43 protein-coding genes (1 of these 43 cut by a window edge) are annotated in these 46,932 nt (G+C 72.0%); 28 read left to right on the top strand and 15 right to left on the bottom strand.

The features are described from left to right. The 6 genes from M4J07_RS02830 to M4J07_RS02805 all read left to right on the top strand — a co-directional run. The coding region (locus M4J07_RS02830; RefSeq protein ID WP_255966738.1) for an alpha/beta hydrolase at positions 1-931 on the top strand (931 nt) is incomplete at its 5' end. Between the two features lie 81 nt (positions 932-1,012). Next, positions 1,013-2,422 (top strand): DUF6421 family protein, encoded by a 1,410-nt coding sequence (locus M4J07_RS02825; protein ID WP_255966736.1) that lies wholly within the window; start codon positions 1,013-1,015, stop codon positions 2,420-2,422. Positions 2,423-2,448: 26 nt separating this feature from the next. Then, positions 2,449-3,213: an SDR family NAD(P)-dependent oxidoreductase gene (locus M4J07_RS02820; protein WP_255966734.1), complete on the top strand. Its 765-nt coding sequence runs from the start codon at positions 2,449-2,451 to the stop codon at positions 3,211-3,213. After that, positions 3,210-4,280 (top strand): threonine aldolase family protein, encoded by a 1,071-nt coding sequence (locus M4J07_RS02815; RefSeq protein WP_255966732.1) that lies wholly within the window; start codon positions 3,210-3,212, stop codon positions 4,278-4,280. The genes M4J07_RS02820 and M4J07_RS02815 overlap by 4 nt, the downstream gene beginning before the upstream one ends. An 86-nt stretch (positions 4,281-4,366) precedes the next feature. Beyond that, complete coding sequence (locus tag M4J07_RS02810) at positions 4,367-4,966, top strand: transglutaminase-like domain-containing protein (RefSeq protein ID WP_255966730.1); 600 nt, start codon at positions 4,367-4,369, stop codon at positions 4,964-4,966. Between the two features lie 44 nt (positions 4,967-5,010). Continuing rightward, positions 5,011-5,697, top strand: coding sequence for a B3/B4 domain-containing protein (locus tag M4J07_RS02805; protein ID WP_255966728.1), 687 nt, complete (start codon positions 5,011-5,013; stop codon positions 5,695-5,697). Position 5,698: 1 nt separating this feature from the next. Here M4J07_RS02805 and M4J07_RS02800 read toward each other — a convergent pair whose 3' ends face one another. Next, positions 5,699-6,427, bottom strand: a complete 729-nt coding sequence (locus M4J07_RS02800) for a lysophospholipid acyltransferase family protein (RefSeq protein WP_255966726.1) — start codon at positions 6,425-6,427, stop codon at positions 5,699-5,701. 239 nt (positions 6,428-6,666) lie between these two features. Between M4J07_RS02800 and M4J07_RS02795 the strand changes: the two genes are divergently transcribed. The 5 genes from M4J07_RS02795 (at position 6,667) to M4J07_RS02775 (ending at position 11,261) form a co-directional block, all read left to right on the top strand. Beyond that, the gene (locus M4J07_RS02795) at positions 6,667-6,987 is read left to right on the top strand and encodes a TlpA family protein disulfide reductase (RefSeq protein ID WP_255966724.1); all 321 of its coding nucleotides are present in this window, start codon (positions 6,667-6,669) and stop codon (positions 6,985-6,987) included. A 254-nt stretch (positions 6,988-7,241) separates the two neighbouring features. Beyond that, positions 7,242-7,748: a flavin reductase family protein gene (locus M4J07_RS02790; RefSeq protein ID WP_255966722.1), complete on the top strand. Its 507-nt coding sequence runs from the start codon at positions 7,242-7,244 to the stop codon at positions 7,746-7,748. 223 nt (positions 7,749-7,971) lie between these two features. Further along, a complete protein-coding gene (locus M4J07_RS02785) occupies positions 7,972-8,760 on the top strand; it encodes an electron transfer flavoprotein subunit beta/FixA family protein (protein ID WP_255966754.1) in 789 nt (262 codons plus the stop codon). A 59-nt stretch (positions 8,761-8,819) separates the two neighbouring features. After that, positions 8,820-9,782 carry an electron transfer flavoprotein subunit alpha/FixB family protein gene (locus M4J07_RS02780; protein ID WP_255966720.1) on the top strand — a complete coding sequence of 321 codons (963 nt, stop codon included), beginning with the start codon at positions 8,820-8,822 and terminating at the stop codon, positions 9,780-9,782. A gap of 180 nt (positions 9,783-9,962) precedes the next feature. After that, positions 9,963-11,261 carry a DUF6986 family protein gene (locus M4J07_RS02775; RefSeq protein WP_255966718.1) on the top strand — a complete coding sequence of 433 codons (1,299 nt, stop codon included), beginning with the start codon at positions 9,963-9,965 and terminating at the stop codon, positions 11,259-11,261. A 432-nt stretch (positions 11,262-11,693) separates the two neighbouring features. On the opposite strand, the gene M4J07_RS02770 is transcribed toward M4J07_RS02775, so the two are convergent. Further along, a complete protein-coding gene (locus M4J07_RS02770; RefSeq protein WP_255966716.1) occupies positions 11,694-12,068 on the bottom strand; it encodes an STAS domain-containing protein in 375 nt (124 codons plus the stop codon). 350 nt (positions 12,069-12,418) lie between these two features. On the opposite strand from M4J07_RS02770, the gene M4J07_RS02765 reads away from it, so the two are divergent. From M4J07_RS02765 to M4J07_RS02755, 3 genes are read left to right on the top strand one after another with little or no spacing between them, the layout of a single operon-like run. Then, a complete protein-coding gene (locus M4J07_RS02765; protein ID WP_255966714.1) occupies positions 12,419-12,826 on the top strand; it encodes an STAS domain-containing protein in 408 nt (135 codons plus the stop codon). A gap of 12 nt (positions 12,827-12,838) precedes the next feature. Beyond that, complete coding sequence (locus M4J07_RS02760) at positions 12,839-14,086, top strand: hypothetical protein (RefSeq protein WP_255966712.1); 1,248 nt, start codon at positions 12,839-12,841, stop codon at positions 14,084-14,086. Beyond that, positions 14,079-14,507 carry an RDD family protein gene (locus M4J07_RS02755; protein WP_255966710.1) on the top strand — a complete coding sequence of 143 codons (429 nt, stop codon included), beginning with the start codon at positions 14,079-14,081 and terminating at the stop codon, positions 14,505-14,507. Before M4J07_RS02760 ends, M4J07_RS02755 begins: the two co-directional genes overlap by 8 nt. 18 nt (positions 14,508-14,525) lie before the next feature. Here M4J07_RS02755 and M4J07_RS02750 read toward each other — a convergent pair whose 3' ends face one another. Beyond that, on the bottom strand, positions 14,526-15,938 hold the full coding sequence (locus tag M4J07_RS02750) for an MFS transporter (RefSeq protein WP_305127187.1): 1,413 nt from the start codon (positions 15,936-15,938) through the stop codon (positions 14,526-14,528). Positions 15,939-16,103: 165 nt separating this feature from the next. On the opposite strand from M4J07_RS02750, the gene M4J07_RS02745 reads away from it, so the two are divergent. The 4 genes from M4J07_RS02745 to M4J07_RS02730 are packed head-to-tail and all read left to right on the top strand — an operon-like array spanning position 16,104 to position 21,980. Beyond that, positions 16,104-16,526 (top strand): DUF7144 family membrane protein, encoded by a 423-nt coding sequence (locus M4J07_RS02745; RefSeq protein WP_255966706.1) that lies wholly within the window; start codon positions 16,104-16,106, stop codon positions 16,524-16,526. A 3-nt stretch (positions 16,527-16,529) separates the two neighbouring features. After that, complete coding sequence (locus tag M4J07_RS02740) at positions 16,530-17,549, top strand: polyphosphate kinase 2 family protein (RefSeq protein WP_255966705.1); 1,020 nt, start codon at positions 16,530-16,532, stop codon at positions 17,547-17,549. After that, positions 17,546-20,254: a cation-translocating P-type ATPase gene (locus tag M4J07_RS02735; protein ID WP_255966704.1), complete on the top strand. Its 2,709-nt coding sequence runs from the start codon at positions 17,546-17,548 to the stop codon at positions 20,252-20,254. The genes M4J07_RS02740 and M4J07_RS02735 overlap by 4 nt, the downstream gene beginning before the upstream one ends. A 7-nt stretch (positions 20,255-20,261) precedes the next feature. Continuing rightward, a complete protein-coding gene (locus tag M4J07_RS02730; protein WP_255966703.1) occupies positions 20,262-21,980 on the top strand; it encodes a SulP family inorganic anion transporter in 1,719 nt (572 codons plus the stop codon). A gap of 8 nt (positions 21,981-21,988) precedes the next feature. Here M4J07_RS02730 and M4J07_RS02725 read toward each other — a convergent pair whose 3' ends face one another. The 3 genes from M4J07_RS02725 to M4J07_RS02715 are packed head-to-tail and all read right to left on the bottom strand — an operon-like array spanning position 21,989 to position 27,639. Then, on the bottom strand, positions 21,989-23,464 hold the full coding sequence (locus tag M4J07_RS02725) for an alpha-amylase family glycosyl hydrolase (RefSeq protein ID WP_255966702.1): 1,476 nt from the start codon (positions 23,462-23,464) through the stop codon (positions 21,989-21,991). Then, on the bottom strand, positions 23,461-26,160 hold the full coding sequence (locus tag M4J07_RS02720; protein ID WP_255966701.1) for an MGH1-like glycoside hydrolase domain-containing protein: 2,700 nt from the start codon (positions 26,158-26,160) through the stop codon (positions 23,461-23,463). The genes M4J07_RS02725 and M4J07_RS02720 overlap by 4 nt, the downstream gene beginning before the upstream one ends. 42 nt (positions 26,161-26,202) lie before the next feature. Next, the gene (locus M4J07_RS02715) at positions 26,203-27,639 is read right to left on the bottom strand and encodes a hypothetical protein (RefSeq protein ID WP_255966699.1); all 1,437 of its coding nucleotides are present in this window, start codon (positions 27,637-27,639) and stop codon (positions 26,203-26,205) included. A 118-nt stretch (positions 27,640-27,757) separates the two neighbouring features. Here M4J07_RS02715 and M4J07_RS02710 point away from each other — a divergent pair, with 118 nt between their 5' ends. The 3 genes from M4J07_RS02710 (at position 27,758) to M4J07_RS02700 (ending at position 31,266) form a co-directional block, all read left to right on the top strand. Then, entirely contained in the window at positions 27,758-28,312 is a 555-nt protein-coding gene (locus tag M4J07_RS02710) for a DUF1269 domain-containing protein (RefSeq protein WP_255966698.1), read from the top strand. Next, complete coding sequence (locus M4J07_RS02705) at positions 28,312-28,797, top strand: DUF1269 domain-containing protein (RefSeq protein WP_255966697.1); 486 nt, start codon at positions 28,312-28,314, stop codon at positions 28,795-28,797. The genes M4J07_RS02710 and M4J07_RS02705 overlap by 1 nt, the downstream gene beginning before the upstream one ends. A gap of 195 nt (positions 28,798-28,992) precedes the next feature. After that, positions 28,993-31,266 (top strand): LuxR C-terminal-related transcriptional regulator, encoded by a 2,274-nt coding sequence (locus tag M4J07_RS02700; RefSeq protein ID WP_255966696.1) that lies wholly within the window; start codon positions 28,993-28,995, stop codon positions 31,264-31,266. A 55-nt stretch (positions 31,267-31,321) separates the two neighbouring features. Here the strand turns inward: M4J07_RS02700 and M4J07_RS02695 are convergent, their stop codons facing one another. Both M4J07_RS02695 and M4J07_RS02690 read right to left on the bottom strand, forming a co-directional pair. Next, on the bottom strand, positions 31,322-31,792 hold the full coding sequence (locus M4J07_RS02695; protein WP_255966695.1) for a helix-turn-helix transcriptional regulator: 471 nt from the start codon (positions 31,790-31,792) through the stop codon (positions 31,322-31,324). 138 nt (positions 31,793-31,930) lie between these two features. After that, the gene (locus M4J07_RS02690; RefSeq protein WP_255966694.1) at positions 31,931-32,209 is read right to left on the bottom strand and encodes a hypothetical protein; all 279 of its coding nucleotides are present in this window, start codon (positions 32,207-32,209) and stop codon (positions 31,931-31,933) included. A 174-nt stretch (positions 32,210-32,383) separates the two neighbouring features. Between M4J07_RS02690 and M4J07_RS02685 the strand changes: the two genes are divergently transcribed. After that, on the top strand, positions 32,384-32,842 hold the full coding sequence (locus M4J07_RS02685) for a DUF7144 family membrane protein (RefSeq protein ID WP_255966693.1): 459 nt from the start codon (positions 32,384-32,386) through the stop codon (positions 32,840-32,842). Between the two features lie 24 nt (positions 32,843-32,866). Here M4J07_RS02685 and M4J07_RS02680 read toward each other — a convergent pair whose 3' ends face one another. Next, positions 32,867-34,207 (bottom strand): diacylglycerol/lipid kinase family protein, encoded by a 1,341-nt coding sequence (locus M4J07_RS02680; RefSeq protein WP_255966692.1) that lies wholly within the window; start codon positions 34,205-34,207, stop codon positions 32,867-32,869. Between the two features lie 132 nt (positions 34,208-34,339). On the opposite strand from M4J07_RS02680, the gene M4J07_RS02675 reads away from it, so the two are divergent. Continuing rightward, positions 34,340-35,758, top strand: a complete 1,419-nt coding sequence (locus M4J07_RS02675; protein WP_255966690.1) for a DUF2252 domain-containing protein — start codon at positions 34,340-34,342, stop codon at positions 35,756-35,758. Here the strand turns inward: M4J07_RS02675 and M4J07_RS02670 are convergent. Continuing rightward, positions 35,750-36,586, bottom strand: coding sequence for a YhjD/YihY/BrkB family envelope integrity protein (locus M4J07_RS02670; RefSeq protein ID WP_255966688.1), 837 nt, complete (start codon positions 36,584-36,586; stop codon positions 35,750-35,752). The two genes, M4J07_RS02675 and M4J07_RS02670, sit on opposite strands and share 9 nt — an antisense overlap. 284 nt (positions 36,587-36,870) lie before the next feature. After that, entirely contained in the window at positions 36,871-37,944 is a 1,074-nt protein-coding gene (locus tag M4J07_RS02665; RefSeq protein ID WP_255966752.1) for a LacI family DNA-binding transcriptional regulator, read from the bottom strand. A gap of 149 nt (positions 37,945-38,093) precedes the next feature. On the opposite strand from M4J07_RS02665, the gene M4J07_RS02660 reads away from it, so the two are divergent. Both M4J07_RS02660 and M4J07_RS02655 read left to right on the top strand, forming a co-directional pair. After that, positions 38,094-39,056, top strand: a complete 963-nt coding sequence (locus M4J07_RS02660) for an ROK family protein (RefSeq protein WP_255966686.1) — start codon at positions 38,094-38,096, stop codon at positions 39,054-39,056. Between the two features lie 207 nt (positions 39,057-39,263). Continuing rightward, positions 39,264-40,130 (top strand): class I SAM-dependent methyltransferase, encoded by an 867-nt coding sequence (locus M4J07_RS02655; protein ID WP_255966684.1) that lies wholly within the window; start codon positions 39,264-39,266, stop codon positions 40,128-40,130. Positions 40,131-40,267: 137 nt separating this feature from the next. Here M4J07_RS02655 and M4J07_RS02650 read toward each other — a convergent pair whose 3' ends face one another. The 3 genes from M4J07_RS02650 to M4J07_RS02640 all read right to left on the bottom strand — a co-directional run bounded on the left by M4J07_RS02650 (position 40,268) and on the right by M4J07_RS02640 (position 43,448). Continuing rightward, positions 40,268-42,343 (bottom strand): NPCBM/NEW2 domain-containing protein, encoded by a 2,076-nt coding sequence (locus M4J07_RS02650; RefSeq protein WP_255966682.1) that lies wholly within the window; start codon positions 42,341-42,343, stop codon positions 40,268-40,270. 301 nt (positions 42,344-42,644) lie between these two features. Next, positions 42,645-42,869, bottom strand: a complete 225-nt coding sequence (locus M4J07_RS02645) for a hypothetical protein (RefSeq protein WP_255966680.1) — start codon at positions 42,867-42,869, stop codon at positions 42,645-42,647. Positions 42,870-43,019: 150 nt separating this feature from the next. Then, on the bottom strand, positions 43,020-43,448 hold the full coding sequence (locus tag M4J07_RS02640) for an STAS domain-containing protein (protein ID WP_255966678.1): 429 nt from the start codon (positions 43,446-43,448) through the stop codon (positions 43,020-43,022). 371 nt (positions 43,449-43,819) lie between these two features. Here M4J07_RS02640 and M4J07_RS02635 point away from each other — a divergent pair, with 371 nt between their 5' ends. From M4J07_RS02635 to M4J07_RS02625, 3 genes are all read left to right on the top strand, one after another. Further along, a complete protein-coding gene (locus M4J07_RS02635) occupies positions 43,820-44,728 on the top strand; it encodes an aminoglycoside phosphotransferase family protein (protein WP_255966676.1) in 909 nt (302 codons plus the stop codon). Positions 44,729-45,145: 417 nt separating this feature from the next. Beyond that, a complete protein-coding gene (locus M4J07_RS02630; RefSeq protein ID WP_255966674.1) occupies positions 45,146-45,565 on the top strand; it encodes an NUDIX hydrolase in 420 nt (139 codons plus the stop codon). Positions 45,566-45,692: 127 nt separating this feature from the next. Then, complete coding sequence (locus tag M4J07_RS02625) at positions 45,693-46,697, top strand: NUDIX domain-containing protein (protein WP_255966672.1); 1,005 nt, start codon at positions 45,693-45,695, stop codon at positions 46,695-46,697. 27 nt (positions 46,698-46,724) lie between these two features. Here M4J07_RS02625 and M4J07_RS02620 read toward each other — a convergent pair whose 3' ends face one another. Continuing rightward, positions 46,725-46,932, bottom strand: the end of a protein-coding gene (locus tag M4J07_RS02620) for an MBL fold metallo-hydrolase (protein WP_255966670.1). The gene runs 515 nt beyond the window's last position; the window shows 208 of its 723 coding nt (coding positions 516-723); its start codon lies beyond the right edge, outside the window; its stop codon occupies positions 46,725-46,727.

Below are 46,932 nucleotides of genomic sequence, written 5' to 3'. Positions count from 1 at the left end.
CGTGGGCGGCGCGATCACCGACGCCGCCGAAGCCCGCCGGATCCTCGCGGCAGTGCCCACCTCCCCGCTGCCCGTACCCGCCGTAGGACACGTAGAGGACCGGCGGATACCCGGCCCGCCGGGCGCGCCGGAGATACCCGTGCGGATCTACGTCCCGGACGCCCCGGAGGGCACCGCCACGGCGCGCCCCGTCGTCGTGTTCTTCCACGGCGGCGGCTGGGTGCTGTGCGGGCTCGACAGTCATGACGCCACCGCCCGCGGACTGTGCCGCGACGCCGACGCCGTCGTGGTCTCCGTCGACTACCGGCTCGCCCCAGAGGCCCCCTTCCCGGCCGCAGTGGAGGACGCGTACGCCGCGCTGTGCTGGGTCGCCGGCCACGCGGCGCAACTGGGCGCGGACGCGGAGGCGTTGACCGTGGCGGGGGACAGCGCCGGCGGGAACCTCGCCGCGGTCGTGGCGCTCCTCGCCCGCGACCGGGGCGGCCCGCGCATCGCCCGGCAGGTCCTCGTCTATCCCGTGACCGACGCCCGCCAGACCTCCGCCTCCTTCGGCGCCAACGCCGCCGGCTACTTCCTCACCGCCGCGGCCTGCGTCTGGTTCCGCGAGCAGTACCTCGGGCCCGACGGCGACCCCGCCCACCCGCACGTCTCCCCGCTCCTCGCCGACGACCTCACCGGACTGCCGCCCGCCCACGTCGTCACCGCCGGCTGCGACCCGCTGTGCGACGAGGGCCGGGCCTATGCGAAGGCGCTCCGCGACGCGGGGACGGAGGTCACCGAGAGCCGCTTCCCGCGCATGTTCCACGGCTTCTTCGGTTTTCCCGAGCTCCTCGACGACGCCCGCCGGGCACGGGCCGATGTGGCCCAGGTCATCGTTTCAGCCGTGCGAGACAGGAAAAACGACGGTGATACCGGGGGTCGCGCAGGATAATTTTCGGAGTCTCCCCTTGTGGCGGAGAACCTCGCATGCATACGGTGTCCATACGCGAGGTTCTCCCGTGGAGGATGGGACATGACGGAAATTCTTGTGCAGGCGGGTGTGGAGGGGATCGTTCCTTCGGCCCAGGTGGCTGGCGACAGGGTGGTGGAGCACCCGGCGTGGCCCGTGCTCAAGGACGCCGTGGAGGAGATCAGGACCTGGCAGGAGAAGGACGGGTCCATCGACTTCGACGCCGAGGGCGCCCCCGCGATATCCACGGTCGAGCGGGCCGTGGACCGCGTGGTGTCCGCTGTGGAGGAGCTCGCTCCGCTGCTGCCGCACGACGCCGCTTACCACGAGGCGCTCGTCCGGGACCTGCGCGGCTGGGCCGACGGGGGCTTCGTGGTCCCCGACTTCCTGGACTCGCTGCTGGCCTTCCAGCCGGCCGCCCAGCGCCGTGACGGGCTCCAGCACCTGGTGCTGTTCCCGATGTACACGCAGAACGGCAACCCGGACCGCAACCTCGAAGCCGTGGTGCTGCGCATGGTGTGGCCCGACTGGCTCGCCGAGCTGGAGGCCACTCGCTACGACAACCCGCTGTTCTGCGGCATCACCTTCGAGGACTTCACCTCCGGGTACGACACGAACTCGGCGGTGCTCTTCCCTGAGACGATCGCCGTGCGCGAGGCGCCCGAGCGGTTCTCCTGGGGCGGCATCTTCTGCGACCGCGAGGCGGCCCGTTTCCGCCGGGTCACCGAGGCCGCCGTCGACATCCTCGGGCTCGAACTGCCCGAGGACATCAAGGAGATGGTCGGCGACCAGGACCGCTGCCAGCAGGCGTTCGTGCTGTGGGACATGGTTCACGACCGCACGCACAGCCACGGCGACCTGCCCTTCGACCCGTTCATGATCAAGCAGCGCCAGCCGTTCTGGATGTACGGCCTGGAGGAGCTGCGCTGCGACCTCACCGCCTTCAAGGAGGCCGTGAAGCTGGAGGCCGACGGCTTCCCGCAGGGCCGCGACGTGCAGTACGCCGTGCTCTTCGACCGGATGTTCCGCTTCCCGGTCACCGGTGAGCGCGTGCGCAACTACGACGGGCTCGGCGGTCAGCTGCTCTTCGCGTACCTGCACAAGCACGACGTCGTCCGCTGGACGGACAACAAGCTGCACATCGACTGGCAGCGCGCCCCCGAGGTGACGAACCAGCTGTGCGCCGAGATCGAGACCCTGTACCGGGACGGCATCGACCGCCCGAAGCTGGTGCACTGGTTCGCCGCGTACGACCTGGTGTCGACCTACCTCGCCCCGCACCCCGGGTCCCGCTGGGCCAAGGGCCCCGACGCCCTCGACGTGTCGCAGCCGCCGCGCAAACTGGTGGACGACGTGCTTCCGGACGAGTTTCCGCTGAGCATGTTCTATGAGGCCCTTTCGAAGAAGCTGAAGAACGTGATCGCCTCGACGAAGGGCATCACCGCGGTGGACGCCGAGCGGGTGGCCGCGTGAGCAACCCCGTACAGGAGGCGACTGTCATGACCGACACCACCGAAGTCACCAGGGACTCGCTGAGCGGTGCCGTGATCGCGGTCGCCGGAGCGGCGGGCCCGGCCGGCCGCGCCACGCTGAAGCGGCTCGCGGAGGCCGGTGCCACCGTCGTCGGCGCCGACGCGGACGCCGAGCGGCTCGCCGCCGCCGTCGACGAGGCGCGCTACGCGCACGGCGGCGCCACGGTCATCGGTGACACCGTCGACCTGCTCGACCTGCAGGCCACCCGTGACTGGGCGGGCCGGGTGGAGAAGGACTTCGGCCGGGTCGACGGGGTCGTCCACCTCGTCGGCGGCTGGCGCGGCAGCGCGAGCTTCGCCGAGACCGACCTCGCGGACTGGGAGCTGCTGGAAAAGCTCCTGATCCGTACCGTGCAGCACACCTCGCTCGCCTTCCAGGAGGGCCTCGGCCGCTCCGACCGCGGCCGCTACCTGCTGATCAGCGCCGCGGGCGCCAGCAAGCCGACCGCGGGCAACGCCGCGTACGCCGCGTCGAAGGCCGCCGCCGAGGCGTGGACGCTCGCCCTCGGCGACGCGTTCCGCAAGGCGGGGGGCGACGCCGGACCGCAGCAGGCGGCTGCGATCCTGGTGGTCAAGGCGCTGGTGCACGACGCGATGCGCGCGGAGCGCCCCAACGCGAAGTTCGCGGGCTTCACGGACGTCAAGGAGCTGGCCGAGGCCATCGCCGGCGTCTGGAACCGGCCCGCCGCCGAAGTGAACGGGACCCGCCTGTGGCTGACCGAGAAGCCGTGAACCCTCCCAGGACCGACGCCCGCAGGCACCACGACCCCACGATCAGGGGCTTCGCCAGCGACAACTACGCGGGCGCCCACCCCGAGGTGATGGCGGCCCTCGCCCTCGCCAACGGCGGGCACCAGGTCGCCTACGGCGAGGACGACTACACGGACCACCTCCAGCAGATCATCCGCAGCCACTTCGGCCCGACCGCCGAGGCGTTCCCGGTCTTCAACGGCACGGGTGCCAACGTCGTGGCGCTCCAGGCGGTCACCGACCGCTGGGGCGCGGTGATCTGCGCCGAGTCCGCGCACATCAACGTGGACGAGGGCGGCGCACCGGAGCGGATGGGCGGCCTCAAGCTGCTCACCGTCCCCACGCCCGACGGCAAGCTCACCCCCGAGCTCATCGACCGGCAGGCGTTCGGCTGGGACGACGAGCACCGGGCGATGCCGCAGGTCGTGTCGATCACGCAGTCCACCGAACTGGGCACGCTGTACACGCCCGACGAGATCCGGGCGATCTGCGACCACGCCCACGAGCGCAACATGGTCGTGCACCTGGACGGTTCGCGGATATCGAACGCGGCCGCGTCCCTCGACGTCCCGATGCGGACGTTCACGAACGCGGTCGGCGTCGACATCCTGTCGCTCGGCGGCACGAAGAACGGCGCGCTGTTCGGCGAGGCCGTCGTCGTCCTCAACCAGGACGCCGTGCGCCACATGAAGCACCTGCGCAAGCTGTCCATGCAGCTCGCCTCCAAGATGCGGTTCGTGTCCGTGCAGCTGGAGGCGCTGCTCGCCAAGGACCTGTGGCTGCGCAACGCCCGGCACGCCAACGAGATGGCCCAGCGCCTCGCCGAGGGCGTGCGCGCCGTCGACGGCGTGGAGATCCTCTATCCGGTGCAGGCCAACGGCGTGTTCGCCCGTCTCCCGCACGACGTGTCCGAGCGTCTGATGAAGCGGTTCCGCTTCTACTTCTGGGACGAGTCGGCCGGCGACGTCCGCTGGATGTGCGCCTTCGACACCCGTGCGGAGGACGTCGACGGCTTCGTCGCCGCCCTCAAGGAAGAGATGGCGCGCTAGCCGGGAACTCCAGAATCCTGCATAGGTATGCGATCGACCGTAAAGTCATTGACGCGCGGTCGGTCGCATTCCTATGCTCGCGTGCCATGCAGCTGATCCAGAACACCCCTGATCTCTCCGCCTACTTGGCGGCCGACGACGTCATCGACCATCACCATCCGCGCGTGCGGGAGACGGCCGCGCGGCTCGCGAAGGGCGCCGTCGATTCATATGCATACGCTCGGGCCGCCTATGAGTTCGTCCGCGACACCATCCCGCACTCCGCCGACAGCGGAGACCTGCGCGTCACCTGGCGGGCCTCCGACGTCCTGGAGCAGGGCACCGGCATCTGTCACGCGAAAGCGCACGCCCTGACCGCGCTGCTGCGGGCCGAGGACATCCCGACCGCCCTCTGCTACCAGCGGCTCGCCTATGACGCGGGCACGGGCTGGTGCGTCCACGGCCTGGTCGCCGTGCGCTTCCACGGAGCGTGGCACCGGCAGGACTGCCGGGGGAACAAGCCGGGGGTCGACGCCCAGTTCTCGCTCGACGGGGAGCGGCTGGCCTGGGTACCGGACACCGAGTCCAATGAGGTGGACTATCCGGTACTCTTCGATGTACCACATCTGGTGGTGCTCGACGTCATGCGCAGCGCGCCGGACCGCCCGTACCTCTGGGAGAACCTCCCCGACTCGCTCCCCCTGTGACTCGCCGAGCGACTCCCCGAGTGACCCCTCCGACAAGGCAGAACATGGCTCTCCGGCTCACCGTCTCCGACGACGTCCACGCACTCGCGCCCGGCTTCCACCACATCGCCATCGAGGCGTACGACCTCGTCAACACGCCCAGCACGGACGCCACGTCGGCCCTGCTCGACGACGCGGCGCGGCGGCTCGCCGAGCGTCTGGACGGGCGCGCGCCGCACGAGGACCCGCACATGGCTGCCTGGCGCGCGGCCTACACCGCGTTCGGCGCCAAGCCGAACCGGACCAGGAACTCCGCGGAGGCGCTGGCGAAGCGGGCGCTGAGCGAGGCGGGGCTGCCCCGCATCAACACGCTCGTCGACGTCTACAACGCGATCAGCGTCGCCCATCTGATCCCGGTGGGCGGCGAGGACCTCGACCGCATCGAGGGCGGCATGAGGCTCGTCCGGGCCACCGGAACCGAGGACTTCGTGACCATCGCCTCGGGCGAGCAGGTCGTGGACCACCCCGAGGCGGGCGAGGTCGTCTGGTGCGACGACGAGGGCGTCACCTGCCGCCGCTGGAACTGGCGACAGGGCCCGCGCACCTGCCTCGACGACACGTCGGTGAACGCCCTGTTCCTCCTGGAGGGCATGGGCGAGCACGCCGGACTGGCGGCGGCGGGCGCCGAACTGGCCGAACTCCTCGAGAAGTTCAGCCCGGGCGCCCGCATCACCGTCCACCCGGCGCAGTGACTCAGCCGGCCTCGGCGGCCTTGACCTCTTCGGGGGTCGGGGCCGTGCCGCCCAGGTGCGCCGGCATCCACCACGTGTCGTCCGGACCCTTGGGGCGCACGGGGTAGGCGCGCTGAGCGGCCTCCAGGAGTTCCTGCACGCGGCCGCGCAGCCGGCGGGTGATCGCCCCGGCGTACTGGTCGGACGTCGCCTCCATGGCCTCGCCCACCCGGATCGTGATCGGGATGTGCTGCCGCTTGAAGTTGCGCGGACGGCCCTTCGTCCACACCCGTTGCGTGCCCCACAGCGCCATCGGGATCAGCGGTACCCCGGCCTCCTGGGCCAGTCGCACGGCGCCCGTCTTGAAGCTCTTCAGCGTGAACGACTCCGAGATCGTCGCCTCGGGGAAGACCCCGACGATCTCGCCCGAGCGCAGGGACTGGAGGGCGTGCTGATACGCGTGCTCACCCTGCGAACGGTCCACCGGAATGTGCTTCATGCTGCGCATCAGCGGGCCGGAGATCTTGTGCCGGAACACCGACTCCTTCGCCATGAAACGGACGAGGCGCTTCTGCGGCAGGGCGGCGAGGCCGTCGAAGATGAAGTCCAGGTAGCTGATGTGGTTGCTGACCAGGACGGCACCGCCCGAGCGCGGAATGTTCTCCGAGCCCTTGCAGTCGATCTTCAGGTCGAGCGCCTTGAACATCGTTTTCGCGGCGCCGATGACCGGACGGTAGACGAGCTCTGCCATGGAGGGGGTGGACCCTTCTTAGTGCCGTGGGGAAGCTCTTCCGGAGGCTTTCCGGAGGAGCGGGCTCCCGGCGGTAAGTTACGCAGCCGTAGGTTTTCCGGCTTGCGCAGATCGTGCCCCAAGAACGGCCGGGTGACCAGTCCTGGTTCCGGCCGTGCGCGAGATCCTTGTCACGTCATCGGGAATCAGCGCGCGCGTTCGAGTGCTGCATCGAATGCGGCCTACGAAGGAGGAGTCAGGTGACCGTGGGTGAAGTGGCGCTCGACGCGGAGCAGTTGGGCGAGGAACTGGGGGAGCGGGCGACGCTCGTCCAGTTCTCCAGCGCCTTCTGCGCGCCCTGCCGGGCCACCCGGCGGGTTCTCGACGAGGTCGCCGCCATGGTCCCCGGTGTCTCGCACGTCGAGATCGACGCCGAGGCGAGGCTCGATCTCGTCCGTGAGGTGGGCGTCCTCAAGACCCCGACCGTCCTCGTCCTCGATGCCCGCGGCCGCGAGGTGCGCAGGGCCGCCGGGCAGCCCCGGAAGATCGATGTGATCGCCGCGCTCGGCGAGGCGGTCTGACGCCGTGCCACGGGGGACGGACCCGGCGGGTCCGGTGGGGTCAGGGTGCCCGGTGGGCCTGGTGACGCATCTCCCACATGACGGAACGCACTTGACTGCACGCGCCACGTATCGTCAGTCTGACCGTATGCCCTCGGAACTCCTTCTCTACCAGCGAGTCCATGTGGATCTCGCGCGCTGTTCGAGCGCCCGCTGTCCCGTCTCCTGACGCAGCCACGGATCCCGCTCGAACCCTCCTGCAGAAGGACAACTCCATGACGGCCACGCCCGATCTGCGCACCGCCCTGCCCGCCACCCCCGACCTGCTCCGCTCGGTCTTCCGGCAGCACGCGGCCGGCGTCGCGGTGATCACCGCCGCCGGTGCCGCCCCCGTGGGCTTCACCGCCACCTCCCTCACCTCGGTCTCCGCCGAGCCCCCCGTCATCTCGTTCGGCATCGGCCTGAACGCCTCCAGCTGGCCCACCGTCGCCGAGGCCGACCACGTCGGCGTGCACATACTCGGCGAGCACCAGGCCGACCTCGCGGGCACCTTCGCCCGCAGCGGCGCCGACCGGTTCGGCGCGTCGACCGGCTGGTTCGAAGGTCCCCAGGGTGTCCCGGTCCTCGACGGCGTGCTGGCCTGGCTCGTCTGCCGGGTCATCGCCCGGGTGCCCGCGGGGGACCACCGGATCGTGCTCGCGGAGGCGGTCTGCGGGGACCCGGCGGGAGCGGGGCGTCCGCTGCTCTACCACCAGGGGCGCTTCAACGCTCTGCGCGACTGAGAGTTCCTGTGCGGGGCGGTTACGGAGCGTTGGCAAGGTCACAGTTCAAAGCGCTTGCTTAGTGGGCATGAACTGGGTGTACTGACGAGTAACGTTTCGTTCGGAGCGCGGGCCGCCCCGACCGGAAGAGTCCGCTTCAGGCGCCTATGCTGCCTGCAGAAGACGTGGTCAGTTGCAGCAGCTGGGCCGCCCAGTAAAAGACGATTGCAGTAGGAGAGCCGGCGTGAGCTTGAGGATCGTTGTCACCGTGAAGTACGTGCCGGACGCGACGGGCGACCGGCACTTCGCCGATGACCTGACCGTGGATCGTGAGGATGTGGACGGTCTGCTGTCGGAGCTGGACGAGTACGCGGTGGAGCAGGCGCTCCAGATTTCCGAGAACTCGGATGACGATGTGGAGATCACCGTGTTGACGGTGGGTCCCGAGGACGCGAAGGACGCGCTGCGCAAGGCGTTGTCGATGGGTGCGGACAAGGCGATCCATGTCGAGGACGACGATCTGCACGGCACGGATGCGATCGGTACGTCGCTGGTGCTGGCGAAGGCGATCGAGAAGGCGGGCTTTGACCTGGTCGTGTCGGGGATGGCGTCGACCGACGGTACGGCGGGTATCGTGCCGGCGCTGGTCGCGGAGCGGCTGGGGGTGCCGCAGGTGACGCTGCTGTCCGAGGTGGCGGTGGCCGGTGGCACGGTGACCGGGCGCCGGGACGGGGATGCGGCCTCGGAGCAGTTGGAGGCGGCGCTGCCGGCGGTGGTGTCGGTGACCGACCAGTCGGGTGAGGCGCGGTACCCGTCGTTCAAGGGGATCATGGCGGCGAAGAAGAAGCCGGTGGAGTCCTGGGACCTGTCCGACCTCGACATCGAGGCCGAGGAGGTCGGTCTGGAGGGTGCCTGGACGAAGGTCGAGGCGGCTGCGGAGCGTCCGGCGCGCACGGCGGGCACGATCGTCAAGGACGAGGGCGAGGGCGGCAGGCAGCTCGCCGAGTTCCTCGCGGGCCAGAAGTTCATCTGAGCTTCAGTCGCCCCACTCATCCGCCCAACTTCTTTGTGATTGCAGGAGATTGAAGTCCCATGGCTGAAGTTCTGGTCTACGTCGACCACGTGGACGGTGCCGTCCGCAAGCCCACCCTGGAGCTGCTCACGCTGGCCCGCCGGATCGGTGAGCCGGTCGCTGTCGCGCTGGGCAACGGTGCCGCCGGCACGGCTGCCGCGCTGGCCGAGCACGGTGCGGTGAAGGTCCTCACGCATGAGGCCGCGGAGTACGCGGACTATCTGGTGGTGCCGAAGGTGGACGCGCTGCAGGCCGCGGTCGCCGCCATCGCGCCGGCCGCGGTGCTGGTGCCGTCCTCCGCGGAGGGCAAGGAGATCGCCGCCCGTCTGGCGCTGCGCATCAAGTCCGGCATCATCACCGACGCCGTCGACCTGGCGGCCGGCGCGGAGGGTCCGGTGGCCACCCAGTCGGTGTTCGCCGCGTCCTTCACCACCACCACCCGTGTCACCACCGGCACCCCGGTGATCACGGTCAAGCCGAACAGTGCCGCCGTGGAGGCCGCCCCGGCCGCCGGTGCGGTCGAGGCCCTGGAGGTGTCGTTCTCCGCGGCGGCGACCGGCACCAAGGTGACCGGCCGCACGGCGCGGGAGGCGACCGGGCGTCCGGAGCTGACCGAGGCCGCGATCGTGGTCTCCGGCGGCCGCGGGGTCAACGGCGCGGAGAACTTCGCGATCATCGAGGCGCTCGCCGACTCCCTCGGCGCGGCCGTGGGTGCCTCGCGGGCCGCGGTGGACGCCGGCTGGTACCCGCACTCCAACCAGGTCGGCCAGACCGGCAAGAGTGTCTCGCCGCAGCTGTACATCGCGTCGGGCATCTCGGGTGCGATCCAGCACCGGGCCGGTATGCAGACCTCGAAGACGATCGTGGCGATCAACAAGGACGCCGAGGCCCCGATCTTCGACCTGGTCGACTACGGCGTGGTCGGCGACCTCTTCGACGTCGTCCCCCAGCTCACCGACGAGGTCAAGACCCGCAAGGGCTGAACCCGTCCAGCAGTACCGCAGTGCTGTCGGGGCCGTGTGGCGTTCAACGCCGCGCGGCCCCGTCCGCGTTCCGGGACCCTGCAGAGGGACCATTGACGCAGGTCACCCGGACGGATAACTTCGCTATACGGATTGTTGATTCCGTGAAGCGGAAACAGTGAGCGTATGGAGGGTGCAGGAATGGGTCAGCAGGAGAAGGTGTCGACGAGCCTCGCGGGCGCGGTCAGCGAGGGCATCAGCGCCTCACTCGCCCCGGTCGACGCGGAACTCGCCCGGCGCTACCCAGGAGACCCCGGCACCCGCCAGCCCGTCCACACGGTCTACGTCCCCGGCGACGCCTTCGACGCCGGCACCATCCGCTCCTGGGGCGACCAGGCGCTCGCGCAGCTCGACGAGCACGCCCCGGACGCCGCGTCGTTCGCCGCGGTGCTCGGACTGGGCGACGAACTCGCCGAGCCGGTCTACAGCCGCGTACGGGCGAAGCTGGAGCGCGAGCCCGTCGAGGACCTCCGGGTCGACTTCGAGGACGGCTACCGGCCCGCCTCGTCCGCCGACGAGGACGAGACCGCCGCCCGAGCCGCCCGTCTCATCGCCGAGGCGTACGCGAACGGCACGGCGGCCCCGCACATGGGCATCCGCATGAAGTGCATGGAGGCCGCCGTCCGTGACCGCGGCATCCGTACGCTCGACATCTTCCTCACCGGACTCATGGAGCACGGCGGTCTGCCCGACGGGCTCGTCCTGACGCTGCCCAAGGTGACCTACCCGGAGCAGGTCACCGCGATGGTGCGGCTGCTCGACGCGTTCGAGAAGCAGCACGGTCTCGAGGCCGGGCGGCTCGGGTTCGAGATCCAGATCGAGACCAGCCAGTCCATCCTCGGCGCCGACGGAACCGCCGCCGTCGCCCGCATGATCGACGCCGCCGAGGGCCGCGCGACCGGTCTGCACTACGGCACCTTCGACTACAGCGCCTGCCTCGGCGTCTCCGCCGCGTACCAGGCCAGCGACCACCCGGCCGCCGACTACGCGAAGGCCGTCATGCAGGTCGCCGCCGCCGGTACGGGAGTTCGTGTCTCCGACGGCTCCACGAACGTGCTGCCCGTCGGCCCGACCGCCAAGGTCCACGACGCCTGGCGGCTGCACTACGGGCTCACCCGGCGCGCCCTCGCTCGCGCCTACTACCAGGGCTGGGACATGCACCCGGGCCACATCCCGACGCGCTACGCCGCCGTCTTCGCCTTCTATCGCGAGGGCTTCGCGCAGGCCGCGGCGCGCCTGTCCGCGTACGCGAACCAGGCCTCCGGTGACATCGCCGACGAGCCGGCCACCGCGAAGGCGCTCGCCGGGTACCTGCTGCGCGGCCTGGACTGCGGCGCACTCGACGTCGGTGAGGTGGCCCGGCTGACCGGTCTCACGCTGGCGGGCCTGGAGGGCTTCGCGGGGCCGCGCCGTGGTGACCTGACCGCGACGGCCGAGTGACGACGCCCTCCACGGTGGGAGCGGAACGGGGAGGTCCGCCGGAGGATTCGTGAAGCGTGCCGACCGTACCGTAGGGAATGCGGTGACATCGGCCTTAGAGTGGATGAAACCGGCGCCGGGCGGGGGGAGTTGGGCCGCCTCGGCGTTCCGGTACGCACGACCGCATGGACGGCCGTCGCCGGGGGCCAGGCCCGCACCGGCGACGGCCGACATGCGAGGCGTCCGGGCCCCCGGACACCTCGCAACCGTCCTCGAACGGCGGTCGGGGCTGCGGGAGTTGCCCCGGACAACACGCCGCGAGGGCGGGGCCGGGGTCGCGTTGTCGGCGTTGAACGCGGCTCCGGCCGCTGGGCTGGACCCGAGGGCAGGGGGCCGCTCACATTCTGCATATGCCGTCATAGTGATCGCCAGTGGGCCTCGGCGGCGGCCCGGTCAGGAGGCCTCCAGACGTCCTCCCGCGTCGAGCGCCTCCTCCAGAGTGGCCACGGGTGCGAACCGGCCCATCAAGTGGCCGGCGCGCAGGAGTCTCAGAGTCGTCTTCTGCGGGCAGACGAGCAGCAACCGGCCACCGCGCGTGCGGACGCGCTCCTCGGTCCGGCACAGGAGGCGCAGTGCGTAGATGTCGAAGAAGGCCACCGGGCTGAGGTCGATGATGACGATCCTGTCCCGGTCGAGGGTCGCGGCATCGAGCTCCGGCTCGATGCCTATGGCAGTGGCGATGTCCACCTCACCGTGGAACTCGATCACGCGGACTCCGTGGATCTCGCGAATCCGGATACGCCCTTCGGGCCATGCGCCTGACAGCATGGCGGTTCCCCTCGCTGAACCGGGCTCCGCCGGGGAAGTTCCGGGGAGCGGCGACGTCGGGTTCTGGCCACCGGGAGCAGGGGTGGTCGTGGATGGCCAGCGTACGGTTCTCGCCGGGCGCACATGACAGAAACATGTGGCAAGGACGCGATTCCCCCACTCGTACGGGCTTCAACCTGGCATCTGCGTAACTGAGTTACGCAAAAGGGTGTAAGGGAGACGGCGTCCGTGGCGGGGCCGAACGGCCCTTCTCCCGGGCCGGTCGGCCCCTCGCGGGGCACGGGCCGCGGCGCGACCCTGCCCGTCCGTCCGGCCGGTCATGTGCCGGGCGGTCATGCTCGGGGGGAGCCATGACGTGGAACGTGCTGAGGGTGCGGTCGCGTCGTCCCGTGCCGTCCCGCTGGGAACGTACTCCGGTGCTGGTGCGGCAGTTCGACGGCTGCGTGGTGATCGAGGTCTGCGGGGCGATCGGCCCCGCCAGGGAGGCGCAGCTCGGCCGCCTGTTGCACTGGGCCATCCGGCCCGGTGGCACCGGGGTCCTGGTCGACCTGCGCCGCGCCCCGGAACTCGGTGTCAGCGGCATCAGCGTGCTGCGGCTGGCCGGAGAACTGGCGCGGCGGCGCGGCCTGCCGTTCGGCTACCTGGGGCCTGGTGATCCGCGCCGCCCGCACGAATTCCTGCCGGTCCGGACGAGGCCGACGGCGTTGCCGCCCGCCGGGTCACCCGCTGCGGAGGATGCCTCGGCCGTGACCGGTTGATTCGGTCGGCCAATGACGCAGCAGGACGCGGGCGGACCGCTGGCCTTCGCCGTCCGAACCACCCGCTCGGCCCGGCATGCCCTCGGGGCGCTGGTGGGCGACGTGGTGGGGGCGGCCCTGTGCCCGGTCGTCGAGGCGGTGCTCCGGCGGGTCGATCTGGACGTGGTGCTGGACCGGGTGGACCTGGACGCGATGGTGGACCGGGTCGACGTGGACCGGGTGGCGGACCGGGTCGACGTGGACCGGGTGGCGGGCCGGATCGACGTCGACCGGGTCGCGGATCGGGTGGACGTGGACCGGGTCGCAGGCCGGGTGGACGTCGACCGGGTGGCGGACCGGGTCGATGTGAGGCGGGTCGCCGAGCGTATCGACGTCGACCGGATCGCCGATCGCGTGGATGTCGGCCGGGTCGTGGCCCGGGTGGATGTGGACGGGATCGCGGACCGGATCGACGTGGAGCGCATCGCGGACCGGATCGATGTGGACCGGGTTGCCGAGCGCATCGACGTGAATCGGATCGCGGAGCGGATCGACGTCGACCGGATCGCTGAGCGGATCGATGTGAATCGGATTGCCGAGCGGATCGACGTGGACCGGATCGCCGACCGGATTGACGTGGACCGGATTGCCGAGCGGATCGATGTGGACCGGATTGCCGATCGCATTGACGTGGACCGGATCGCCGAGCGGATCGATGTGGACCGGATCGCCGACCGCATTGACGTGGACCGGATTGCCGACCGGATCGATGTGGACCGGATCGCCGACCGCATTGACGTGAATCGGATTGCCGACCGGATCGATGTGGACCAGATCGCCGACCGCATTGACGTGGACCGGATCGCCGCGCGGATCGACGTGGACCGGATTGCTGAGCGGATTGAGGTCGACCGGATCGCTGAGCGGATCGACGTCGACCGGATCGCTGAGCGGATCGATGTGAATCGGATCGCCGAGCGGATCGACGTCAATCGGATCGCCGAGCGCATCGACGTCGGGCGGATCGTCGAGCGGGTCGATGTCGATGTCATTGCCGGGCGCGTAGACGTCGATGCCGTGATCGCTCGGATCGATCTGGTCGGGGTCACCCGTGGTGTCGTCGCGGAGATCGATCTGGGGCGGATCGTGCGGGACACCGGTGGCGGGATGGCTGCCGAGAGTGTGGATGCCGTGCGGTGGCTGGGGGAGCGGGCGGACCGGCGGGTGAACCGGGTGGCCGATCGGCTGTTGGGGCGGGGCACGGGCGGACGTGGTGAGTGACGCGGCCGGGATCGTGTCGCGGGGGGTCGCGGCCGTGGTGGACGTCGGGGTGCTGGCCGTGGTGGGCGTCGTGCTGCACCTGGGCGTGGGATGCGCGGTGTTCGTCGTGAGCGGGCCGCCGTTCCGGGTGCCGCAGCTGCCGGGCTCGGTCGCCGGAGTGGCCGCGTGGGTGCTCGCCGTGGGGTACTTCGGCGGGTCGTGGGCGGGCGTCGGGCGGTCGCCCGGTGGGCAGTTGATGGGGTTGCGGGTCGGTGACCGCGCCGGACGGACGCTGGGGCTGCCGCGTGCGCTCGTGCGGGCGGCCCTGTGCGTGACGTTCCCGATCGGGCTGTGCTGGATCCCGTTCAGCAGACGCCACGCCTCGCTCCAGGACCTGCTCGTGGCCAGCGCCGTGCGCTACGACCGCCCGGCCGGTGACTGACCGCCGTCCGTACCGGGCTCACCCGTGCTGGGTGGGAGGCGGGGTCCTGGGCAGCCGGGCCGCCGCCCACAACCCGCCCAGTCCGACCACGGCGAGTACCACGAGGGCCACCATGTACGGGCCCACCGCGGGATCGGCGACCAGGATGGTGCCCGCCAGCGCGGTGCCCACCGAGGAGCCGAGGTTCGACACGCTGCGGGACAGGCCGGAGATCTCGCCCTGGAGCTCCTCGGGGAAACTCGACTGCACCACGTTGACCGAGGGCGTCAGCATCAGACCGACACCGAGGCCGATCACCAGCAGGCCCGGCACGGCGCTCCACGCGCTCGGAGAGGTGTCGGCGAGGGCGATGAGGAGGCCGATGCCGCACACCGTCACGGCGAACCCGGCCATCACGAGCGTGCGTTGGGCCCGCCGCTTCGCGAAGCGCTCCGCACCGAGGGAACTGGCGAGCAGCCCGACCGTGGACGCGGTGAAGACCACGCCGGTGCCGATCGCGCTGTATCCGCGGACGACCTGGAGGTACGTGGCGACGACGAACGACAGGCCCATCAGGATCAGCCACTGGACGTTCTGGGTGATCAGACCGAGGTTCGACGTGCGGTTGTGGAACAGCGCCATCGGCAGCAGGGGCTGACCGCCCCCGCGCTCCTTCGCCCGGATCCAGACGAAGAACCCGGTCAGGAACAGGGCGCCGCCCGCCAACAGGCCCACCGCCAGCCAGACGTTGTCGTCCGTCGCGAGGATGCCCATGACCAGGAGGGCCAGACCGATCGCCGAGAGCGCGGCGCCACCCCGGTCGAAGCGGCGCTCGGGATCCGGCGGCAGCGGATCCCGCACCCGCCGGGTCAGCACGATGATCACCGCCACCACCAGGGCCTGGAACACGAACGCGGCCCGCCAGCTGATCGCCGACGTGATGAGCCCGCCGAGCAGCGGCCCGGTCGCGGCACCGATCCCGGCCATCCCCATGATCGCCCCGAAGGCCCGTGCCCGGTCCGAGGTGTTCGTGAACACGAGGGTCGTCAGGATGTACACGGGCGGGATGAGCAGCGCCGTCCCGACGCCCTCCAGGACCGAGTTGCCGAGGATGAGCACACCGAGGCCGGGCGCGGCCGCGCTGAGCAGGGCACCGACCCCGTAGATGCTGAGACCGACGACCAGGCACCGCTTGCGGCCGTAGCGGTCCGAGAGGATCCCGCCCGGGATCATCAGCGCCGCCATCACCAGCAGGAAGGCGGTGATCGCGATCTGGACGCCCTGCACCGTGGTGTCCAGGTCCTCGCTGATGTCCTTGATCATCACGGTCATGTTCGAACCGGCGAAGCTGCAGACGAACTGGGCGAGGGCGAGCGGTGCGAGCACCTCGCGGGGCCAGCGGCGAGCCGGCCCGCCGCGGTCCGCTCCGTCGGGGATGGACGGCACGGTCATCGTCTCGCCTCCGATCGAGGGCCTGGGCCGGACGACGCACAGGGTCGCGGGCACCCCGTCCGCGGTCGTCACCCCCGGAGGGTGACGACCGGGGCCCGCGCCCGGGGCGACACTCGTCGGCGCAGCGGTGCCATCGGCACCCTCCGCAGTCAGGGAGGACCTGTCATGACCACCTCGGACACCACCCACCACCGGCCGGGAACCGCCAAGGCGGCGGCCGCCGGCGGACTGACGATCTTCGCGGCGGTGATGCTCTTCATCACCGGAACCATGGGCTTCTGCCGGGGGCTCATGGCCGTCCTGGAGGACAAGGTGTTCCTCAGGACTCCTGAGTACGTCTTCGAGTTCGACCTGACGAGCTGGGGCTGGATCCACCTGATCCTCGGTGCGATCGCCGTGGTCGTCAGCTTCGGCCTGTTCGTGGCGATGAAGTGGGCGCGGGTCTGCGGCGTGATCATCGCCGGACTGCTGATCATCGCCAACTTCCTTTCGGTTCCCTACTACCCGCTGTGGTCCCTGACCCTGATCGCGCTCAACGGCTTCATCATCTGGGGCCTGTGCGCCGTCAAGCGGGACACCCTTTACTGACCCATGAAGGCCAAGGGCAAGAACAAGGGGAAGGGCAAGGGCGAGGACCGGAGGGCCGAGCGGATCGCGGAGTTCATCGCGCCGCTGCGGGTCGAACCCGGGTCGAAGGTGAACCTGGCCCGGGACTTCGACCCCGCCCACAAGGCGGGCGTGAAGAACCGCAAGCAGGGCGAGGAACTGCTGCGCGGCGGCACCCTCCTGCTGGCCGACTACCAGCGCAGGCTCGCCGCCGACGGCAGCCAGGGCGTCCTGATGTGCCTCCAGGCGCTGGACGCCGGCGGCAAGGACGGCACCATCCGGCACGTCATGAGCGGAGTGAACCCGCAGGGCGTGGCCGTCGCCGGGTTCAAGGTGCCGTCCGCCGCCGAGCTCGGTCACGACTACCTCTGGCGCTACGCCGCCCGGCTGCCCCGGCGTGGCGAGATCGGCATCTTCAACCGCTCCCACTACGAGGAGGTCCTGGTGGTCCGCGTACACCCCGAACTCCTCGACCGCCAGCGGCTGCCCGGCAAGGGCCAGGGCAGAAAGGCGTTCTGGCGCCGCCGCTTCCGGGAGATCAACGACTGGGAGCGGTATCTGACGGAGAACGGCTTCCACGTCGTCAAACTGTTCCTCAACCTGTCCAAGGAGGAGCAGCGCATCCGCTTCCTGAAGCGGATCGACGTGCCGGACCGCAACTGGAAGTTCTCGGCGGCCGACGCCCGCGAACGCACCCGGTGGGACGCCTACCAGCACGCGTTCGACGAGATGCTCTCCGCCACCAGCACCCCGTGGGCGCCGTGGTATGTCGTGCCCGCGGACCACAAGTGGTACGCGCGGATCTGCGCGGCCGCCGTGCTCGCCCACACCCTGATCGGGATCGATCCGCGCTACCCGGAGATCGGGGCCAAGGCGATGCACGAACTGGAGCTGGAGAAGCGGCAGTTGGAGGAAGAGGCGCCGAGCGGTGCGGCCGCCGACCCGTACGCGCTGTCCGCGGCCCGCCGCGCCCGGCGGCACGGCGGACGGAGGCGGTCCCGGTGACCGCGCAGGCGCCCGGCCGCGCCTGGTACGCGCGCCCCGCCGAAGCCGTCGCCGGGGAACTCGGCGTCGACCCGGCCGTGGGACTCAGCGCCGAGCGGGTCGCCGCCCGGCTCGCCGAGGACGGGCCCAACGCCCTGCCCGAGGAGCGTCCGACGCCCGGCTGGCAGCGGTTCCTCGGCCAGTTCACCTCGTACATGCAGATGATCCTGGTCGGCTCCGCCGTCGTCTCCCTCGCCGTCCAGGAGTGGGGCACCGCGGTGGTGCTCCTCGCGCTGACCGTGCTCAACGCGGTCATCGGGATCCGGCAGGAGGGCAAGGCGGAGAGCGCCATGAACGCCCTCAAGGCGATGACCCGGGCGACCGCGCGCGTGCGGCGCGACGGACGGGAGGCGGAGATCCCGGCCGCGGACGTCGTCGTCGGAGACGTCGTGCTGCTCGCCGCAGGCGACGAAGTCCCCGCCGACGGACGGCTCGTGGAGACCAGCGCCCTGCAGATCGACGAGTCCGCGCTCACCGGCGAGAGCGTGCCCGTCGCCAAGGACGCGGCAGCGGTACGGGCCGAGAGCCCGGGCCCCGCCGACCAGACCGACATGGCGTTCATGAACACCCCGGTCACCCACGGCAGCGGCGTCCTCGTCGTCACGGCCACCGGTGCCGCCACCGAACTCGGCCGGATCTCCGGCATGCTGACCACGACGAAGCGCGAGATGTCGCCGCTCACCCGGGAGCTGAACCGGCTCACCCTGTGGATCGTCGGCGCGGCCGGGCTGACCATGGTCGTGATGTTCGGCCTCGGCCGCGGCCGGGGCGAGCCGTGGGACGCGCTGTTCGTCAGCGCCGTGTCCCTGGCCATCGCCGCCGTCCCCGAGGCCCTGCCGACGGTGACGCAGACGATCCTCTCGCTGGGCGGCCTCGACCTGGCACGCCGGCACGCCATCGTGAAGGACCTGCCGTCCGTGGAGACCCTCGGCTTCACCTCGGCCGTGAACTCCGACAAGACCGGCACGCTGACGATGAACCAGATGACCGTCGTCGAGGTCGTGGACGCCTTCGACCGGTACACCGTCTCGGGCGGCGGATACGGCCTGGAGGGGCGGGTCCACCACGCCGCCGGCGGCTCGCCGAGCATCGACGAAGCGATCCTGCCCTACCTCGTCGCCAGCGACGCCGCCCTCGTCGACGGCCGCGTCGTCGGCGACCCCACCGAGGGCGCCCTGCTGGTCCTCGGCCACAAGGCGGGCCTCGACGTGGCCGCCACCCGGGACCGGCTGCCGCGGCTCGCCACCCTGCCGTTCGACCCCGCGTACAAACTCATGGCCACCTTCCACGAGGCCCGGGACGGGAGGGGCCGGCCGGTCGTGCGCTGCTTCGTCAAGGGAGCGGCGCCGGCCGTGCTGGCGCGCACCGCCACCGCCCTGTCCGGCGGCACGGGCATCCCGTTCGACGCCGGGCTGCGGCAGCGGGCCGAGGACGAGGTCGAGCGGATGGAGCGCGCCGGCCGCCGGGTGATGGCCGCCGCCACCCGGGACATCGAGCCCGCCGCGTTCGCCCCGGGCGCCGAACTCCTCGACCTGGTCGACGCGTTGCAGGTGACCAGCCTCGTCGGCATGGTCGACCCGCCGCGCCCCGAGTCCCGTGACGCCGTGGCCGCCGCGCAGGCCGCCCACATCCGCGTCCGCATGGTGACCGGCGACGACGTCATCACCGGCGCCGCCGTCGCCGAGCAGATCGGCATCGGGGGCGAGGCGATCCTCGGCGCCGACTTCGCCGCCCTGCCGGAGGAGGAGCGGCTCGCCCGCGTCGACCGCATCGGCGTCGTCGGCCGGGTGGCGCCCGAGCACAAGGTGCTCCTCGCCGAGACGCTGAAGAAGAAGGGCGACGTGGTCGCCATGACGGGCGACGGGGTCAACGACGCGCCGGCCATCAAGGCCGCCGACATCGGCATCGCCATGGGCTCCGGCACGGACGTCGCCAAGAACGCCGGACGGATGATCCTGTCCGACGACAACTTCGCGACGATCGTCCACGCGGTCGAGCAGGGCCGCAAGATCTACGACAACCTCACCAAGTACATCCGGTTCGTGCTCGTCCTGCTCGTCGTGTTCGTGCTCACCTTCCTCGGCGCGACGCTGTTCGACATCGCCGGCGGCGAACCGTTCACGCCCGCCCAGGTGCTGTGGATCCACTTCGTCGTCAACGCCGCCTTCGGCTTCTCGCTCGGCTTCGACCGGGTCAGGAGCGGACTGATGACCCGGCGGCCGCGACCGCGCGGCGAACCCGTGATGACGCCCGCCCTGATGCTCACCGTCGGGCTCGCCGGCACCGCCGTCGCCGTCGGACTGCTCTGCCTGATCCAGCTCGGCGCGACCCGCTACGACGACGTCCGCGTCGGCAACTCCATCGCGTTCGCCTCGTTCGCGCTCTGTCTGATCGTCGCCGCCCTGGAGTGCCGCAGCGAGACCGGCACCGTGCTGACCACCGACACGTTCGACAGCAAGCAGCTGAACTGGACGATGCTCGGCGAGTTCGTGCTCGCCGTCCTCGTGACCCAGACCGACGCCTTCAACCGGCTCCTCGACACCACCCCGCTGCGGATCGGCCAGTTCGGCTGGGCCCTGCTGCCGCCGCTCGCCCTGCTCGCCCTGTGGGAGCTGGGCAAACTCGCCGCCCGCAGGCGCCGGGCGACGTCCGCAGAGCCGGGGTGAGGCACCGGTGCCCGGGGTGCCGCCCGGCCTGGCGACCCTGCGCGGCTACCGCCGGGAGTGGCTCGCCAAGGACGTCGTCGCGGGCGTCGTCCTGACCACGCTCCTCGTCCCGCAGGGCATGGCGTACGCCGAACTGGCCGGACTGCCCCCGATCACCGGCCTGTACACGTCCGTGCTCTGCCTGCTCGCCTACGCCGTCGCCGGCCCGTCCCGGATCCTGGTGCTCGGCCCCGACTCCTCGCTCGGCCCGATGATCGCCGCGACGGTGCTGCCACTGGTCGTCGCCGACGGGGACAGCGGCCGGGCCGTCGCCCTCGCCTCGGCCCTCGCCCTGATGGTGGGGGCGATCATGATCCTGGCGGGGGTGGCCCGCCTCGGCTTCGTCGCCGACCTGATCTCCAAGCCCACGATGATCGGCTACATGAACGGGCTGGCGCTGACCATCCTCGTCGGGCAGCTGCCCAAACTGTGCGGCTTCTCCACGGACGCGGACGGAGTGATCGACGAGGTCGGCGCGTTCGTCCGGGCGTTGGGCGACGGTGAGCTGGTGGCGGCGGCCCTGGCCGTGGGCGCGGGCGGCATCGTGCTGATCCTGCTGCTGCAGCGACTGCTGCCCAAGGTGCCCGCCGTCCTCGTCATGGTGGTCCTCGCCATCGGCGCCGCCGTCGCCTTCGACCTCGCCGGGCGCGGCGTGCGGATGGTCGGCCGGCTGCCCGAGGGGTTCCCGCCGTTCACCGTCCCCGACATCCGCTGGGACGACGTCGGGCCACTGGTCGCGGGCGCCCTCGGGATCGCCGTGGTGTCGCTGGCCGACGCGGTGTCCAATGCCTCCGCGTTCGCCGCCCGCACCGGACAGGAGGTCCGCGGCAACGGCGAGATGGTGGCGATCGGCTCGGCCAACGCGGCCGCCGGACTGTTCCAGGGGTTCCCGCTGAGCACCAGCGGATCCCGCACCGCCGTCGCCGAACGGGCCGGAGCCAAGACCCAGTTGACCGGGCTCGTCGGCGCCACCCTGATCCTGCTCATGCTGGTCCTGCTGCCCGGACTGTTCCGCAACCTGCCGCAGCCGGCCCTCGCCGCCGTCGTCATCACCGCGTCCCTGTCGCTCGCGGACGTGGCGGGCACGGCGCGGCTGTGGCGGCAGCGGCAGGCCGAGTTCTGGCTGTGCATCGCGGCCTTCCTCGGGGTGGCCCTGCTCGGCGTCCTGGACGGCATCGCGATCGCCGTCGGACTGTCCATCCTCAACGTGTTCCGGCGCGCCTGGTGGCCGTACCGCACCGTGCTCGGCCGGGTCCCCGGCCTGGAGGGCTACCACGACGTGCGCTCCCACCCCGGCGCCGAACACCTGCCGGGCCTCGTCCTGCTGCGCTTCGACGCACCCCTGTTCTTCGCCAACGCCAAGTCGTTCCGCGACGAGGTGCTGCGGCACGCCCGCACCGAGCCGCCGCCGCGGCAGATCCTGATCGCCGCCGAACCGGTGACCGACGTCGACACGACCGCCGCCGACGTCCTGGAGGAGCTCGACGAGACACTGGAGGAGGCGGGCATCGCCCTCGTCTTCGCCGAGCTCAAGGACCCGGTGCGCCGCAAGATCGAACGCTACGGGCTGACCCGTACGTTCGCCCCCGACGCCTTCTACCCGACCGTGGAGAGCGCCGTGGCCGCGTTCCGCGCGGACAGCGGAGCGCGGTGGGCCGCCGCGGACCGGCAGCCCACCGCCGAGTGAGCCTCAGGTCAGGCCGCCACCGAGAACACGTGCGTGCCCCAGGCCGGCAGGTCGACGTACAGACCGCTCGTCAGCAGCTCGCCGCCCGAGCGCCCGTACCGGTCGGAGTCGCCGAGCTCCGTCAACTCCCAGGTGTCCCGGCCCAGTTCCTCCCACGGCAGCCGGATGCGGGCCTGCGCGGGACGCTCGGACAGGTTGACCACCGTCACGAAGTGGCCCGCGGGACCGGTCCAGCACGACGCGATCAGCTGCCGCGCCGAGTCGTTGTCCGGCCAGCCCGCGCAGTCGAGGAGCTGCCAGCGGCCCGTCCGCATGCCGCTGCCGTGGACGCGCGCCAGCAGCCGCTCGTGGAACGCCTGCAGCGCCAGGTCCTGCGGCTCGTCCGGGCGCCGGTCGAGGAACACCGGCAGATGGACCCGGCGCCCGGTGAACTCGCCCTCGTGCCACAGCGTCGCGCCGGGCAGCGTCGCGATCAGCACGGCGGCCGCCCGCTCCTTGTCCGGGCCGAGGGTGAGCGCGGCGCGCGGCTCGTCGTGGTTCTCCAGGAACCGGACGAGGCGGCGCTGGTACTCCTCGTCGGCGAGCAGGTGCCCGCGCACCGACTCCGGGCTCTCGTGAAGGATCCGGTCGTACAGCCGCTTGTCGTAGCAGAAGTCGAACCCCTGCTGCTGGAGGGCCCATTCGAGGTCCCAGTACGCCTCCGCCGCGAACAGCATCGACGGGTGCCGGCGCCGGACCTCCGGCACCACCTCCTGCCAGAAGTCCGCCTCCGGCGGGGCGCCCACCCGCTCGCCCCAGGTGCGGGCGAACACGTCGTTCATCAGGAGCATCGCCATGTCGCAGCGCACCCCGTCGCAGACCCGCCCGATCTGCCCCAGGACGTCCGCCGTCGCCGTCCTCAACTGCGGGGCGAACGCGTTGAGCTGGACGACGTCGGGCCAGGGCGGGAAGAACGGGTCGCGGCCCCGTGCGAGGACGGCGCGCCCGGTGTCGAAGAACCCCGCCGGATCGCGCCTGACGTCCTCCGCGTCGCCGCGCACGAAGTACGACGGGTGCTCGGTCACCCAGGGGCTGTCCGGCGCCACATGGTTCGGCACGTAGTCGAGCAGCAACCCGACGCCCCTGCGGTCGAGTTCGGCCCGCGCCGCGAGCAGCCCCTCCCGCCCGCCGAGCGCCGCGTCGACCTCGTAGCGGCGGATGCAGTACGGCGACCCGGCGATGTCCGACTCGTCGATGTCCGCGACCGCCGACGTGAAGGCCGAGCGCAGCGCCGTGTTCCGCAGCGCGATGGCCCGGCCCCGCGGACTGCGTTCCCACACGCCCATCAGCCACACGGCGTCGACCCCGGACGGGGTGATCTCGTCCCACACGTCCTTCGGCACGTCCCCGAGCCCCGTCGCGCGGCCGGTGCGCCCACCCGTCTCGCGCAGCCAGACGCGGGTGTTGACCTCGTGGACGACGGGCTGGGCGGGCAGCGCGCTCATCGGCCGGTCCTCCTCGTGGACGCGGGGCGGAAGTCGTCGGGACCCAGGGTGCCGAAGATCTTCATCAGGGCGGCGATCAGACCGGTCCAGCCGGTCTGGTGGGAGGCACCGATGCCGGCGCCGTTCTCGCCGTGGAAGTACTCGTAGAAGGAGATCAGGTCCCGCCAGTGCGGATCGTCGTGGAACTTGGGCTGGCCGCCGTACACCGGCCGCCGCCCGTCCTCGTTCCGCAGGAAGATCCGGGTGAGCCGGGCGGTGATGTCCTCGGCGACCTCGAACAGGTTCTTGTGCACGCCGGAGCCGGTCGGGCACTCGACGGTCAGGTCGTCGCCGTAGAACCCGTACAGATTGATCAGCGCACGGATCACCAGGGCGTTCATCGGCAGCCACACCGGCCCCCGCCAGTTGGAGTTGCCGCCGAACATGCCGGTGTCCGACTCGGCCGGCAGATAGGAGACCTTGTACTCCTCGCCGTGCACCCAGAACGTGTACGGGTGCTCGCCGTGATGCCGGGACAGCGCACGGACGCCGTACGGACTGAGGAACTCGTCCTCCGACAGGAGGTGGGCGAGCACCCGCGTCAGCTTCTTCTCGTCGACGACGGACAGCAGCCGGGGTCCGCCCGCCGCCCCGGCCTGCGCCGCCGTCAGCGTCACCGACAGCGAGGGATGCCGCTCGGCGAACCGCTGCAGCCGCTCACCCAGACCGGAAAGGCGCTCCAGCTGCCGGGGCCGGAACACGGTCGACGCGCACAGCGGCAGCAGCCCCACCATCGAGCGGACCTTCAGCCGCACGGCCCGTCCGTCGGGCAGTCGCAGCACGTCGTAGAAGAACCCGTCCTCCTCGTCCCACAGTTCGTCGCCCAGGTCGCCGAGCCGGTCCATCGACGCGGCGATCCACAGATAGTGCTCGACGAACTTCAGGACCAGCTCCTCGTACGCCGGGTTGTGCTCGACCAGTTCCACCGCGATCTGCAGCATCGACTGGCAGTACAGCGCCATCCACGCGGTGCCGTCGGCCTGTTCCAGGGTGCCGCCGGTGGGCAGCGGGGCGCTGCGGTCGAACACGCCGATGTTGTCGAGGCCGAGGAAGCCGCCCTGGAAGACGTTGCGGCCGCTCGGGTCCTTGCGGTTCACCCACCACGTGAAGTTCGTCAGGAGCTTCTGGAAGGTGCGCTCCAGGAACGCGTGGTCGGCGTGCCCCGTCGTCCGCTCCTCCACCTGGTACACGAAGTACGCGGCCCAGGCGTGCACCGGCGGGTTCACGTCGCTGAAGTTCCACTCGTAGGCCGGGATCTGGCCGTTGGGGTGCAAGTAGGCGTCCCGCAGCAGCAGTTCGAGCTGCTCCTTGGCGAAGCGGACGTCCACCGCGGACAGCGCCACCGTGTGGAACGCCAGGTCCCAGGCGGCGAACCAGGGGTACTCCCACTTGTCCGGCATCGACACGATGTCGTCGCTGACCATGTGGAACCACTCGCGGTTGCGCACCCCGGGACGCGGCAGGCTCCACGGCGTCAGCTCGTGCTCGGCCAGCCACGTCTCCAGGTCGAACGCGTAGTACTGCTTCGACCACAGCATCCCCGAGAGGGCCTGCCGCATCACCCGGGCCTCGTCCTCGCTCGCGCCGTTCGGCGTCAGCTCCGCGTAGAAGGCGTCCGCCTCGGCCCTGCGGTCCTTGAACACCGAGTCGAAACCGCGGGCCAGGGTCAGCTGGGCGCCGGCGGGCCCGAGCCGCAGCCGCAGCGTCTCGGACCCGCCGGCGGGCACCGTGAGCGTGTGGTGCGCGGCGGCCTTCGTGCCCTCGTGGGCCGGATTCACCGCACTCCGGTCGCCGTCGACGACGTACCGGCCGATGCCGTCCTTGACGTAGGGCGTGGTGTTGGACGAGCCGAACAGCCGCTCGTGGTTCGTCTCGTTCTCGGTGAACAGCAGCTCGGGCGAGCCGCCGCAGCGCAGGTCGTAGGTGCCCAGCTCCGGATGGTCGGCGCGGACCGTGGCGGTCGAGCGCGGCCCGTCCACCTCCCGCAGGCTCGGCCGGGTCCCGCCGCCGGCGTGCTCGCCCCACGACCAGGTGTTGCGGAACCACAGCGTCGGCAGGACGTGCAGGGTCGCCTCGTCCGGCCCCCGGTTGTCGACGGTGATCCGCATCAGCACGTCGTCGTGGTCGGCCTTCGCGTACTCCACGGTGACGTCGAAGTAGCGGTCGTCGTCGAAGACCCCGGTGTCCAGCAGCTCGTACTCGAACTCCTGGCGGCTGCGCGCCCGGTTGACCTCCACGAGGTCGTTGTACGGGTACGCGGCCTGCGGGTACTTGTACAGGTACCGCAGGTAGGAGTGGCTGGGCGTGCTGTCGAGGTAGAAGTAGTACTCCTTCACGTCCTCGCCGTGATTGCCCTCGCCGTTGGTGAGGCCGAACGCGCGCTCCTTGAGGATCGGGTCGCGGCCGTTCCACAGGGCGAGTGCCAGGCACAGCCGCTGCTTGTCGTCGCAGATGCCGCCCAGACCGTCCTCGCCCCACCGGTAGGCACGGGACCGCGCGTGGTCGTGCGGGAAGTACGACCAGGCGTCGCCGCCGGGGCTGTAGTCCTCGCGGACGGTGCCCCACTGGCGTTCGCTCAGATACGGGCCCCACAGACGCGACCGGGCGCTCCCGTCGCCGACGGGACCGACCCGGCCGGTGTGCGACTGCGTCTTCATGCGCTGCCTCCCTGCCCCGTCCGCTCCGCCCCTGCCTTGGGGTCAGCCGGGGGCGCCAGTCTTTTCTGGGGACTTCGGAGCCGCCTCACCTGTGGGGGGTGACCCGTCCGACCGGGCCAGGAGCGTGACCGCGATCTCGTACGCGGCCAGCAGCAGCGCGACCACCAGCAGACCGGTCCACGACGACAGCAGCAGCGCCACCAGGGCCGCGACGACGACGCCGGACACCCGCAGCACGTCCGCGTGCCGGACCAGCCACGGACGCAGCGACGACTCCTTGTGCGCGGCGCGCTCGCCGGCCTTCGCCAGGAACTGACCGGTGGCCCGGGCGCCCTGCGCGGTGCGGCGCCGCAACCACACCGGCAGCCGGCCAGGACCCGCCAGATACGCCACGACGGCGATCCCGACGCCGAGCCAGAGCAACTGGTCGCCCCGGTCCCGCAGCGTCGTGAACACGGTCCACAGCGCGGCCCGCAGGCCGTCGCGGTAGACGCCGTCGGGTACCTGGCCGAGGAGCTGGTCGCGCACCGCCCGCAGCACGCTCGACAGCACCGTGACCGTCACCACCAGCCACAGCCCGAGCTGGAGCACCGAGCGGCGCCGGTTCGGGGACACCCACAGGGCGAGGGCGAGCACCACCGGCACGGCGATCAGCAGACCGACCAGGGCCCGCTTGAACAGCACCACCGCGTCCTGCAGCTGACCGAGCTCACGCCGGTCGTAGAGCCGGATCTGCGCGAAGTCCTCGGGCAGCGACACCCCGAGCGCCTTCTCGATCCGCTCGTGCAGCCCCGGCGGGACCTCGCCCGAGGTCAGCGTCGGCAGATCGAGCTTCTTGCCGAAGAGGCTGGGGAGTTGGTCCTCCAGCGAGTTCAGCACGTTGTTGACCATCGGCAGCAGATTGAGCGTGACCGTGTCGCCGCGCACACGCACGTTCTCGTTGCTCTTCTCCAGGACGGCGACGATCCGCTCGTGCGCGAACCGGTTCGTCGCCCGCCACAGCTCCTGGAACCGGTCGTCGGCGAGCAGCTTGGAGATCGACTTCTGCATGAAGTCGTGCACGGCCCCGGTGACCGGCGCCGCGAGGAACGTCGCACGGGGCGGCAGCGCATCGGCCAGTCGCTGCCGCACGTCCACCTGGTCGAAGATCTCGTTCGTCAGGTACGTGGAGACCGCAGCGTTCACCTTCGGGTCCTCGGGCAGCGGTCCCACGGTCGCGATCCACCGGTCCGTGTTCAGCGTCGTCCGCGAGCCCCACACGCCCACGACCGACGTCACCGCGAGGATCGCGACCAGTGCCACCAGCACCGCCGCGACGGCCCGGCGCAACGTCAACAGGCGGACCCTGCGCCGCTGTTCGGCCCCGGCCCGGTCCCGCAGCCGCTCGACCTCCGCCCGCAGCCGCACCAGCTCGGACGCTTCAGCACCGCCCGGGGCGGGGGCCTGCTCGGCCCGGCCCGGCGTCTGTTCGTCGCTCATGGGCCCACGGTGCTGGCGCCCGCCGCCGCTTCCCTCACCTGCGGCGGGTGACGCGGCACGACCGGCCCGACGCTGTGATGCCCCTGTGCGGGCGGAGGTTCCGCCGAAGGGAGGCACCATGGCCGGAATCGGACCGGTACAACTCCTCGTGGTCGAGTTCGGCCCCGAAGCCAAGCTGGAGGGGCGGATCGTCGAGGAACTGGCGGTCCTGGAGGCGAACGAGCAGATCCGCGTGCTCGACATGCTGTTCCTCAGCAAGGAACCGGGCGGCGACCTGTTCACCCTCGACTACCAGGCCGAGGGCATGGGCGACACGGTCGCCGCGCTGCTCGGCATCCCGGGCGAGCGGGTGCACGCGGCCCAGGAGGCGATGCCGAGCCTCTCCGAGGGCAACGCCTTCGGTCTGTCCCTGCCCGAGATCCGGCAGATGGCCGAGTCCCTCGATCCGGGCACCTCGGCGGCCTTCGTGCTCCTCGAGCACGTCTGGGCGAAGTACCTGCGCACCGCGATCCGTGACGCGGGCGGAGTGCCCGTCGCGGAGGGCTTCCTCACCGAAGAGGCGCTGGAGCCCGCCGCCGCCGAGATCGCCCGGGCCGCCCGGCAGGCAGGCGAACCGGTCGCGAATGGAGACCACCCGGACCCGAAATCCCGTCACCACCGCAGGAGGACCTGATGGCCGAACTCGTCGTACTCGGATTCTCGGACAAGGAGAAGGCGGAAGGGGTGCTGCGCCTGTCCAAGGAACTCTCCCGCCAGGAACTCCTCGACCTGGAGGACGCCGCCCTCGCCTGGCGCACCATGGACGGCAAGATCCACGTCCGGCAGACGTACAGCCCGACGGCCACCGGCGCGGCCGGCGGCGCCCTGTGGGGCTCGCTGTTCGGCCTGCTCTTCCTGATGCCCGTGTTCGGTGCCGCGGTGGGCGCCGCGACCGGAGCCGTCGCCGGCAAGCTCACCGACGTCGGCATCAACGACTCCTTCGTCAAGGAGATCGCGCACACCCTGGAACCCGGCCACGCCGCCGTCTTCGCCCTCGTCCGCCGCTCCACCCCCGACCGGGTCAGGGACGCCGTGCGCCCCTTCCACCCCACCGTGCTCCGCACCTCCCTCACCAAGGACCGTGAGGAGGAGCTGGTCGAGGCCCTGCGGCCCAGCTGAGCCGACCGGGACACGGCCCGCCGCACCCCCGCAGGAACCCCGACCGGACACGGGCTCGCGCGCCCGCCCCGACGCGCCGTCGCACGCCGGAACTTCACCCGGGTGAGATGGCCGGCGAGGCGGGCGCCGGGCCGTGCCGGGCGGCGCACACTGGCCCGTGCCGCGTCACTGTGCGCCGAGAGCGAGGTGTCGTCCATGGCCGGAGGACCACTCAGCAGCGGGGTCAACGGCGAGGACCGTGGGGCCGGCGGCGGCGTTCCCGAGCTGCCCGGCTGGCTGGTCCCCAGGCCCCGCCTCACCGACCGGCTCGCCCGCGGCGCCCGCGGACCGCTGACCGTCGTGGTGGGGCCCGTCGGTGCGGGCAAGACCGCGCTCGCCCTGGAATGGGCGCACACCCGCCGCCCGCCCGGACCCCTCGCCTGGGTCTCCTGCGACGGCCGGGCCGAGCAGCCCCAGGTGTTCTGGCCGCGGGTGACGCACGCGCTGCGGGCCGCCGCGGTCGACCTGCCGGAATCCGTCGCGGCGGGGGAGGGCCCGCTCTTCGTGGCCGCGCTCGCCGCCGCCCTCAACGCCCGCGACGAACCGGTGGTGCTGGTCCTCGACGACTTCCAGCCCGCCCCCAACTCGGCCCTGGCGGAAGGCGTCACCAGCCTGCTGCGGCACACCTGCGGACTGCTGCGCCTGGTGGTCCTCGCCCGCCGCGACCCGCCCCTGCACCTGCACCGCGGGCGACTGACCAGCGACCTCACCGAACTGCGCACCGCCGACCTCGCGTTCGACGACCGGGAGGCCGCCGCCCTGCTCGCCCAGCACGGCATCGACGTGCCCCGGCAGACCGTGAGCACCCTGCGCCGCCGCACCGACGGCTGGGCCGCGGGGCTGCGGCTCGCCGCGATGTCCATGGAGAAGCACGGCGACCCCGACCGGTTCGTGACCCGGTTCGCCGGCGACGACGAGGCCGTCGCCAGCTACCTCGTCGAGGAGGTGCTCGACGTGCAGCCGCCCGGCATGCGCCGGCTGCTGCTCACCACGAGCGTCCTCGACCGGGTCAACGCCGAACTCGCCGCCGAGCTCTGCGACGAGGACGCCGGCCGGCACTTCGCCGCGCTCGTCCGCGAGAACTCGTTCCTGCAGCCCGTCGGCCACGGCTGGTACCGCTGCCACCAGATGTTCGCCGACGTCCTGCGGATGTGCCTGCGCCACGAGGCCCCCGGACTCGTCGCCCCGCTGCACCGCAGGGCCGCCGACTGGCTCGACGAACACGGTCAACTCGCCGACGCCGTACGCCACTTGCTGGCCGCCGACCACTGGGACCAGGCGGCAAGGCTGATCGTGCACCGGCTCGCCGTCGGCCGGGTCATCGGCGTGACCCGGGCCCGGCTGCCCGCCGAGCTCACCCGCGCCAGGACCGAGGCCCTGCCCGACGAACCCGAACCGGTGCTGCTCGCCGCCGCCGCGGCCCACGCGCGCCACGACGACCAGGTGTGTGCTCATCACCTGGAGCGAGCGGCCCTCCTCGTCGATCGACTGCCGCCCGGCGAGGAGGACCGTGCCGCCCGCTGCCGCCTCGCGCACGCCGAGATCCGGATGGAGCGGCTGCGCACCCGCGACGCCAAGGCGGCCCGCGCCGCCGCCGCCGACGCGGAGGCGGCCGGACCGCGATTACCGCACGGCGCCCTGGCGCAGTGCCCCGAGATCCCCGCGCTCACCCTGACCGTCCGAGGCGGCGACGAACTGCGCGCCGGCTGCCTCAAGGCCGCCGAGAGCTCCCTCACCGGTGGCCTCAAGGCGGCGGGGGCCGCGGGCAACGGTGCGCTGCGCCGGGACTGCCTGGTCGAACTCGCCCTGCTGGAGGCGCTGCGCGGCCGGTTCCGGGCGGCCGACGAACTCACCGGACTCGCCACCCAGCCGCCGCTGCCCGCCTGGACCGCCACCGAACCGGCCCGCGCCACCCTGCACCTGGTGCGCGCCTGGGTGGAGCTGGCCCGCGGCGACATCCGGCGGGCCCGGCACGAACTGGCGCGCAGCGACGCCGTGTTGCGGGTCCTGCCCGATCCGTTCGTCACCGCGGTCGGCGCCCTGGTGGCGGGCCTGGCCTGCGCGGCGGAGCGCGGCGACGGGCCGGCCGCACCGATCGGCGCCGTGTCCGCCCGGCTGCCCCGGTCCGTGCTGCGGTCGGTGGAACCGGCGTGCGCCGCGCTGCTGCGCCCGGGCCGCGCGGGTCGCCTCCCGGCGGGCGCGGCGGTCGAGCAGCTCCAGCGGACGGCGGCCCCGGCCGAGCGGCTCAGCGTCCGCGAACGTGACGTGCTCGACCGGCTGGCGCAGATGATGACCACCGAGGAGATCGCCGAGGAGCTCTACCTCTCGGTCAACACCGTGAAGACCCACCTCAAGAGCGTCTACCGGAAACTCGCCGTCTCCCGGCGCTCGGCCGCCGTGCGGCGGGCCCGCGAACTCCAGCTCCTGTGAGGGCGGTCGCGGCCGCCGTCAGCCGCCGTCAGCAGTCGTCAGATGACTCCGGGACTCACACCAGACCCAACTCCCGTGCCCGGTTCACGGCTTCGGCCCGCGACCGTGCGCCCAGCTTGCGATAGACGGCGCGGGCATGACTCTTGACCGTGTTGTACGAGACGTACATGCCGTCGGCGATCTGGCGCAGCGGCACCTCCTCCTGCAGCTGGCGCAGCACCGCCAACTGACGGCCGGTCAACGGCTCGTGGGGCGGCGCGCCGCGCGCGGTCCCGTCGTGCGGCACCGCGGGCACCGAGGCGAGGACGGCCGACGCCTCGTGCACCAGGGCGCCCGCGCTGCGTGGATCGGCCACGTCGCCCGCGATCTCCACGAGGACGCCCGCGACCCACACCAGACACGTGGTGACGGCCGCGTCCGGCGCCGCCGGTTCCCGGGCGAGCGCGTGCAGCCGCCCGCGCAGCGCGGACACGCGCACCCCCCTCGCGAGGTCGGCGTCCACCGGCGCGCACAGCACTGTGGTCATGCCCCTCACCTCCCCTTGTGCAGGGCATCACCCCTCCACGGTGGCGGCTGCCCGATGCCTGCGGAAGGGGTCCGTCGGCCTGATTCTTGGGAGAGGCTTTGCCCTGTGGGTCTGCCCGTGCGCCCGCCACGGCAGGCGTCAGGCCGGACTCCCGCCGCCGTGCCCGGCCGGCAGGCGGCGCACCTCCAGGAGTTCGAGTCCGAGCGCCTGGATGCGATCGAGGATCCCGTACAGGGCCGCCTGGTCGAGCCGGGTGCCGAGCAGCACCGTCTCCGCCGGGCGCAGCACCATCGTCAGCTCGCCGAACGCGGTGCGGTACGCCTCGCCGATCCTGCCCCGTACCCGGATCTCGAAGTCGGCGCCGCCGGACGGCGTCCCGCCCGGACCGGCCTCCGGGCCCGACTGTGCCCCGCCCATGGCGTCACCTCCTGTGCGACGACCTGGCCTCGCCCCCATTCTCCCGGCAGCACGGCGGAGGGCATCACCTGAGCCGGGTGACGGCGCGTGGCTCACCGCTCATCCGCTGCGGGTGAACCGGTGTGCCGCGCCAGGGCGGGATGCTCCGGTCCGATCGATGAGGAGGACCGAGAGATGGCCGAACACCAGACCTCGCCGGGTACCGTGCGGCCCGGCACGCCCGAAGCACCGCCCCACGTCAGCGCGGTCGCTGTCACCGGCGTCGTCTTCGGCGCGTGCGTGATGGGCATCGTCGGCGCGTTCCACGCGATCGCGGGACTCTCCGCGATCCTCAACGAAAACTTCTACCAGCAGCAGAACGACTACCCGTTCGACTTCGACGTGAACGGCCGCGGCTGGGTCCAGCTGATCTCCGGCGTGCTGATGGTCGCGGCGGCGTGCGCCCTGTTCACCGGCCGCACCTGGGCCCGGATCGTCGGTATCGTCTTCGCCGGGCTCAGCGCGATCGAGAACTTCCTGTTCACGCCGTACTACCCGGTGTGGGCGGCCATCATCATCGTCCTCGACGTCCTGGTGATCTGGTCGCTGACCGTGTACGGGAAGCCGCAGGCGCAGAAGGTCTACGGGGCGTAGCCGCGGCCCCGGCCGGTCGCCCGCTCAGTGCCGGAAGGGCAGCCCGAGCAGCAGGACCTGGCGCCAGTCGAGCCGCGGGCGTTCGCGGTACGTGCCCGGGCGCCGCCGGGGCACCAGCACCCGCAGCGCCCCCGGCCGCACCTCGCAGCGCACCGGCACGGGCAGCCGCATGGCCTCCCCGTCCACGCCGACCGGGATGTGCTCCTGGCCGGCGTCGACGACCACCGAGACCGCGGTCGCCCGGGTCAGTCCGGTGGACCGGCTGCCCCGCAGCAGGCCGGCCGCCTGGGCGGCGCTCGTCACCCGCACCCCGATGCAGCCGAGCACCCCGCCGTCGATCCGGCTGCGGCGGCCGAGGCCCGCGATGTCGTCGGCGGCGTACGGGTTGTTGCTCACCAGCAGCGCCTGCGGATCCGTGAACTCCTGGTCCCCGGCGCGTGCGGTGAGCCCGGCGTCGCGGTGCCGCTCCAGCAGGTCGGGCAGCAGGCGCAGGGTCGTACGGGTCTTGTCGTCGCGGTAGGCGGGACTCTGCACCACCTCGGCGTACGCGCCGAACGACACGTTGTTCACGAACGGCCGCCCGCCGGCCCGGCCGAGGTCCACCCGCAGCTCCACGCCGTCGCGCAGGGCGTCCAGCGCGGTGGAGGGGTCGTCCCGGTCCAGGCCGAGGTCCAGGGCGAAGTGGTTCCGGGTGCCCGCGGGGATCACCAGGAACGGCAGGTCGTGGTCGGCGGCCACCTCGGCCACCAGGGCCTGGGTGCCGTCGCCGCCCGCGACGCCGAGCAGATCGGCGCCCTCCGCCGCGCAGGTGGCGGCCAGCTTCGTCACGTCGGTCTCGCCCGGTCCCTCCAGGAGCACGACGTCGGCGCCCAACTCCCGGGCACGGTCGGCCAGGTGGAACTGCCCCACCTTGCCGCCGCCCGACCGCGGATTCATGATCAGCACCGGGCGGCGGAACACGGGCGGCGCCGTCTCCGGCATCGTCGGGGCGACGGAACCGCGGGCGAGCGCCGCACGGCCCGCGCCGGCCGACAGGACCAGCAGGGCGCCGGACACCAGGGCCACCCACAGCAGCCGGGCCCGGCCGAACTCCACCAGCACCCAGACCGGTGCGGCGAGTGCGAGCAGGGCCGCGAGGAACCGCGGCAGCCCCCTCCTGCTCAGCACCCACCACACCGCGACGACCGTGACCACGAGGCCCAGCAGTCCCGCGCCGAGCAGCGCGAACGTGCGCAGCCCGGCGAACACGCCCAGGACGAGCACCGCCGCGACCGCGGCCGCCAGGGAGGCCCGGGCCAGCAGGCGCTGCCCGGGCGCATCCGTCCGCCCGGCCGGTCCGGGCCGACCGGGGATCAGGGGTTCCATACGGCTCAGTCTGCGGTCTCCCGGCCCGCCCGGCCTCACCCCTGGCAGGCGACCTCACACCGGCGGGGTGACGCCCGGACGCCGCCGCCGCGCTGCCATGCACCCAGCACTCCGCGCCGGAAGGGAGCGGCCATGACCGAGACCACGCACCACCACCGAACGCCCCAGGAGCGGGCGGCCAGGGGACGCGCCGCCCGCGCCGGCGTCCCGCGCTCCGCCCACGCCGAGTTCGCGCCCCCCGCGGACCGGCCCGACCCGGTCGACGTACTGGAGGACCAGTCGGCGACCCGGCTCACCGAGCTGGTGCCGATCCGCTACGGGCGGATGCTCGAATCCCCGTTCCGGTTCTACCGGGGCGCGGCCGCGATCATGGCGGGCGATCTGGCCGGCACCCCGGACAGCGGACTGCGGGCCCAACTGTGCGGCGACGCGCACATGTTGAACTTCCGGCTGCTCGCCTCGCCGGAGCGGCACCTGATGTTCGACGTGAACGACTTCGACGAGACCCTGCCGGGCCCCTGGGAGTGGGACGTCAAACGGCTCGCGGCCAGCCTGGCGATCGCCGGGCGCGGCAACGGGTTCCGCACGTCGGAGCGGGCGGCCGTGGTGAGCGGCACCGTCCGCGCGTACCGCCGGTGGATGGCGCGGTTCGCCCGGATGCGCACGCTCGACGTCTGGCACGCGCGGATCGACGCGGACGACCTGTACCGGCTGCTCTCCGCCCGGCTCGACACGAAGGTGCGGCGGCGGGTGACGCGCACCATGGGCAAGGCCCGCACCCGCGACCACCTTCAGGCGCTTGGGAAGCTCGCCCACGTCGTGGACGGCACCCTGCGCATCGCCGCCGACCCGCCCCTGATCTCTCCGCTGGACACCCTGATGCCGGGCGTCGAGCGCAAGCAACTGGAGGACCAGCTGCGGGACCTGATCGAGCGGTACGCCCGCACGCTGCCCGCCGACCGGCGGACGCTGCTCGCCCAGTACCGGGTCGTCGACATGGCGCGCAAGGTCGTCGGGGTGGGCAGCGTCGGCACCCGCTGCTGGATCGTCCTGCTGCTCGGCAGGGACGACGCCGACCCGCTGCTGCTGCAGGCGAAGGAGGCCCAGGAGTCGGTGCTCGCGCGGTACGCGGGCCGGGCCGAGCACAGCAACCAGGGGGAGCGGGTGGTCGCCGGACAGCGGCTGATGCAGGCGACCAGTGACATGTTCCTCGGCTGGGAGCGCACCGAGGGGCTCGACGGACGCCAACGTGATTTCTACGTACGCCAGTTGAGGGACTGGAAGGCGATCCCGCAGGCCGATCTGATGACCCCGGAGGTGATGCGCCTGTTCGGGCGGGTCTGCGGCGCGTCCCTGGCCCGCTCCCACGCACGCTCCGGCGACCGGATCGCCATCGCCGCCTACCTGGGCCGCGCCGACACCTTCGACCGGGCCCTCGTCCGCTTCGCGGAGGCGTACGCCGACCAGAACGAGCGGGACCGCGCGGCGCTGGCCGCCGCGGTGAAGTCGGGCCGGGTGAGCGCCGCGCAGGCGGAGCCGCCGTCACGGTGACGCCGGGTCCGCCCCGCCGAGCCGGCGCCGCAGGAACTCCTCCTGGGCGAGCGTGCGGCCGACGGCGATGCCGAACACGACGATGGTGAAGTACACGATGAGCCAGGACAGCACGGTGAACACCGGACCCAGCGCCCCGTACCGCTCCACGCTCATCCGCAGCGTCCGCGGCAGCCAGAGACCGGACACCGCGGAGAACACGACTCCGCCCACACCGGTCAGCACGGCGCCCGGCAGCAGCGGCAGCCACCGAACGCGGCCGACGAGCAGCAGGTGCTGGGTCCACCACCACAGCAGCACCGCGCCGGCCGTCTGCAGCGGGATGCCCAGGACGGCTCCGGCACCGAACGCCTGGTGCAGGGCGCCCTGCACCACCAGCACCACGATCCACACGAGCAGCCACGCGGCCCATCGCCACGCCACCAGCCGTACGGCGGACCGCGGCAGGTCCCAGGCGCGCTCGCACAGCCGCTGCAGCGCGCGGGTGAAGGCGGTGGCGGACAGCAGGGCGACCAGCACGCCCACCGCGCCCCAGCTGTGCAGGACGGTGTCCTCGCCGCCGGTCATCGCCTCGGCCTGGGCCACCACCGGCCCGACCGAACCGATCAACGAGCGCAGCGAGCGCAGCAGTTCACGCCGGACCGCGTCGGGGAAGAACGACGCCACGGCGATGAGCATCGGCAGCGCCGCCAGGAACGCCTGGGCGGCGAGCCGTGTCGCCATGTCGAGGATGCTGACGTGGGCCAGCTGGCGGAGGGCCCGCCCGGTCAGCGGCCCCAGGACCCCGGCGATCGCCATGACGCGGACCTCCCCGGCCAGGCACGGCATGAGGTCCCCACCCTCACCCACCCGGCCACGGCCCACGTCCCCCACGACGGGTGACGGAGGCGTCCGGCTCCTGACCGCGACTAGGGCCTGTCTCCCAGATCCCTCCTGCCCCGCGACGCCTGGCACGCGCTCTCGCCGCACCGGGCGCAAGGCCAAGTACATCCAGTACGAGGCCTTGAGCCCGGCCCTCCCCCAGCCTTCGGCCGGGGGGACCCCCTGAGAGCACGCACCAGACGCCGCGGGGCCCGCCCTTCGGGCGGACGGAGGGATCTGGGAGACAGGCCCTAGTCGGCCGGCGGCAGTTCCCCGGAGCCGCGGCGGATGAGCCGGGTCGGCAGTTCGATCCGCTCGGGCAGCAGCGTCACCCCGTCCAGCTGCCGGAACAGCCGCTCCGCCGCCGTGCGGCCCAGCTGCGCGGCGTCCTGCGCGACCACGGTCACCCCGGGCCGCAGCAGATCGCCCAGCTCGATGTCGTCGAAGCCCACCAGGGCGACGCTCCGGTCGACCTCGGACAGCACGCGGACCACGGTCACCGTCACCCGGTTGTTGCCCGCGAAGATCGCCGTGACCGGGTCGGGGCCCTGCAGCATCTCCTCGGCCGCCCGCCGCACCCGCTCGGGATCGGTGACGCCCAGCGACATCCAGTGGTCCTCGACCGGTATCCCGGCGTCCTCCATCGCCGCGCGGTAGCCGCGCAGTCGCTCGGCCGCCGTGTGGATGCGCGGCTGGTCGCCGATGAAGCCGATCCGGCGGTGACCGCCCGCGATGAGGTGCGCGACACCGTCCCGCGCGCCGCCGAAGCTGTCGGACAGCACGACGTCCGCGTCGATCTTCCCGGCGGGCCGGTCCACGAAGACCGTCGCTACACCGGCGGCGATCTCCGGCTCCAGGTACCGGTGGTCGTCACCGGCCGGAATCACCACCAGACCGTCGACCCGGCGCGCGCACAGCGCGAGCACCAACTCCTGCTCGCGGTCCGGGTCCTCGGCGCTGGAGCCGTTGATGAGCAGCGCGCCGTGCGCCCGCGCGACCTCCTCGACGGCCCGGCTGAGCGGTCCGTAGAAGGGGTCCGCCAGATCCTCCAGGACCAGACCGATGCTCGCCGTACGTCCCTTGCGCAGCACCCGCGCGCTGTCGTTGCGCCGGAAGCCCAGGGCGGCGATCGCCTCCTGGACGCGCCGCTCGGTGTCCGGCGTGACCCCCGGCTCGCCGTTGACGACGCGGGAGACCGTCTTCAGGCCGACCCCGGCGCGTGCGGCGACGTCCTTCATCGTCGGGCGGTTGCCGTAGCGGTTCTCGGAGCGGCGGGCGGTGCGGTCCACTATGCGATGTCCTGTCCTGTCGTCGTCAGGGTTCATCATGCTGTACCGGCATGTGGCGTCGAGCATAGGGCCTGGACAACGTTGTCAGATGCGGGAGAGACTGTCCATCACTCTCTGCTCTTTTCTAGAGTTGCCCTCTCCGACCTGCCTTTTCCCGACCCGTTTCTCCAGGGGATCTGACACTGATGCACATGGACCTCGTCGCCGCGCTCGACATCGGCGGCACCAAGATCGCCGGCGCCCTGGTGGACGACCGGGGCCGCATCCTGCTGCGGGCGCAGCGCCCGACCCCCGCCCAGGAGGACGGCGACACGGTGATGGGCGCGGTGCAGGAGGTGCTGACCGAGCTCGCGGCCTCCCCGCTGTGGGCCGACGCGCGCGCCGTGGGCATCGGCAGCGCCGGCCCGGTGGACCGCTCGGCGGGCACGGTCAGCCCGGTCAACGTGCCCGGCTGGCGCGACTTCCCGCTGGTCTCGAGGGTCCGCTCGGTGGCCGGCGGCCTGCCGGTCGAGCTCATCGGCGACGGGGTGGCGATGACGGCGGCGGAGCACTGGCAGGGCGCGGCCCGCGGCCATGACAACGCGCTGTGCATGGTGGTGTCGACCGGCGTCGGCGGCGGTCTGATCCTAGGCGGCCAACTGCACCCCGGCCCCACCGGCAACGCGGGACACATCGGCCACATCAGCGTCGACCTCGACGGCGACCTCTGCCCCTGTGGCGCCCGCGGCTGCGTCGAGCGCATCGCGAGCGGTCCGAACATCGCGCGCCGCGCCCTCGCCGACGGCTGGCGCCCGGGCCCGGACGGCGACGAGTCCGCCGCCGCGGTCGCCCGCGCGGCCCGCGCGGGCGACAAGGCGGCCGTCGCCTCCTTCGAGCGTGCCGCCCAGGCGCTGGCGGCCGGCATCGCGGCCACGGCGACCCTCGTCGAGATCGACATCGCGGTGATCGGCGGGGGAGTGGCGAAGGCCGGCGACGTCCTCTTCACGCCACTGCGCCGCGCGCTGCGCGACTACGCCACCCTCTCGTTCGTCCAGCGCCTCACGGTGGCCCCCGCGTCGACCGGCACGGACGCGGGTCTCGTGGGCGCGGCGGCCGCCGCGTTGCGCACCGGCTCCGCCCTGGACGCGGCGCACCCGCAGGCCGTCTGACACGGCGTCGAGCGGCTCACGGAGCCGTCTGGTTCACCTGCGATCTGCCCGGAAGTCATACGCGATTTCCGGGCATCGCGGGCTTCTCCCGCAATGCTTGAAGTGTGGACTGTTGTTCCCCTACTGTCCCAGGAACACAGCGCCCCCACAGCGTTCCCCCACGTGCACGCCGTTACGTCGTCCTCTACATGTGAGGGTCACCGAACCATGCGAGCGCTACTCACCAGCAAAGCCGCCCGGCGCGCCCTGCGCCCCGTCGCCGATCTCATCGACCAGCGCATCGAGCGCCGGGTCGGTCCCCTGAGCAACCGGCAGCGTCCCCTGGAACTCCTGCTCGACGGCACCGGCCGCGGCCCGTCCCGGCTGCCCGCCCAGGTCCATCTCGACCGTCTCGTCGAGGAGTTGGGGCGCGTCACCGGCGACCCGGCCGGCGCCGAGCGCAACGTCGCCCAGGCGTTCCGGCTCCTCATGGCGCTGGAGGCGCTCGGCGTGGGCCGGATCGCCGGCGGCACCATGAACATCTGCGGCAAGCTCTCCGCGGTCCCGCTCCTCGACCCGCCGAACGACGACGTCCTGGAGATCGGCACCCTGTACGGGATGTTCGGCGCGGCCCTGATCCGGATGCTGGAGCGGGCGGGACGCGACCCGCGCCTGACGATCGTCGATCCGCTCGCCGGACTGCAGCTGCAACCGGGGACCACCGAGGGCGCCGACCCGACGGGCGCCCCGGTGCGGGGCGCCGCGGTGCGCACCAACCTGGCCCTCGCGGGGGCGGCGGGCGCCGCGGCCCGGATCCAGCAGGGCTTCTCCGGAGACGCCGAGGTCCGCGCCGCGGTCGCCGACCGCGCCTACGGAGTGATCATCGTCGACGGCGACCACTCCGCACCGGGCGTCGCCGCGGATCTGGCGTGGGCCGAGGAGATCGTGGCGCCCGGCGGCATCGTCGTGCTCGACGACTTCGGACACCCCAAGTGGCCGGGCATCAGGGAGGCGTACGAGAAGCACATGACCGGCGCGACCCGGCTGACGTTCCTCGGTCAGGTCGCCAACTCCGGCTATCTGCGCGCGAGGTGACGCGGCGCGCTGCGGGGAACGCGCCGGGGTCCGGCCCGTTCCCCGCAGGGCAGGGTTCTCGCCGAGTCAGGACTCAGTGACTCAGTGACTCAGTGAATCAGTGACTCGGCGGCTCAGCGGCTCAGTGAATCGGCGACTCAGCAGCTCAGCTGGGCGTCCGCCCAGTCCGCGTGGTCGGAGTCGATCCCGTCACCGCCGTCGGTGACGACGAGGCGGACCATCTGAGCGCCCGTCACATCAGCCGAAAGGTCCTGCGCGGCATCGGCGTTGGTGAGCACACCGGTCGAGGCCACCTTCGCGCCGTCGGCCCAGATCTCGAAGGCGACCGTGCCCTTCGTGTCCTTCTCGTCGTCGACCCCGACCTTCGCGGTGACCCGCTCGCACGCCCGGGCCGTGTAGTAGTCGACGGAGCTCTGGGCGTGTACGCCGAGTCCCTTGGCGTACACCACCGAGTCGATCGTGATCGGGTTCCCGTCGCCCGCCGCGCTCTCGCCGTTGCTGGTGTCGCGCTCGACCGGCCCCCAGCCGTTGGTGGTCGCCAGCCACGGGAGATCGCTCAGCGCGGACGTGCCGGTGGGCGGCGCCGTCGCCACATGGGTCGTCACTGGGACCGTGGTCGTGACCCGGGTGCCCTGCGGCGAGCGGTAGGACGCGCGCAGGGTGAGATCGTACGAGCCGGTGGCGGTGCCCGCGGGGACGGTCACCCGCCACGGCGTCGCGAAGGACTTGCCGCTCGGCACCGCCGGTGCGCTCGTCGGTCCGGCCGCCGCGACCTTCCAGTCCGCTCCGGACGGTCCGGTCAGTGACACGGAGACGTCGCGGGCCGCGTTGCGGCCCAGGTTCGCGAACGTGCTGGAGACCTTCGCGGATCCGCCCGGCTCCATGAACACGCCGTCACCCAGGCCGAGTTCGGCCGCCGGCGGGTAGGACGCCCACTTCGGGTCGGCCGACACCCGCAGCAGCACGGTGCCGTGCGCGGGGACGGTCGCGGCGAGGGTGCCCGCCGAGTTGTAGTTCTTGTGCTGCCACAGGTCGCGGGCCACGTACGCGTCGGCCGCGGGCAGTCCCACCGCCCGCGCGGTCGTCGCGATGCGCTGCGCCGACCCCGTCTCGTTGAACAGGGCGACGGCGCGGCTGCCGTCCTTCATCTCCTTCGACACGACCCAGCGGCCGCCCTCCGACGACACCACGGCACCCTGCTTGCCCAGCGGGTCCTGGTCGACGGCGATCACGTCGTGGTTGGAGAGGATCTCGTACGTCTCGTCGGACGCGGTCCGCAGGTCCGTGCCGATGAGCAGCGGCGACGCCATGATCGACCACATCGAGAAGTGGGTGCGGTACTCGGTGGCCGTCATGCCGCCGTTGCCCACCTCCAGCATGTCCGGGTCGTTCCAGTGGCCGGGTCCGGCGTACTGGTCGAGCGGCAGGTTCTGCTTCATCAGGGACAGCATCGAACCCCAGCTGTCGCTGATGTCACCGGTGGTGCGCCACAGGTGGCCGACGTCGGCGGCCCACTCCCACGGCTTGTTCGAGCCCCACTCGCAGATGCTGTAGACGATGGGGCGGCCGGTGGCGCGCAGGGCGTCGCGCATCGTCGTGTAGCGCTGCTTGGCGTCCACGCCCTGGTTGTTGCAGTTGTCGTACTTGAGGTAGTCGACGCCCCAGTCCGCGAACTGCTGGGCGTCGCTGTACTCGTGACCGAGCGCGCCGGGGAACCCGATGTCGCTGCACGTCTTCGTCCCGGCGCTGGTGTAGATGCCGAGCTTCAGCCCCTTGGAGTGCACGTAGTCGGCGACCGCCTTGATCCCGCCCGGGAACCGGACCGGGTCGGGCACCAGCTTGCCGTTCGCGTCACGGTCCGGCAGCGCCCAGCAGTCGTCCAGGTTCACGTACTGGTAGCCGGCCTCCTTGAGGCCCTTCTCCACGAAGATGTCGGCGATGCCCTTGACCATGGCTTCGTCGAAGTCGGCGCGACAGTGCGTGGAGTTCCAGTTGTTGAAGCCCATCGGCGGGGTCAGGGCGAGACCGTCGTCGAGGGCGGGGGACGGGTCGGCCGGTGCGGCGGCAGAGGCGGGTGGCGCGGCCGCGGGGGCGGCGGCCGCGGAACCGGCGGGCAGTGCCGCGAGGCCGCCGGTGCAGAGCACCCCGACGGCCAGCGCTCCGACGACTCTTCGCCGGACCGTGGCGTCCTTGCGGATGGGGAGACGACGCATCGTCACATTCCTCCGTACTTCCAAGAGATTGGATCACGGCATGTACGTGTCAGTCGTGCGCGTTGACGTTAGGCCGTGTTGAAGTCTGTTGGAAGAGGTCGGAAGGAAGGCGGCGGCAGATGTGCGAAATCTCGTCAAAGCCCTTGACGCATCGGCAAGTTGGCGGTGAAGCCTCAATCGCGCGTTCGGTTGTGTTGGGTTGCGCTGCAAGGGGGCGATCGAACCCGGTCGCCGCTCGGCAGCTCCGCCGAACGGCGCCTCCTCACCGGACATCGGATGTCCCGCCGGAACGCGCCGCGGGTCATTCCTTGACGCGGTGCAGCTGGATCTGTCGGTTGACGAAGAGGTGGACGAAGCCGCAGCGCCAGCAGATCAGGCCCGTGGCGGTCTCGTCCGCCCAGGCCAGGTTGAAGAACTCCCCGCCGGTGCTGTTCAGCTTCACGCCGCGCTCGCGGAAGAGGTCGCCCTTGCACACCTGGCAGCTGATCCACATGTCACCCACGGAAGCCCGCACTGCCTTGGCCATGGCCCCTCCTCGATTGCACCGGATCGTCCGACAGTGCAGTGACCATGCCCCGGACCGACCGAAGTCGATCACGAATTGAGCAAGACCTGAGCAATGAGGATCGAGGCGAGCACCGGTACCCGGTGGCCCGCAGCCGGGGGCCGTATGTGATCAGCCGGCCTCAGGTGCCAGTGCCGCCGCCAGCGTCGGTACCGGTGTCAGTGTGTCGGTGAGCCCGGCCAGCCCGATGATGCGCAGGGTGAGGCGGTGGGGGCAGACCACCGTGACCCGGCCGCCGTGCTCGGCGGCCCGGCGGTTCGCCCGGACCAGCAGCGTGAGGCCCGAGCAGTCGAAGAACGTGGTGGCGGTCAGATCGATCACGACGACGCGGTAGGGCCCCGCCGCCACGGTCTCGACCAGCGCCGCCATCCGGTGCAGCGCCAACAGATCTATCTCGCCGCCGAGTTCGACGACGGCGCAGTCCTCGACCGTCCGCACCACGGGTGCGGGCGCACCGTCTTCGACCCCGGAGAGGTCGGCGAACCGCTCGTGATCGCCGAAGTCGTCGGAGAGGTAGTCCTGCTGGTTGCCCTGTCGCATCGGTCCCCCCGGGCCGAAGCACCGGCCGGCTCCGGAGGGGAGTCGGGCGTGCTGCGTTGCGTCTCGGTGTGCGAACGAATCGGGAGGTCACCGGGGGCTGGGGCGCCTGAGCGGTCACCGTACCGGGAGTGACCGTGTCACGTCGTGCCGTAACGATTCCCGACGAGGGTGCATCACTTGATGGAGTGAATTGGCCGCAAGGGGCTTGACGCGTCAAGGGTGCGTACGTGCGGGAAATCGGTCGACAGGCGGCGCGCGAAGCGCTGAGATGGATCGAGGCCCCTCCCTCCCCACCCGTGCCGCCTTCGCCGCATGCTCCGCGTTCCCTTCGTCCCTTCCGTCCCTCTCATGTCCTTGCAGGAGCAGTCGACTTGACCACAGCGCGTGACCTCGACGTCCGACCCGTCATCGACACCGCGCTCGTCCGGCGACTCGTCGACACCCAGTGCCCGCAGTGGGCGCGGCTCCCGCTCACCGTGCTCGACGAGGCCGGTTCGGACCACGTCATCCACCGGCTCGGGGACGAACTGTCGGTGCGGCTGCCCCGCTTCACCGGCGCCGCGGGACAGGCGGAGAAGGAAGCGGCCTGGCTCCCGCGGCTCGCCCCGGACCTGCCGCTCGCCGTCCCCGTGCCCGTCGCGGTGGGCCGGCCCGCGCTCGGCTACCCCTGGCCGTGGGCGGTTACCCGCTGGCTGGACGGTGAGGTGGCGACCGTGCGGGACCTCGGCGACTCGACGCGGGCCGCCCGTGAACTCGCCGGATTCCTCCGGGCGTTGCAGGCGATCGGTCCCGACGGGGCGGGCAGCGGTGACGGACCCGGATCCCCGCCCGTCCGGGACGGCGTGGGGCTCGCCGCCCGCGACGCGGCGACCAGGGAAGCCATCGGCCGGACCGCCGGCGTCTTCGACGCGCCCGCGATGACCGCCCTGTGGGACCGGGCGCTGTCCGCCCCGGCCCGGCAGGAGCCCCCTGTCTGGTGCCACGGCGACTTCCACACCGGCAATCTGCTCACCGTCGGCGGCCGGCTCTCCGCCGTCATCGACTTCGGCGGATGCGGCCTCGGTGACCCCGCCGTCGACCTGATGGCGGCCTTCACCCTGCTGTCGCCGGTCCCCAGGACCGCCTTCCGCGCCGCGCTGGACGTGGACGACGCGACCTGGCTGCGCGGGCGCGGCTGGGCCCTGTGCACCGGACTCAACGCCTACACGGCGTACGCGGCCACCAGCCCGCGGATCGCCGCGCAGACCACCCGGCAGATCCGCGCCGCGCTGGCCGGCTGAGGACTGACCCGGGCGACGGAGGGTCGCGAGCGCACACCCCGTGTGCGCACATCGCACCCCGTGTGAATCGGATGCCGTCACCTCGCCCGCACACACGCTTCTGCGCTCCGCGCGGCTGCGCTTGACTGCTCACACGGGAACAGCGGGAGGCCGCAAAGAGGCCGGTCGTGGACCGTCGGGCAGCGGTCCGTGCCCCGGCTCACCGGTCCTCCCGCGGTCGCCTCCGGGATCCCCCCGATGCCCGGAGCCGGACGGGTGGTGCCGAGAACCCCGCATCCACCCGGCACGGAGAGCCCGCCTGTCGTGACCTTCCTCGGGCGGCAGGCGGGCGCCGCCCCCTCGCACCGAACGCCTCGGCGGCGATCGTTAGAGTGCCCCGAACCATCGGCCGATGGCTGAATCGGAGAGGGGAACTCCATGACCGCTCGGTCACGGACCCGGGTGTCCGCGTACGCGCTGGCCCGCCGGGACGACCATGTGCTGCTCGCCCGGCTCTCGGACGCCTCGCCGGTGTTCGCGCCGGGGCTGTGGCATCTGCCGGGCGGCGGGATCGACCACGGCGAACAGCCGGTGGAGGCCCTCGCCCGTGAACTGTACGAGGAGACGGGCCTGCGGCTCGTCGACGCCCGCCTGGTCGACAGCCGCGCGTACACCGTCGAACGAGGCGGTGTGCACTGGCACTTGATCGCCCTGTTCTACGCCGTGGAGCTGAAGGGCGACCTGCCCGAGGTCGTCGAGGTGGCGGGCTCGACCGAGGCGGTGGAGTGGATCCCGCTGGCCGAACTCGACGACGCGATGCTGTCCCCGGCCGCGGTGGACGGCCTGCGCCGGATGTGACCGGATCTGATCCGCGACCCCCTCCACGGGCGACGCCCGGACCACGGAACCGGCTCCTCATCAGGGCCTGGTTTCCGTGGCGGGGTGTTGCGGGCAAGCCTCAGGAGGCCGACGAAGAGGGGGAGCCGTGATCGTCTGGGTCAACGGGGCGTCCCGTGCGGGCAAGACCACCGCCGCGCGGGAGCTGATCGACCTGATCCCCCACTGCACGCTCTTCGACCCCGAGGTCATCGACGGCGAGCTGGAGCGGCTGCTGCCGCCCAAGCGGCTCGCCGAGGTGAGCGACCACCAGGACCTGCCGATCTGGCGACGCCTCGTCGTCGACACCGCCGCCGCGCTCCTCGCCGAGCTCGGCGGGGTGCTCGTGGTGCCGATGGGACTGCTGCGCCAGGAGTACCGGGACGAGATCTTCGGGGGTCTCGCCGCCCGGCGGATTCCCGTGTGCCATGTGCTCCTTGCTCCAGGGGAAACGATCCTGCGCGACCGTGATCCGGGAGGCGAGGCGCCCGCGGACATCGAGCCCTACCGTGCCGCACTCGACGGCTGGCTCGCCGCCGACGCCTATCCCGTCGACAACGGAGCCCTGACTCCGCACGAGACCGCTGTCCGGATAGCCGCCGCCGTCCGGGCCGGGGACGCGCCCCTGTGCGACATCGTGCAGACGCCCGAGCCGACTGCCGAGACCGTCGCCGCGGGCGTGCTGCTCTTCGACGAGGAGGGGCGGGTGCTGCTCGTCGACCCGACGTACAAGCCCGGCTGGGAGTTCCCCGGCGGTGTCGTGGAGCCCGGCGAGGCCCCCGCGCGTGCCGGGGTGCGCGAGGTCGCCGAGGAGACCGGCATACAACTCACCGACGTGCCGCGGCTGTTGGTCGTCGACTGGGAGCCGCCCGTGGCGCCCCGCTACGGGGGCCTGCGGCTGCTCTTCGACGGCGGCCGCCTCGACAGCGGCACGGCCAGCCGAGTGGTGCTCCCGGGACCGGAACTGAGGGGCTGGCGGTTCGTCACCGAGGCCGAGGCGGCCGGGCTGCTGCCGCCGGTCCGCTTCGAGCGCCTGCGCTGGGCCCTGCGTGCCCGGGAGCGCGGCGCCGCGCACTACCTGGAGGCCGGAGTGCCGGTCGACCAGTTCAGCTAGTTCAGCTGGTTCTGCCAGTTCACTGGTTCAGGCTGCCGCCGCCCGCAGCGCCGCCGCCGATCCGCCCACCACCGGGCCGCCGTGCCCGAAGCACGCCACGTCGCTGTCCAGGGCGGCGAGCCGGCGGAACGAGGCGAGCGCCTGCTCCCGGTCCAGGTTGAACACGCCGAGGATCACCTGCCCGTCCACCGGCGACACCGCCACGGCGTCCCCCGTGAACAGCACGCCGTGGTCG

Source organism: Streptomyces longispororuber, assembly GCF_024448165.1.
Taxonomy (GTDB): domain Bacteria; phylum Actinomycetota; class Actinomycetes; order Streptomycetales; family Streptomycetaceae; genus Streptomyces; species Streptomyces longispororuber_A.
This window is presented reverse-complemented; position numbering and strand designations above follow the sequence as displayed.

Bases quoted from the DNA above. Each gene is read 5' to 3' on its own strand.
- M4J07_RS02825 (WP_255966736.1), top strand. From the start codon at position 1,013: ATGACGGAAATTCTTGTGCAGGCGGGTGTGGAGGGGATCGTTCCTTCG.
- M4J07_RS02820 (WP_255966734.1), top strand. From the start codon at position 2,449: ATGACCGACACCACCGAAGTCACCAGGGACTCGCTGAGCGGTGCCGTG.
- M4J07_RS02810 (WP_255966730.1), top strand. From the start codon at position 4,367: ATGCAGCTGATCCAGAACACCCCTGATCTCTCCGCCTACTTGGCGGCC.
- M4J07_RS02805 (WP_255966728.1), top strand. From the start codon at position 5,011: ATGGCTCTCCGGCTCACCGTCTCCGACGACGTCCACGCACTCGCGCCC.
- M4J07_RS02800 (WP_255966726.1), bottom strand. From the start codon at position 6,427: ATGGCAGAGCTCGTCTACCGTCCGGTCATCGGCGCCGCGAAAACGATG.
- M4J07_RS02790 (WP_255966722.1), top strand. From the start codon at position 7,242: ATGACGGCCACGCCCGATCTGCGCACCGCCCTGCCCGCCACCCCCGAC.
- M4J07_RS02780 (WP_255966720.1), top strand. From the start codon at position 8,820: ATGGCTGAAGTTCTGGTCTACGTCGACCACGTGGACGGTGCCGTCCGC.
- M4J07_RS02775 (WP_255966718.1), top strand. From the start codon at position 9,963: ATGGGTCAGCAGGAGAAGGTGTCGACGAGCCTCGCGGGCGCGGTCAGC.
- M4J07_RS02770 (WP_255966716.1), bottom strand. From the start codon at position 12,068: ATGCTGTCAGGCGCATGGCCCGAAGGGCGTATCCGGATTCGCGAGATC.
- M4J07_RS02765 (WP_255966714.1), top strand. From the start codon at position 12,419: ATGACGTGGAACGTGCTGAGGGTGCGGTCGCGTCGTCCCGTGCCGTCC.
- M4J07_RS02760 (WP_255966712.1), top strand. From the start codon at position 12,839: ATGACGCAGCAGGACGCGGGCGGACCGCTGGCCTTCGCCGTCCGAACC.
- M4J07_RS02750 (WP_305127187.1), bottom strand. From the start codon at position 15,938: ATGACCGTGCCGTCCATCCCCGACGGAGCGGACCGCGGCGGGCCGGCT.
- M4J07_RS02745 (WP_255966706.1), top strand. From the start codon at position 16,104: ATGACCACCTCGGACACCACCCACCACCGGCCGGGAACCGCCAAGGCG.
- M4J07_RS02740 (WP_255966705.1), top strand. From the start codon at position 16,530: ATGAAGGCCAAGGGCAAGAACAAGGGGAAGGGCAAGGGCGAGGACCGG.
- M4J07_RS02725 (WP_255966702.1), bottom strand. From the start codon at position 23,464: ATGAGCGCGCTGCCCGCCCAGCCCGTCGTCCACGAGGTCAACACCCGC.
- M4J07_RS02720 (WP_255966701.1), bottom strand. From the start codon at position 26,160: ATGAAGACGCAGTCGCACACCGGCCGGGTCGGTCCCGTCGGCGACGGG.
- M4J07_RS02715 (WP_255966699.1), bottom strand. From the start codon at position 27,639: ATGAGCGACGAACAGACGCCGGGCCGGGCCGAGCAGGCCCCCGCCCCG.
- M4J07_RS02710 (WP_255966698.1), top strand. From the start codon at position 27,758: ATGGCCGGAATCGGACCGGTACAACTCCTCGTGGTCGAGTTCGGCCCC.
- M4J07_RS02705 (WP_255966697.1), top strand. From the start codon at position 28,312: ATGGCCGAACTCGTCGTACTCGGATTCTCGGACAAGGAGAAGGCGGAA.
- M4J07_RS02700 (WP_255966696.1), top strand. From the start codon at position 28,993: ATGGCCGGAGGACCACTCAGCAGCGGGGTCAACGGCGAGGACCGTGGG.
- M4J07_RS02695 (WP_255966695.1), bottom strand. From the start codon at position 31,792: ATGACCACAGTGCTGTGCGCGCCGGTGGACGCCGACCTCGCGAGGGGG.
- M4J07_RS02690 (WP_255966694.1), bottom strand. From the start codon at position 32,209: ATGGGCGGGGCACAGTCGGGCCCGGAGGCCGGTCCGGGCGGGACGCCG.
- M4J07_RS02685 (WP_255966693.1), top strand. From the start codon at position 32,384: ATGGCCGAACACCAGACCTCGCCGGGTACCGTGCGGCCCGGCACGCCC.
- M4J07_RS02680 (WP_255966692.1), bottom strand. From the start codon at position 34,207: ATGGAACCCCTGATCCCCGGTCGGCCCGGACCGGCCGGGCGGACGGAT.
- M4J07_RS02675 (WP_255966690.1), top strand. From the start codon at position 34,340: ATGACCGAGACCACGCACCACCACCGAACGCCCCAGGAGCGGGCGGCC.
- M4J07_RS02670 (WP_255966688.1), bottom strand. From the start codon at position 36,586: ATGCCGTGCCTGGCCGGGGAGGTCCGCGTCATGGCGATCGCCGGGGTC.
- M4J07_RS02665 (WP_255966752.1), bottom strand. From the start codon at position 37,944: ATGAACCCTGACGACGACAGGACAGGACATCGCATAGTGGACCGCACC.
- M4J07_RS02660 (WP_255966686.1), top strand. From the start codon at position 38,094: ATGCACATGGACCTCGTCGCCGCGCTCGACATCGGCGGCACCAAGATC.
- M4J07_RS02655 (WP_255966684.1), top strand. From the start codon at position 39,264: ATGCGAGCGCTACTCACCAGCAAAGCCGCCCGGCGCGCCCTGCGCCCC.
- M4J07_RS02650 (WP_255966682.1), bottom strand. From the start codon at position 42,343: ATGCGTCGTCTCCCCATCCGCAAGGACGCCACGGTCCGGCGAAGAGTC.
- M4J07_RS02645 (WP_255966680.1), bottom strand. From the start codon at position 42,869: ATGGCCAAGGCAGTGCGGGCTTCCGTGGGTGACATGTGGATCAGCTGC.
- M4J07_RS02640 (WP_255966678.1), bottom strand. From the start codon at position 43,448: ATGCGACAGGGCAACCAGCAGGACTACCTCTCCGACGACTTCGGCGAT.
- M4J07_RS02630 (WP_255966674.1), top strand. From the start codon at position 45,146: ATGACCGCTCGGTCACGGACCCGGGTGTCCGCGTACGCGCTGGCCCGC.